At 64.6% G+C, this 50,384-nt stretch carries 42 protein-coding genes and 1 riboswitch; of the genes, 20 read left to right on the top strand and 22 right to left on the bottom strand.

Features of this window, described 5'->3' with window-relative positions; genetic code table 11:
* The coding region (locus B5F88_RS07755) for a TetM/TetW/TetO/TetS family tetracycline resistance ribosomal protection protein (protein WP_087343887.1) at positions 1-1,956 on the bottom strand (1,956 nt) is incomplete at its 3' end.
* Between the two features lie 236 nt (positions 1,957-2,192).
* Between B5F88_RS07755 and ppdK the strand changes: the two genes are divergently transcribed.
* Positions 2,193-4,832, top strand: coding sequence for a pyruvate, phosphate dikinase (gene ppdK, locus B5F88_RS07750; protein WP_087343884.1), 2,640 nt, complete (start codon positions 2,193-2,195; stop codon positions 4,830-4,832).
* 114 nt (positions 4,833-4,946) lie between these two features.
* Here the strand turns inward: ppdK and B5F88_RS07745 are convergent, their stop codons facing one another.
* Positions 4,947-5,555 carry a recombinase family protein gene (locus B5F88_RS07745; protein ID WP_087343881.1) on the bottom strand — a complete coding sequence of 203 codons (609 nt, stop codon included), beginning with the start codon at positions 5,553-5,555 and terminating at the stop codon, positions 4,947-4,949.
* A 239-nt stretch (positions 5,556-5,794) separates the two neighbouring features.
* Here B5F88_RS07745 and B5F88_RS07740 point away from each other — a divergent pair, with 239 nt between their 5' ends.
* The 9 genes from B5F88_RS07740 (at position 5,795) to B5F88_RS07700 (ending at position 12,904) form a co-directional block, all read left to right on the top strand.
* The gene (locus B5F88_RS07740; protein WP_087343878.1) at positions 5,795-6,352 is read left to right on the top strand and encodes a DUF1836 domain-containing protein; all 558 of its coding nucleotides are present in this window, start codon (positions 5,795-5,797) and stop codon (positions 6,350-6,352) included.
* A 20-nt stretch (positions 6,353-6,372) separates the two neighbouring features.
* Positions 6,373-7,245 carry a DegV family protein gene (locus B5F88_RS07735; protein WP_087343876.1) on the top strand — a complete coding sequence of 291 codons (873 nt, stop codon included), beginning with the start codon at positions 6,373-6,375 and terminating at the stop codon, positions 7,243-7,245.
* Positions 7,245-8,186: a 50S ribosomal protein L11 methyltransferase gene (gene prmA, locus B5F88_RS07730; protein WP_087343873.1), complete on the top strand. Its 942-nt coding sequence runs from the start codon at positions 7,245-7,247 to the stop codon at positions 8,184-8,186. The genes B5F88_RS07735 and prmA overlap by 1 nt, the downstream gene beginning before the upstream one ends.
* An 88-nt stretch (positions 8,187-8,274) precedes the next feature.
* On the top strand, positions 8,275-9,396 hold the full coding sequence (locus tag B5F88_RS07725; protein ID WP_087343870.1) for a metallophosphoesterase: 1,122 nt from the start codon (positions 8,275-8,277) through the stop codon (positions 9,394-9,396).
* A 110-nt stretch (positions 9,397-9,506) separates the two neighbouring features.
* Positions 9,507-9,818 (top strand): 50S ribosomal protein L21, encoded by a 312-nt coding sequence (gene rplU, locus B5F88_RS07720; RefSeq protein WP_087343867.1) that lies wholly within the window; start codon positions 9,507-9,509, stop codon positions 9,816-9,818.
* Between the two features lie 4 nt (positions 9,819-9,822).
* Positions 9,823-10,155, top strand: coding sequence for a ribosomal-processing cysteine protease Prp (locus B5F88_RS07715; protein ID WP_087343864.1), 333 nt, complete (start codon positions 9,823-9,825; stop codon positions 10,153-10,155).
* Positions 10,156-10,204: 49 nt separating this feature from the next.
* Complete coding sequence (gene rpmA / locus B5F88_RS07710) at positions 10,205-10,489, top strand: 50S ribosomal protein L27 (RefSeq protein WP_087343860.1); 285 nt, start codon at positions 10,205-10,207, stop codon at positions 10,487-10,489.
* A gap of 68 nt (positions 10,490-10,557) precedes the next feature.
* Positions 10,558-11,838, top strand: coding sequence for a GTPase ObgE (gene obgE, locus B5F88_RS07705; protein WP_087343857.1), 1,281 nt, complete (start codon positions 10,558-10,560; stop codon positions 11,836-11,838).
* A 151-nt stretch (positions 11,839-11,989) separates the two neighbouring features.
* Complete coding sequence (locus tag B5F88_RS07700; RefSeq protein WP_162612140.1) at positions 11,990-12,904, top strand: hemerythrin domain-containing protein; 915 nt, start codon at positions 11,990-11,992, stop codon at positions 12,902-12,904.
* On the opposite strand, the gene B5F88_RS07695 is transcribed toward B5F88_RS07700, so the two are convergent.
* The 3 genes from B5F88_RS07695 to B5F88_RS07685 all read right to left on the bottom strand — a co-directional run bounded on the left by B5F88_RS07695 (position 12,901) and on the right by B5F88_RS07685 (position 14,944).
* Positions 12,901-13,929, bottom strand: coding sequence for a DUF4179 domain-containing protein (locus B5F88_RS07695; RefSeq protein ID WP_087343852.1), 1,029 nt, complete (start codon positions 13,927-13,929; stop codon positions 12,901-12,903). The genes B5F88_RS07700 and B5F88_RS07695 overlap by 4 nt on opposite strands.
* On the bottom strand, positions 13,926-14,414 hold the full coding sequence (locus B5F88_RS07690) for a sigma-70 family RNA polymerase sigma factor (RefSeq protein ID WP_087343849.1): 489 nt from the start codon (positions 14,412-14,414) through the stop codon (positions 13,926-13,928). Before B5F88_RS07690 ends, B5F88_RS07695 begins: the two co-directional genes overlap by 4 nt.
* 116 nt (positions 14,415-14,530) lie before the next feature.
* On the bottom strand, positions 14,531-14,944 hold the full coding sequence (locus B5F88_RS07685) for a hypothetical protein (protein ID WP_087343846.1): 414 nt from the start codon (positions 14,942-14,944) through the stop codon (positions 14,531-14,533).
* Positions 14,945-15,270: 326 nt separating this feature from the next.
* On the opposite strand from B5F88_RS07685, the gene B5F88_RS07680 reads away from it, so the two are divergent.
* Positions 15,271-17,907: a cation-translocating P-type ATPase gene (locus tag B5F88_RS07680; protein WP_087343843.1), complete on the top strand. Its 2,637-nt coding sequence runs from the start codon at positions 15,271-15,273 to the stop codon at positions 17,905-17,907.
* Positions 17,908-17,948: 41 nt separating this feature from the next.
* Here the strand turns inward: B5F88_RS07680 and mgtE are convergent, their stop codons facing one another.
* The 7 genes from mgtE to B5F88_RS07645 form a co-directional block, all read right to left on the bottom strand.
* Positions 17,949-19,301, bottom strand: a complete 1,353-nt coding sequence (gene mgtE / locus B5F88_RS07675; RefSeq protein ID WP_087343840.1) for a magnesium transporter — start codon at positions 19,299-19,301, stop codon at positions 17,949-17,951.
* Between the two features lie 383 nt (positions 19,302-19,684).
* A complete protein-coding gene (locus B5F88_RS07670) occupies positions 19,685-20,674 on the bottom strand; it encodes an electron transfer flavoprotein subunit alpha/FixB family protein (protein WP_087343837.1) in 990 nt (329 codons plus the stop codon).
* A gap of 13 nt (positions 20,675-20,687) precedes the next feature.
* Positions 20,688-21,479 (bottom strand): electron transfer flavoprotein subunit beta/FixA family protein, encoded by a 792-nt coding sequence (locus B5F88_RS07665; protein WP_087343834.1) that lies wholly within the window; start codon positions 21,477-21,479, stop codon positions 20,688-20,690.
* 18 nt (positions 21,480-21,497) lie between these two features.
* Positions 21,498-22,637, bottom strand: coding sequence for an acyl-CoA dehydrogenase family protein (locus tag B5F88_RS07660; RefSeq protein ID WP_087343832.1), 1,140 nt, complete (start codon positions 22,635-22,637; stop codon positions 21,498-21,500).
* A gap of 36 nt (positions 22,638-22,673) precedes the next feature.
* A complete protein-coding gene (locus tag B5F88_RS07655) occupies positions 22,674-24,095 on the bottom strand; it encodes an FAD-binding oxidoreductase (RefSeq protein WP_087343830.1) in 1,422 nt (473 codons plus the stop codon).
* 44 nt (positions 24,096-24,139) lie between these two features.
* Entirely contained in the window at positions 24,140-25,423 is a 1,284-nt protein-coding gene (gene larA / locus B5F88_RS07650; protein ID WP_087343827.1) for a nickel-dependent lactate racemase, read from the bottom strand.
* A 27-nt stretch (positions 25,424-25,450) separates the two neighbouring features.
* Entirely contained in the window at positions 25,451-26,995 is a 1,545-nt protein-coding gene (locus tag B5F88_RS07645) for an L-lactate permease (protein ID WP_087343824.1), read from the bottom strand.
* A 306-nt stretch (positions 26,996-27,301) separates the two neighbouring features.
* On the opposite strand from B5F88_RS07645, the gene B5F88_RS07640 reads away from it, so the two are divergent.
* The 4 genes from B5F88_RS07640 (at position 27,302) to B5F88_RS07625 (ending at position 34,149) form a co-directional block, all read left to right on the top strand.
* A complete protein-coding gene (locus tag B5F88_RS07640) occupies positions 27,302-27,988 on the top strand; it encodes an FCD domain-containing protein (RefSeq protein WP_087343821.1) in 687 nt (228 codons plus the stop codon).
* 34 nt (positions 27,989-28,022) lie between these two features.
* Positions 28,023-29,273 (top strand): glycerate kinase, encoded by a 1,251-nt coding sequence (locus tag B5F88_RS07635; protein ID WP_242959680.1) that lies wholly within the window; start codon positions 28,023-28,025, stop codon positions 29,271-29,273.
* A 108-nt stretch (positions 29,274-29,381) separates the two neighbouring features.
* Positions 29,382-30,152 carry a polysaccharide deacetylase family protein gene (locus B5F88_RS07630; RefSeq protein ID WP_087343818.1) on the top strand — a complete coding sequence of 257 codons (771 nt, stop codon included), beginning with the start codon at positions 29,382-29,384 and terminating at the stop codon, positions 30,150-30,152.
* Positions 30,153-30,366: 214 nt separating this feature from the next.
* Positions 30,367-34,149 carry a M14 family metallopeptidase gene (locus tag B5F88_RS07625; RefSeq protein WP_087343893.1) on the top strand — a complete coding sequence of 1,261 codons (3,783 nt, stop codon included), beginning with the start codon at positions 30,367-30,369 and terminating at the stop codon, positions 34,147-34,149.
* A gap of 67 nt (positions 34,150-34,216) precedes the next feature.
* Here B5F88_RS07625 and B5F88_RS07620 read toward each other — a convergent pair whose 3' ends face one another.
* Positions 34,217-35,647, bottom strand: coding sequence for a M20/M25/M40 family metallo-hydrolase (locus B5F88_RS07620; RefSeq protein ID WP_162612139.1), 1,431 nt, complete (start codon positions 35,645-35,647; stop codon positions 34,217-34,219).
* Positions 35,648-35,695: 48 nt separating this feature from the next.
* The gene (locus B5F88_RS07615) at positions 35,696-36,253 is read right to left on the bottom strand and encodes a sporulation protein (protein WP_087343813.1); all 558 of its coding nucleotides are present in this window, start codon (positions 36,251-36,253) and stop codon (positions 35,696-35,698) included.
* Positions 36,254-36,371: 118 nt separating this feature from the next.
* Between B5F88_RS07615 and B5F88_RS07610 the strand changes: the two genes are divergently transcribed.
* Together B5F88_RS07610 and B5F88_RS07605 are read left to right on the top strand one after the other, a co-directional pair.
* The gene (locus tag B5F88_RS07610) at positions 36,372-36,953 is read left to right on the top strand and encodes an HD domain-containing protein (protein ID WP_087343810.1); all 582 of its coding nucleotides are present in this window, start codon (positions 36,372-36,374) and stop codon (positions 36,951-36,953) included.
* Positions 36,954-36,956: 3 nt separating this feature from the next.
* Entirely contained in the window at positions 36,957-38,339 is a 1,383-nt protein-coding gene (locus tag B5F88_RS07605) for an MATE family efflux transporter (RefSeq protein ID WP_087343807.1), read from the top strand.
* A gap of 45 nt (positions 38,340-38,384) precedes the next feature.
* On the opposite strand, the gene B5F88_RS07600 is transcribed toward B5F88_RS07605, so the two are convergent.
* Both B5F88_RS07600 and B5F88_RS07595 read right to left on the bottom strand, forming a co-directional pair.
* Complete coding sequence (locus B5F88_RS07600) at positions 38,385-39,002, bottom strand: TatD family nuclease-associated radical SAM protein (protein WP_087343804.1); 618 nt, start codon at positions 39,000-39,002, stop codon at positions 38,385-38,387.
* A 13-nt stretch (positions 39,003-39,015) separates the two neighbouring features.
* Complete coding sequence (locus B5F88_RS07595) at positions 39,016-39,783, bottom strand: TatD family hydrolase (RefSeq protein ID WP_087343890.1); 768 nt, start codon at positions 39,781-39,783, stop codon at positions 39,016-39,018.
* 83 nt (positions 39,784-39,866) lie between these two features.
* A riboswitch (Fluoride riboswitch) is annotated at positions 39,867-39,939 on the top strand.
* Between the two features lie 51 nt (positions 39,940-39,990).
* Between B5F88_RS07595 and B5F88_RS07590 the strand changes: the two genes are divergently transcribed.
* The gene (locus tag B5F88_RS07590) at positions 39,991-41,175 is read left to right on the top strand and encodes a cation:proton antiporter (protein WP_087343802.1); all 1,185 of its coding nucleotides are present in this window, start codon (positions 39,991-39,993) and stop codon (positions 41,173-41,175) included.
* Positions 41,176-41,221: 46 nt separating this feature from the next.
* On the opposite strand, the gene B5F88_RS07585 is transcribed toward B5F88_RS07590, so the two are convergent.
* The 3 genes from B5F88_RS07585 to B5F88_RS07575 form a co-directional block, all read right to left on the bottom strand.
* Complete coding sequence (locus B5F88_RS07585; protein WP_087343799.1) at positions 41,222-41,899, bottom strand: hypothetical protein; 678 nt, start codon at positions 41,897-41,899, stop codon at positions 41,222-41,224.
* A gap of 149 nt (positions 41,900-42,048) precedes the next feature.
* Complete coding sequence (gene metG, locus B5F88_RS07580; protein ID WP_087343796.1) at positions 42,049-44,019, bottom strand: methionine--tRNA ligase; 1,971 nt, start codon at positions 44,017-44,019, stop codon at positions 42,049-42,051.
* Positions 44,012-44,827 (bottom strand): hypothetical protein, encoded by an 816-nt coding sequence (locus B5F88_RS07575; protein WP_087343794.1) that lies wholly within the window; start codon positions 44,825-44,827, stop codon positions 44,012-44,014. The genes metG and B5F88_RS07575 overlap by 8 nt, the downstream gene beginning before the upstream one ends.
* Positions 44,828-45,011: 184 nt before the next feature.
* Between B5F88_RS07575 and B5F88_RS07570 the strand changes: the two genes are divergently transcribed.
* On the top strand, positions 45,012-46,334 hold the full coding sequence (locus B5F88_RS07570; protein ID WP_087343792.1) for an MATE family efflux transporter: 1,323 nt from the start codon (positions 45,012-45,014) through the stop codon (positions 46,332-46,334).
* 8 nt (positions 46,335-46,342) lie between these two features.
* On the opposite strand, the gene B5F88_RS07565 is transcribed toward B5F88_RS07570, so the two are convergent.
* Positions 46,343-47,938, bottom strand: a complete 1,596-nt coding sequence (locus tag B5F88_RS07565) for an ATP-binding cassette domain-containing protein (protein ID WP_087343789.1) — start codon at positions 47,936-47,938, stop codon at positions 46,343-46,345.
* 202 nt (positions 47,939-48,140) lie between these two features.
* Here B5F88_RS07565 and B5F88_RS07560 point away from each other — a divergent pair, with 202 nt between their 5' ends.
* Entirely contained in the window at positions 48,141-48,554 is a 414-nt protein-coding gene (locus B5F88_RS07560; RefSeq protein ID WP_087343786.1) for a hypothetical protein, read from the top strand.
* Positions 48,555-48,630: 76 nt separating this feature from the next.
* Here B5F88_RS07560 and B5F88_RS07555 read toward each other — a convergent pair whose 3' ends face one another.
* Together B5F88_RS07555 and B5F88_RS07550 are read right to left on the bottom strand one after the other, a co-directional pair.
* A complete protein-coding gene (locus B5F88_RS07555) occupies positions 48,631-49,635 on the bottom strand; it encodes an ATP-binding protein (RefSeq protein WP_087343783.1) in 1,005 nt (334 codons plus the stop codon).
* A gap of 3 nt (positions 49,636-49,638) precedes the next feature.
* On the bottom strand, positions 49,639-50,384 hold a 746-nt coding region (locus tag B5F88_RS07550; RefSeq protein WP_140402075.1), incomplete at its 5' end, for a DnaD domain protein.

Raw genomic sequence — 50,384 nt, 5'->3', positions numbered from 1 at the left:
GGGAGCGGGAGCCTCCTCCGGCGGCGGGGCGTCCAGGGACAGGCCGCTGTCCACGTGGGCCATCTCCTTCACCTGGTCCCACTTCACATTGTACCCCGCCCCGTGGGCGCAGAACACCGAGCCGGTGGGGTTGTCCACGTCCCGCTCCGGGTCGTAGCCCATGGCCTCCACCACGGCCTGCTGGTCGTGGCAGGGGAAGTAGCTCTTTAGGGAGCAGTTCAGCCGCCCCATGCCCCTGGTGTAGGCGGCCACCTCCCGGCCGTAGTCCCGCAGGCCCGCCACCGGGGCGGTTCCGGTGAGCACGGTGGTCTCCCCGACGGTCTCCGGCGGGTCGCAGTCGCCCCCCATCCGCTGGAGGTCGCTCATGGCCCGGCCCACCTGGGGGGCGGGCACCTCCAGCCGGAAGGCATACCAGGGCTCCAGCAGAATGTTTTCCGCCTCCATCAGTCCCTGGCGCACCGCCCGGTAGGTGGCCTGCCGGAAGTCACCCCCTTCGGTGTGCTTCAGGTGGGCCCGCCCCGCCAGCAGGGTGAGCTTCACGTCGGTGAGGGGGGAGCCGGTGAGCACCCCCGGGTGGGCCCGCTCGGCCAGGTGGGTGAGGATGAGCCGCTGCCAGTTGCGGTCCAGCACATCCTCCGGGCAGGCGGTGGACAATTCCACGCCGCTGCCCCGTTCTCCCGGCTCGATGAGCAGATGTACCTCGGCGTAGTGCCGCAGGGGCTCATAGTGGCCCACCCCGATGACGGGGGCGGCGATGGTCTCCCGGTACACGATGCCCCCCTGACCGAAGGACACCTCCAGGTCAAACCGCTCCCGGATCAGCCGCTGCAGGATCTCCAGCTGGACCTCCCCCATCAGCTGGGCGTGGATCTCCTGCAAGCGCTCGTTCCACACCAGATGGAGCTGGGGGTCCTCCTCCTCCAGCTGGCGCAGCTTCTGCAGGGCGGTCACCGGGTCCTGGCCCTGGGGCAGCTCCACCCGGTAGGTGAGCACCGGCGTCAGGGCGGGGGGCGTCCCCTCCCCCTCGAAGCCCAGGCCCTGGCCTGCGGCGGCGGCGCTCAGGCCGGTGACCGCCACGATGCTCCCTGCCGGGGCCTCCTCCGCCAGCTGGAATTTCCGGCCGGAGTACACCCGCAGCTGGTCGGCCTTGTCCTGCCAGCCGGGGCCCTCCAGCAGGGTCTTGACCTTTAAACTGCCGCCGGTAATCTTCATCCAGGCCAGCCGGGCCCCCTGCTCGTCCCGGGAGATCTTGAAGATCCGGGCGCCGAAGTGGGCGGGGTACACCGGCCGGGGGGCGTATTGCTCCAGCCCCTGGAGAAAGTCCGCCACCCCCTCCAGGCGCAGGGCCGAGCCAAACCAGCAGGGGAACAGCTTCCGTTGGGCGATGAGGGCGGTGAGGGCGGCGTCGGGCACCAAGCCGTGCTCCAGATAGTCCTCCAGCAGGCCCTCGTCGCACAATGCGGCCTGCTCGTACAGGGCGGGCTTGTCCAGGAAGTCGGCGCACCCATCGTCCAGCTGCTCCCGCAGCTTGGCCAGCAGTTCCCCCCGGTCCGCCCCCGGCAGATCCATTTTGTTAATAAAGAGGAAGGTGGGCACCTGATACCGCTCCAGCAGCCGCCACAGGGTATGGGTGTGGCCCTGGACCCCGTCGCTGCCGCTGACCACCAGAATGGCGCAGTCCAGCACCGAGAGGGTGCGCTCCATCTCGGCGGAAAAGTCCACGTGTCCCGGGGTGTCCAGCAGGGTGAGCTCCACCGTCTCCAGGGGCAGCACCGCCTGCTTGGAGAAGATGGTGATCCCCCGCTCCTTCTCCATGGGGTCGGTGTCCAGAAAGGCGTCCCCGTGGTCCACCCGGCCCAGCTTTTTCAGTTTTCCGCAGGCGTAGAGCAGCCCCTCGCTGAGGGTGGTCTTTCCCGCGTCCACGTGGGCCAGGATGCCCACAGCCAGTCTTTCCATAGCCGACTTCCTTCCTGTCAGATGCAGTTCAGTATATCATGTTTCGCCCCCCGGGGCAACGAAAAGCACAGTGCGCAACCATCTGACCGGCAAGTATAGAAAAACAGCGGGAAACCCACGGAGTTTTTAAACAAAATAATTGGGAATCCCTTGCAATCTCAGGACAAGATGGTATAATAGCACCGGTTGGCATATTTGAGTATCGTAAGAGCAAAGAAATCTAGGAGGAATGTAAAATGAGCAATGCTCACAAGTATGTATACTTGTTCTCCGAAGGCAACGGCTCCATGCGGGAGCTGCTGGGCGGCAAGGGCGCTAACCTGGCTGAGATGACCAGCCTGGGTATGCCCGTGCCCCAGGGCTTCACCATTACCACTGAGGCCTGCACCCAGTACTATGAGGACGGCGAGAAGATCAACGACGATATCCAGGCCCAGATCATGGAGTATATCTCCAAGATGGAGGAGATCACCGGCAAGAAGTTCGGCGATATGGAGAACCCCCTGCTGGTCTCCGTCCGTTCCGGCGCCCGTGCCTCCATGCCCGGCATGATGGATACCATCCTCAACCTGGGCCTCAACGAGCAGGTCGTGGAGGTCATTGCCAAGAAGTCCGGCAATCCCCGCTGGGCCTATGACTGCTACCGCCGGTTCATCCAGATGTACTCCGACGTGGTCATGGAAGTGGGCAAGAAGTACTTTGAGGAGCTCATTGACAAGATGAAGACTGCCCGGGGCGTGACCCAGGACGTGGAGCTCACCGCCGACGACCTGAAGGAGCTGGCCGAGCAGTTCAAGGCTGAGTACAAGGAGAAGGTGGGCACCGACTTCCCCTCCGACCCCAAGGAGCAGCTCATGGGCGCCGTCAAGGCCGTGTTCCGTTCCTGGAACAACCCCCGCGCCATTGTGTACCGCCGCATGAACGACATCCCCGGCTCCTGGGGCACCGCCGTCAACGTGCAGTCCATGGCCTTCGGCAACATGGGCGACGACTGCGGCACCGGCGTGGCCTTTACCCGTAACCCCGCCACCGGCGAGAAGAAGCTGATGGGCGAGTTCCTGACCAACGCCCAGGGCGAGGACGTGGTGGCCGGCGTGCGCACCCCCATGCCCATCAGCCAGATGGAGGAGAAGTTCCCCGAGGCTTACAAGCAGTTCGTGGAGGTTTGCCAGACTCTGGAGAACCACTATCACGACATGCAGGACATGGAGTTCACCGTGGAGAACGGCAAGCTCTATATGCTGCAGACCCGTAACGGCAAGCGTACCGCCGCCGCCGCTCTGAAGATCGCCTGCGACCTGGTGGACGAGGGCATGATCACCGAGAAGCAGGCAGTGGCCATGATCGACCCCCGCAACCTGGACACCCTGCTCCACCCCCAGTTCGACCCCGACGCGCTGAAGAAGGCCACCCCTGTGGCTACCGCTCTGCCCGCCTCTCCCGGCGCCGCCTGCGGCAAGATCGTCTTTACCGCCGATGACGCCAAGGAGTGGGCCGCCCGGGGCGAGAAGGTGGTCCTGGTCCGTCTGGAGACCTCTCCCGAGGATATCGAGGGCATGGTGGCCTCCCAGGGCATCCTCACCGTCCGCGGCGGCATGACCTCTCACGCCGCCGTCGTGGCCCGCGGCATGGGCACCTGCTGCGTCTCCGGCTGCGGCGCCATCAAGATGGACGAGGAGAACAAGAAGTTCGAGCTGGCCGGCCGCACCTATGTGGAGGGCGACTGGATGAGCCTGGACGGCTCCACCGGCAACATCTACGGCGAGGCCATCCCCACCGTGGACGCCTCCATTTCCGGCGAGTTCGGCCGCATCATGGCCTGGGCCGACGAGTTCCGTGACCTGAAGGTGCGCACCAACGCCGATAACCCCCGTGATACCGCCCAGGCCGTGAAGTTCGGCGCGCAGGGCATCGGCCTGTGCCGTACCGAGCACATGTTCTTCGAGGCCGACCGTATCCCCGCTATCCGGGAGATGATCTGCTCCGACACCGTGGAGCAGCGTGAGAAGGCTCTGGCCAAGCTGGAGCCCATGCAGCAGGGCGACTTCGAGGCCATGTACGAGGCCCTGGAGGGCCGTCCCATGACCATCCGCTTCCTGGATCCCCCGCTGCACGAGTTCGTGCCCACCGAGGAGGCCGACATCGAGCTGCTGGCCAAGGACATGGGCAAGAGCGTGGCCGACATCAAGGCCATCATCGCCTCCCTGCATGAGTTCAACCCCATGATGGGTCACCGCGGCTGCCGTCTGGCCGTCACCTATCCTGAGATTGCCGCCATGCAGACCCGCGCCGTCATCAAGGCCGCTCTGAACATCAACGCCAAGCACCCCGACTGGAAGATCGTGCCCGAGATCATGATCCCCCTGGTGGGCGAGGTCAAGGAGCTGGCCTTCGTGAAGAAGACCGTGGTGGAGACCGCCGACGCCATCATCAAGGCTGCCGGCAGCGACATGACCTATATGGTGGGCACCATGATCGAGATCCCCCGTGCCGCCCTCACTGCCGACGAGATCGCCAAGGAGGCTCAGTTCTTCTCCTTCGGCACCAACGACCTGACCCAGATGACCTTCGGCTTCTCCCGCGACGACGCCGGCAAGTTCCTGGAGTCCTACTACACCAACAAGATCTATGAGAGCGATCCCTTCGCCCGCCTGGATCAGAAGGGCGTGGGCAAGCTGGTGAAAATGGCCGCTGAGCTGGGCCGTTCCACCCGCCCCGACCTGAAGCTGGGCATCTGCGGCGAGCACGGCGGCGACCCCTCCTCCGTGGAGTTCTGCCACAATGTGGGTCTGGACTATGTGTCCTGCTCCCCCTTCCGTGTGCCCATCGCCCGTCTGGCTGCCGCCCAGGCTGCTATCAAGAATCCCCGGAAATAAGATTTCCCCGGAGCGTATAGGGTAAATAACGCCCGCCCCGAGCTATCAGGCTCGGGGCGGGCGTTTGTCTGGCCCAGGCCAGCCTCCTTTTTAAAAAATTAAGCTGGGATGATTTTACAGAGCCGGGCGGGCGCAGCGGGCCTTGGCGTGCCGGAGAAAGGTCTGGTAGGAGATGCCCAGCCGCCGGGAGGCGTCCCGGGAGGAGATCTCCCCCTGCTGCCACAGCCCCGCCAGACGGTCAAAATCGGCGGGCAGCTGGATGGGCTTGCGGCCAAACTGGGTGCCCCGCAGCTTGGCCGCCGCGATCCCCTCCGCCTGCCGCTGGCGGATGTTCTGCCGCTCTGTCTCCGCCACATAGCTGAGCAGTTGAAGCACAATGTCGGCAATCAGTGTGCCGGTCAGGTCCCGGCCCTGTCGGGTGTCCAGCAGCGGCATGTCCAGCACCACAATGGCCGCACCCACGGTCTTGGTCAAGTGGGACCACTGCTCCAGGATCTCCTTATAATTGCGGCCCAGGCGGTCAATGCTCTTGACCACCAGTATGTCCCCCCGGCACAGACCGCCCACCAGCTGCTGGTAGAGGGGCCGGTGAAAATCCTTCCCGGACAGCTTTTCCACCACAATATGCTCCTCCGCCACGCCAAACGCCCGCATGGCGGCCAACTGCCTGGCCTCATTCTGATCCCTGGTGGATACCCGCACATAGCCGTAGGTATTGTTCATCCCCGGTTGCCTCCTTATCTGTCTATAGAATATGTTTCCTAGTTTATCAAAAGGGGGGAAGAAAAAACTGCCAGAGACAAAAAAGGAGAAAAGAGGGGCACTGCATGACATAATTTTGTTATGTGAGCACAAAGGGCTCTTTTCAGTTCTCAAAGGACTTTACTTCCCAAAAAGTAATGTGGTATAATTGGACGAAAATTTTGTGATATGGTTTTGAAAACCAGAAAGGGGGGCTACCTTTGGAGGAAATCCGTGAACTGAAAGAGCGCCTGGAGCGGGAACGGCCGGTGGCTTGGGAGGAGCTCCCGGACATCGGACTTTATATGGATCAGCTCATCAGCTATATGCCCCGCCAGCTCATCCGCTATGGGGAGGGAGAGAACCTGACCTCCGCCATGGTGAACAATTATATCAAGGACGGGGCCATGCCCCGGGCGGAGGGCAAGCGGTATTCCCGCACCCATCTGGGCTGTCTGACCGCCCTGTGCGCCCTCAAGCAGGTGCTGTCGGTGAAGGACGCCGCCCTGCTGCTGGACGCGGCGGCGGAGGGGCAGGAGCCCCAGGCCCTGTACGCCCAGTTTCAGGAGGAGCTGGACCGGGCCCTGGACGTGACGGCGGGCAGCCTGGACGCCAGCGACCGGGAGGAGGACCTGCCTGATCTGGCCCTGGCTCTGGCCCTGCGCAGCTATGCCGACAAGCTGGCCTGCCAGCGCCTGCTGGAGCTGATCCGGGAGCGGCGGCCCCAGCCGGAAAAGGGGAAAAAGAGCAGAAGCGGCCGGGAACATCCGGCGGATTGAATACGGGAGGCTATAACAATATGAATGATTACGTTTTGTTTACCGACTCCTCGGCGGACCTGTCCCAGCAGCTGGTAGAGGAGCTGGGGGTGGAGGTGCTGCCCCTGTGCTTTACCATGGGAGACAAGACCTACCGGAACTGGCCCGACAACCGGGAGATGGACCCGGAGGAGTTTTACCGCATGCTGCGGGAGGGAGCCATGGCCACCACCTCGGCGGTGAACGTGGGGGACTACACCGAGGCCCTGACCCCCTTCCTGGAGGCGGGAAAGGACGTGCTGGTGCTGGCCTTCTCCTCCGGCCTGTCCGCCACCTGCAACTCCGCCCGGATCGCCGCCCAGGAGCTGAATGAGCAGTACCCCCAGCAGCGGGTCCGCGTGGTGGATACCCTGTGCGCCTCTCTGGGCCAGGGCCTGCTGGTATGGCATGCCGCCAAGCTGAAGCAGGCGGGCAAGAGCCTGGACGAGGTGGGAGACTGGGCGGAGGAAAACAAGCTCCGCCTGTGCCACTGGTTCACCGTCAGCGACCTCCATTTCCTCAAGCGGGGAGGCCGGATCTCCCCCGCCACCGCCGTGCTGGGCACCATGCTGTCCATCAAGCCGGTGATGCACGTGGACGATGAGGGCCACCTCATCAAGGTGGGCACCGCCCGGGGCCGGGGGGCCTCCCTGAAGGCCCTGGTGGACCATATGGCCGAGACCGCCGACGACCCCGGCAATCAGGTGGTATTCATCAGCCACGGCGGTTGTCTGGAGGACGCCCAGAAGGTGGCCCAGGACGTGAAGGCCCGCTTCGGCACCAAAGAAGTGGTCATCAACTACGTGGGGCCGGTGATCGGCGCCCACTCCGGCCCGGGCACCGTGGCCCTGTTCTTCCTGGGGAGTAAGCGCTGATGGAAGATATCAAGTGGCTGGAGGTGACCCTGGACACCACGCAGGAGGAGCTGGACGGCCTGTGCGCCCGGCTTACCGCCAACGGCGTCACCGGGTTCGCCATTGAGGACGAGGAGGATTTCAAATCCTTCCTGGAGCAGAATCATCAGTACTGGGACTATGTGGATGACGAGCTGCTGGAGCGCATGAAGGGCGTGTGCCGGGTGAAGTTCTACGTCACCGACGACGCCGACGGCAAAAAGCAGCTGGCGGCGTGGACGGCGGGCATTGACCAGCCCTACACCGCCGCCCCCCTGGGGGACAACGACTGGGCCCACTCCTGGCAGAAGTATTACCAGCCTATGGCGGTGGGAGAGAAGCTGTATATTGTGCCCGAGTGGATGCGGGAGGACCCCGTTCCGGCGGGCAAGACTCCTCTCTACCTCAACCCCGGCCTCACCTTTGGTACCGGCAGCCATGCCTCCACCCAGCTGTGCCTCATGGGGCTGGAGGAGTACACCGTGCCGGGCAAGCCGGTGCTGGACCTGGGCTGCGGCAGCGGTATTCTGTCCATTGCCGCCCTGTCCCTGGGGGCCTCCCACGCCGCGGCGGTGGATATCGACCCCAAGGCGGTGGATGTGGCCTACGAAAACGCCGCCTTCAACGGCATCGGCAGGGACCGATACCGGGTGCTGGCGGGCAACGTGCTGGACGATGGGGACCTGGTGGCCGACCTGGCGAAGGAGAAGTACGCCCTGGTGCTGGCCAACATCGTGGCCGACGTGATCATCCCCCTGTCCGCCACGGCGGGGGCCTTTATGGACGAGGGGGCGGTGTTCCTCTGCTCGGGGATCATCGACACCCGGGCCGACGAGGTGGCCGCCGCCCTGGAGAAAAACGGCCTGCACGTGTTCAAGCGGCGGGAGCAGAAGGGCTGGGTCTCCCTGGCCGCCCGGCGGTAAATCCAAAAGAGAAAGGAACGGTTCCATGGAACCGTTCCTTTTTTGTGCCCTGTGTGGTACAATGTGGGGTAAAAGCGAGGTGGAACCTATGGCGAGAAAGGCGCGGGTGGTGCGCACAGACTTTCCCTCCGGCCGGCGGGTGCTGGCCATCAGCGATATCCATGGCAACCCGGCCTTTTTCCGGGGCGTGCTGGAGGCGGCCCGCTATACGCCGGAGGACATTCTGGTGCTGGTGGGGGACCTGATCGAAAAGGGCCCCGACAGCCTGGGGCTGCTGCGGATGGTGATGGAGCTGGCCCAGCGTAATACCGTCTACTGCCTCCGGGGCAACTGCGACGATCTGGTGTGTGAGTTCGTTCAGAAGGAGCCCTCCGCTCCCGACGCCTTTTACCGCTACTACCTGGGGGTGTGGGGGGAGCGGTGTACCCTGGTCCAGATGGCCCGGGAGGCGGGCTGTCCCTTCCGGGGGCCGGAGGACCGGCCCGCTCTGGCCCGGGCGATCAGGGAGCGCTTCGCCCCCGAGCTGGCCTTTCTGGAGTCCATGCCGGAGGTGCTGCTCACCCCGGACTACCTCTTTGTCCACGGCGGCGTGCCCGACGAGGACCATCTGGAGGGGCTGGACGCCTGGCGGTGCATGAAAAACGACAATTTTCTCGCCCAGGGCCGCTCCTTCCGCCGCTGGTGCGTGGTGGGTCACTGGCCGGTGACCCTCTATCATCCCCATGTGGCCTCCGTGGCGCCCCTGCTGCTGCCTGAGCGACACATCGCCAGCATTGACGGCGGGTGCAGCCTGATTATGGACGGCCAGCTCAACGCCCTGGAGCTGCCCGCCGCGCCCGGCGGGCCCTTCTCCTGGTACGCCTACGACGGCCTGCCCACCGCCGTGGCGCTGGATGGCCAGGCTCCCTCGGCGGACCCCATCAACATCCGCTGGGGCGGCGGCGTGGTGGAGGTGCTGGCGTGGGGAGAGGAGCTCTCCCGCTGCCGCCACCTGGAGACCGGCCGAGAGCTGGAGGTGCTCACCGACTACCTCTCGGTCCGGAACGGGGAGGTCTGGTGCCAGGTGTCCACCGACTACCGCCTGCCGGTGTCGCCGGGGGAGGAGCTGAGGGTGGTCCGCCGCCTGTCCGACCGGGCCCTGGTGAAGAAAAACGGAGTCATTGGGTGGTATTTCGGCCGATTGGATGAAAAAAGAAAGGAAAACCCTTGACTTCCTACGCTTGCGTGGATATAATATTAGAGCCGCTTTGAATGGGTTGCAAGTGAAGGGAGATCCTTCCGCCCCCGACAGCGAGCCCGTAATGAAGGAGTTGAAACTACATGCATGCGATCATCGAGACCGGCGGCAAGCAGTACAAGGTGGCGGAGGGCGACACTCTGTTCATCGAGAAGCTGCCCAACGAGGCCGGCGACGCCGTGACCTTCGACAAGGTTCTGGCCGTCATCGACGGGGACAAGATCACCGTTGGCACTCCCGTGGTGGAGGGCGCCAAGGTGGCCGCCTCCGTGGTGAAGAACGGCAAGGGCAAGAAGATCCTGGTCTTCAAGTATAAGCCGAAGAAGGGCTACCGGAAGCGTCAGGGCCATCGTCAGCCCTACACCAAGGTGACCATCGGCGCCATCTCCGTGTAAGGAAATGACCACCGTCTCCTTCCACATGGAGGGCAGCCGCATTGTGGGCTTCACCGTGAAGGGCCACAGCGGCTATGCCGAAGCGGGGAGCGACATCGTCTGCGCCGCCGTTACCAGCGCCGTTCGTCTGGTGGAATGCGCCGTCAACGACGTGCTGGGGCTGGAGGCCTCGGTAAAGGTAAAGGAGCGGGACGCGTCCATTTCCCTGCGTCTCCCCGGCGGACTGGGTCAGACCGCTGAGAGCACCTGTCAGACCCTTCTGACCGCCCTCATGGTCCATATGACCAGTCTCCACGAGGAATATCCCGACTATGTGCTGGTGCTGGAGGAGGACTGATCCTCCCGGCACAGCGTTGATCAACACACAAGTTTGGAGGTGTGACACCATGCTGAACATCGGTATTCAGTTTTTCGCCCACAAGAAGGGCGTCGGCTCCACCCGTAACGGCCGCGATTCCGAGGCCAAGCGTCTGGGCGTGAAGCGGGGCGACGGGCAGTTCGTGCTGGCCGGCAACATCCTGGTCCGCCAGCGGGGCACCCATATCCATCCCGGCGTCAACGTGGGCAAGGGCAGCGACGACACCCTGTTCGCCCTCAAGAGCGGCAGAGTCAAGTTTGAGCGCCTGGGCAAGGACCGCAAGCAGGTCTCCATTGTTGAAATTGCTCAGTAATTGTGGGTAAACGAAGCCTCGGACGGAATCCCGTTCCGAGGCTTTTCCTTTGTACGCAAGGAGGTATTATGGCAGCACCCTTTGTAGATACCGCCCGCATCACCGTCAAGGCGGGCAACGGCGGCAACGGCGCGGTGGCCTTCCACCGGGAGAAGTACGTGGCCGCCGGCGGCCCCGACGGCGGCGACGGCGGCCGGGGGGGCAGCGTGATCCTGGAGATCAATCCCCATATGTCCACCCTGATGGACTTCCGCTACAAGCGCAAGTATGTGGCGGGCAACGGCATGGACGGCCAGGGCAAGCGCTGCTCCGGCAAGGACGGGGAGGATCTGGTGATCAAGGTCCCCAAGGGCACCGTGGTGCGGGACGCGGACACCAACGAGATCATCTGCGACATGTCGGAGACCGACCGCTTTGTGCTGGCCCGGGGGGGCAACGGCGGCTGGGGCAACAAGCACTTCGCCACCCCCACCCGGCAGGTGCCCCGGTTTGCCAAGGCGGGGCTGCCCGGCCAGGAGCGGCAGGTGATCCTGGAGCTGAAGCTGCTGGCCGACGTGGGCCTGGTGGGCTTCCCCAATGTGGGCAAATCCACCCTGCTCTCGGTGGTGTCCAAGGCCCGGCCCAAGATCGCCAACTACCACTTTACCACCCTGTTCCCCAACCTGGGGGTGGTGTATGTGGAAGAGGGGGTGTCCTTCGTACTGGCCGACATTCCCGGCATCATTGAGGGCGCCGCCGAGGGGGCCGGCCTGGGCCACGATTTCCTGCGGCACATCGACCGCTGCCGGCTGCTCATCCATGTGGTGGACGTGTCCGGCTCTGAGGGCCGGGACCCGGTGGCCGACTTTGAGGCCATCCAGGCCGAGCTGAAGGAGTACGGCTCCGGGCTGGAGGACCGGCCCATGATCGTGGCGGGCAACAAGGTGGACATCGCTGCCGACCGCTCCGGCCTGGAGGCCCTGAAGGCCCATGTGGAGGGGCTGGGGATGCCCTTTTACGAGATCTCCGCCGCCGCCCAGATGGGCACCCGGGAGCTGATGCTGGCCGCCGCCCGCCAGCTGGAGCATCTGCCCCCCATCACGGTGTACGAGCCCACCTATGTGGAGCGTCCCCCGGAGGTGGATACCTCCGCCCCCCTCAACATCATTCACGAGGACGACACCTGGATCGTGGAGGGCCCCTGGCTCCAGCGGCTTATGGCCAACGTCAACTTCGGCGACTACGAGTCCCGGAACTGGTTTGACAAGATGCTCCGCCAGTCCGGCCTGTTCGACCGGCTGGAGGAAATGGGCATCAAGGACGGGGACATCGTCTCCCTGTACAACCTGGAATTTGAATATCAGAGATAAGCAGACAGGGCCCGCCGTACGGCGGGCCCTGTCTGCTTTTCCAATCCTTGTTATTTATAAATTTAAAGGGTATTTTTCATGTTAATTCAAGGTTGGGCCCTTATACTGACCACAGAATCAACCAATGGACCGCCAGGGAGGGGCAGAAACGATGATGCAATGGAACGATCATTTTAAGATGGGAATTCCTGCGTTTGACCAGGAGCACCGCCAGATTTTCAAAATCGCCGGACAGATTTTGGAGATCGCGCAGGCGCCCGGCATCGATGAAGCCGACCGTATGCCCGCCCTGCGGCAGGCGCTGAACGAGCTGGTGAGCTGTTTCTCCCAACACGCCGCCCAGGAGGAGGCGTATATGCGCGAAATCGGCTACGAGGGATATGGGCTGCACAAGATGCTTCACGACGATTTCCGGAGCACCCAGATGGCCAGGTACCGGCAGATTGTGGAGCGGGATGTGTGCAACAAAGAAGAAGTGTGGAATTTCATCGGCTCGGAGCTGGGATGGCTGCTGGAGCACATTGCCACGGCGGATATGGCCATCGTGGGCAAAAGCGTGCTGAGCCGGCCGGCGCCCGGTGGACTGGAGCTGGCCGCTGTGGAGCGGGAGATCAACCGGCTGCTGGCCGCCACGCTGGACATTGAGGCCAACGCCGCGGTGGTGGACGCCCACTACCGGGGAGAGCCCCTTGGGGAAATGATCTGTCAGAAAATTGTCTACCGCCGGGCCTGGCGCAAGAGCGTGGTGCTCTGCGGCGTGGAGCGCTCCTTCGTGCGGCGTGTGGCCCGGTGCCTCTATGGGGACCTTTTTGGGGATAAGCCTGATCTGGTCCTCTCCACCATAGAGGTGTTTACTGCCCGGTTCTGGATCACGCTGAGCCGGCAGCTCACCGGTCTGGACGACAACATCGACGTCTGCGAGAGCCGGTTTCTGCTGGAAGGAACGCTGGCGGAGGAGCTGCGGGGGCTGGAACCCTCCATCTCCCTGCTGTTCCGCTCGGATCACGGGAAATTCTTTGTGGCCACCGACTCCTGGCGCATCGGGGAGCGGATGAAGCTGGCCTAGGGCTGGGAGACGGGGATGACTACGTCCCCCACCGTGACCGAGGCCACCTCCTCCAGGGAGTGGAGCTGATCAAAGATCATGCCCTTTTGACAGGAGACGGCGCCCGTCCCGTAGGCGCTGGCTCCGCCGGCGTGGGACAGATCCAGGGTGGTGCCGTCGGTGTAGGTGATGGACATGGGCAGCGGCTCGATCCAGTCCATGGCGGTGTCGCCCGCCCAGGAAACGGTGTAGTCCGCCTGGATGGACAGGGGGGAGAGGGTGACGGCATTCAGCGTGACCTCCGCGCCGTTTAGCGTAAAGGTCTGCCCGCAGGGCAGGGTCCGGGAGGCGTCCTCAAAGGCCAGCTGGAAGCTCAGCTTCCAGCTCCCCTCCGTCAGGGTGGTGCAGGTGGCGTAGTCCTCCCCATATACCTGCAGGTCCTGGAAGCGGACGGTGAGCAGGCCGGGTTCCAGAGGCTCGCTCTGGGTGCGTAGCTCCACAAACTGAACGGCGCTGTCGGCGGGGTCGGCGTCGTAGAACCACATGTTGCCCGAACTGCCCCCCCGGTAGCCCTGGAGGGCGGCGTCGTAGGACTGGAAGGCCAGCGGCAGGGCGTCAGTCTCCGGGTCGGGGGCCCGGGCCAGGAGCTGGTCGCTCACCAGGGCTTTTCCGTCCTCCCGCTGGATGGTGTACACCACGGCATAGCTGTAGGTATCCCCCACAATGGCGTCGGCGGTGATGGTGATGCCGTTGTCGGTGTCGGAGGCCCCCACGGGGTAGCCGATCTTGTCCATGATCTCCCTCTGGGTGGAGGGGCCGAAAATGGCGGAGAAGGCGGCTCCCACCTCTCCCAGCGCGCCGGTGGCTCCCGCCACGCCCACGCTGAGGACCAGGGCGGCGGCCACCCCCGCCGCCGCCAGACGGCGGAAGGACAGGGCCCGGTGGGGTGCGGGGCGCTCCGCCTCCGCCATCAGCCGGTCTGTCATGTGCTGCTTCTGCTCCGGGGTGAAGCGGAGCCGGTCCAATGTATCCTGATAACGGTTCATGTCAGTTCCTCCTGTTCCAGATAGGTCCGCAGCTTCTGCCGCCCCCGGTCCAGCCGGGTAAAGACGGTGGCCGGCTTTTCCCCCAGCAGGGCGGCGATCTCCTTGGCGGAGTAGCCTTCGTAGTAGTAGAGATAGATGACGGCCCGGTATTTGGGGGGCAGCAGCTCCACCGCGGCCAGCAGGCTGCCCTCCTCCGCCTGGGGGGCGGGCACGGTCTCCGCCGCCTCCAGCGCCACGGTGCTCCGCCGCCAGTGGCTTTTCAGATAATCCTTGCACAGGTTGATGGCGGTGCGGATGATCCAGGCCCGCTCGTGATCCCGGTCGGCAAATGTCCGGGGTGCCTGGAGCAGCTTGAGAAAGACGCTCTGGCAGATGTCCTGGGCGTCGGCGGTGCTGCCCAGATAGGTGTAGCTCAGCCGGAGGAGCAGGTCGGAGTAGGTGTCCACCAGCCGCTGGGCCTCCGCCCGGTCCGGTATGGGAGGCATGTTGCTCACGTCCTTTCCATGGGATTGAAAGCGCTTTCACCCACAACACGATTGACGGCGGCCGGATTCTTCACTCCCGGCGAAAAAACGCGGAAGCCGGCTGGCTTCCGCGTTTTTTACTGCTGGCTGGGAGGATGGGGCGGGCGCATGACAGGCACGTCGACGTCCTCTTTGGTATGGAGAAGCTTCTTGATGACGAAAATCAGGGCCACGGCGGACACCCCGATCAGGGTGTCGGCGGGGGTGGAGTGGCTCACTACCAGCTGCCGGGCAATGGCGAAGAGCAGCACGTCGGTCACCGCCCGGGACGTGTGGAGAATGAGCATCTTCATAAACTCCAGTCCCACAATAATGCTCATGGTGCTGGCAAAAAATTCATCCAGGCTAAACTTTCCGGCCAGCAGGTATTCCACGGAGTCCTTGCCGGTCAGCACCATCTGCAGCACGGTGAGCAGCAGAATGAACACGGCGATGATCAGCTCCAGCGCCCAGGCGGTTTTGAGCAGGACAGTGATGGCTTTCGGCTTCATGGGCGGCTCCTTTCCACAAGGTAAGTGATGAAAAAAGTATACCGAAAGCCGGTCTATCCGTCAACCGTCCAGGGCATAATGAAGAAGAAAATGGGGATGCTGGAAAAAGAATTGACTTTCCCCCCAAAGTGTGATATGATCCAGACAGTTGAAAAGGGAGTAGTTTGAAAGTCGTGCCGTCAACATCACGGGCCTTTTGAGGACCTGGCGGTACGCGCCCTCTGTGGTAACAAGACTTTTCGGCAACTGTCGTCATGGGCGGCGGTTGGCGGAAGGTCTTTTTTGTCATCCTTCCGCCAAAACAAATAAAAAAAGGAAGGGATCTTATGACAAACGAGCCATACTACAGCAAAAGCGTATCCCAGGCGCTGGAGGCCCAGCAGGCCGACCAGAAGGGACTGTCTGACCAGCAGGCCCGGAGCCGGCTGGAGCAGTACGGCCCCAACAAGCTCTCCGAGGGCAAGAAAAAGAGCGTGCTCCAGATCTTCCTGGAGCAGTTCAAGGACCTGCTGGTGGTCATCCTCATTGTGGCCGCCCTCATCTCCGCCGCGTCGGAGAATGTGGAGAGCACCATCGTCATCTTCGCCGTACTCATCCTCAACGCCATCCTGGGTACCGTCCAGTACCTGAAAGCGGAAAAATCCCTGGAAAGCCTGAAAGCCATGTCCTCCCCCACCGCCAAGGTGCTGCGGGGCGGCGTGCGGGTGGAGGTCCCCTCCGCCGACGTGGTGCCTGGCGACATCGTGCTGCTGGAGGCCGGGGACATGGTAGTGGCCGACGGCCGGGTGCTGGAGAACTTCTCCCTCAAGGTCAATGAGTCCTCCCTCACCGGCGAGAGCGAGGGGGTGGAAAAGACCGCCGACGTGATCACCGGCGGCCAGGTGGCCCTGGGCGACCAGAAGAACATGGTGTTCTCCGGCTCCCTGGTGACCTACGGCCGGGCCACCGTGCTGGTTACCGCCACCGGCATGAATACCGAGCTGGGCAAGATTGCCGCCCTCATGAACCAGACCCAGCAGCGCAAGACCCCCCTGCAGCAGTCCCTGGACAGCTTCTCCGCCAAGCTGGCCATCGTGATCATGGCCATCTGCGCGGTGGTGTTCGCCCTGTCGGTGTTCCGCACCGGCATGGGAGTACTGGACTCCCTCATGTTCGCCGTGGCCCTGGCGGTGGCCGCCATCCCCGAGGCCCTCAGCTCCATCGTCACCATTGTGCTGGCCATGGGCACCCAGAAGATGGCCAAACAGAACGCCATCATGAAGGACCTGAAGGCGGTGGAGAGCCTGGGGTGCGTGTCGGTGATCTGCTCGGACAAGACGGGCACCCTGACCCAGAACAAGATGACCCCCCAGAAGGTATACGCCGATGGCTCCCTGCTGGAGGGGGACGACCTGGAGCTGGTCAACGACGTGCAGCGGCTGCTGCTCAAGGCCGCCCTGCTGGCCAGCGACGCCACCAACAACGAGGAGACCGGCGCCTCCATCGGCGACCCCACCGAGGTGGCCCTGGTGATGCTGGGAGAGAAGTTCGGGGTGGACGAGGAGAGCTACCGGGCCCAGCATCCCCGGCTGGGCGAGCTGGCCTTCGACTCCGACCGCAAGCTGATGAGCACCCTCCACGACATCGACGGCACCCCCACCCTGTTTACCAAGGGGGCCATCGACGTGCTGCTGGACCGGTCCAAGTGGCTGCTGACCCGGGAGGGGAAGGTGGAGCTGACCCCGGAGCGGAAAGAGGAGATCGCCCGGGTGAACATGGAGCTGTCCATGGAGGGCCTGCGGGTGCTGGCCTTCGCCTACCGGGAGCTGGAGGCCGTCCGGCCCCTGACCCTGGAGGATGAAAACGAGTTTACCTTCATCGGCCTCATCTCCATGATCGACCCGCCCCGGCCCGAGGCGGTGCAGGCGGTGGCCGACGCCAAGCGGGGCGGCATCCGCACCATCATGATCACCGGCGACCACAAGGTGACCGCCTCCGCCATCGCCCGCCAGCTGGGGATTTTCCGGGACGGGGACGAGGCGGTGTCCGGCCTGGAGCTGGACCAGATGACCGACGCCGATCTGGACGGACGGCTGGAGAAGATCTCGGTGTACGCCCGGGTGTCCCCCGAGCACAAGATCCGCATCGTCAACGCCTGGCAGCGGAAGGGGAACATCGTGTCCATGACCGGCGACGGCGTCAACGACGCCCCCGCCCTGAAGAAGGCGGATATCGGCGTGGCCATGGGCATCACCGGCACCGAGGTGTCCAAGGACGCTGCCTCCATGATCCTGGCCGACGATAACTTCGCCACCATCGTCAAGGCGGTGGTCAATGGCCGCAGCGTGTATGCCAATATCAAAAACGCCATCCAGTTCCTGCTCAGCGGCAACACCGCCGGCATCTTCTGTGTGCTCTACGCCTCTCTGCTGGCCCTGCCGGTGCCCTTCCAGCCGGTTCACCTGCTGTTTATCAATCTGCTCACCGACTCCCTGCCCGCCATTGCCATCGGTATGGAGCCCGCCCGCCGGGGCCTGCTGGACCAGAAGCCCCGTGACCCCAAGGAGCCCATCCTCAGCCGGGACCTGCTGACCCGCATTGGCGGCCAGGGCCTGCTCATCGCCATCGTCACCATGATTGCCTTCTACCTGGGCTATCAGGGGGGCGACGCCGTCCTGGCCTCCACCATGGCCTTCGCCACCCTCACCCTGGCCCGGCTGTTCCACGGCTTTAACTGCCGGGGCGACGCGTCCATCTTCCGCCTGAAGTTCTCCACCAACAAGTACTCCGTCATGGCCTTCTTTGCCGGCGTGGTGCTGCTGCTGGCGGTACTCTTCGTCCCCGGCCTGAAGGGCCTGTTTATGGTGGCTCCCGCTTTCGGAGTCGCCAACCTGGGAGAGATCGTTCTGCTGGCCTTCCTGCCCACTCTGGTCATCCAGATCATCAAGGTGATCGGGGATGTGCGCCGGGGCAAGGAGAGCTGAAACTGAAAAATCCCTGTCCGCCGATGCGGACAGGGATTTTTTCATGCAAGGGGCAGCAGAGCGCTGGCGATGTTGAAGTAGACCACCAGGGAGATGGCGTCCACAATGGTGGTGATGAGGGGGGCGGCCATAATGGCCGGGTCGGCCTTGAAGAACTTGGCCGCCATGGGGAGCACGCCCCCCACCGTCTTGGCCAGCAGCACCGTGACAAAGAGGGCGGCGGCCACCGTCAGGGCGGTGGCGGTCTGGCCCGGATAGGTGAGAATGAGCCGGACATAGTTTACCGTGCTGAGGGCGGCCCCCACCAGCATGCTCACCCGCAGCTCCTTCCAAAAGACCCTGGCAAAGTCCCGCAGGCGGATCTCGCCCACCGCCATGCCACGGATCACCAGAGTGCTGGACTGGCTGCCGGCGTTGCCGCCGGTGTCGGTGAGCATGGGAATGAAGGTGACCAGCAAGGGCATGGCGGAGAAGGCCGCCTCATACCGGCCCAGGATGCCGCCGGTGATCATGCCGGAGATCATCAGCACCAGCAGCCACACAATGCGGTGCCGGGCCAGGGTGAACACCCCGGTTTTCAGATAGGGCCTTTCCGAGGGGGCCATGGCCGCCATCTTCTCAAAGTCCTCGGTGGCCTCCTCCTCCAGCACGTCCATGCCGTCATCCACCGTGACGATGCCCACCAGCCGGCCCTCCCTGTCCACCACCGGCAGGGAGAGGAAATCGTACTTCATCAGCCGGGCCACCGCCGCCTCCCGGTCCTCGCCGGTCCCGGCGGTGATCACGTCCCGCTCCATCAGGTCAGCCACCAGGGCCTGGTCCCCGGCCAGCAGCAGCTCCCGGATGGTGACCACGCCCTCCAGACGCCGGGCGGCGTCGGTGACGTAGCAGGTATAGATGCTCTCCGAGTCCGCCCCCGTCCTGCGGATATGGGCGATGGCCTGGGCCACCGTCATGTCCCGCTTCAGGTCGGTAAATTCGGCGGTCATGATGCTGCCCACCGAGTTCTCCGGGTAGTGGAGGAACTGGTTGATGAGCTGCCGGGTGTCCGGCCGGGCGGCCTGGAGCACCCGCTTCACCACGCCGGCGGGCAACTCCTCCAGCAGGTCCACTGCGTCGTCCACCCACAGCTCCTCCACAATGGCGGACAGCTCCTGGTCGGTGGCCGCCTGGATCAGGGCCTGCTGGTCCTCCGGTGGCAGGTCGGAAAACACCTCCGCCGCCAGCTCCTTGGGCAGGGCCCGGAAGACCGCCAGCATCTCCGGCCGGTCCAGCTCATCCAGCAGCTCCGCCAGGTCGGCGGGGTGGGTCTGGGTCAGCGCGTCCCGCAGGGCGCACATATCCCGGCGCTCCAGCAGCTGCCGCAGCGCCTCCAGGGTCAGATTCTGTTTCATGGGTCTCTCCTCCTGTCGTTGAAATACAGCGAGGAAGTGACCAAAACAGGCGCGCCGCGGCAAAGCGTCCGGGTTTCATACCCGGCCGCTCCCCGCGGCGGAACCTTCCGTATTTGGGAACAGACAGCCGGGCCCCGCCCGGCCTGCCCTGCTTACAGGGAAAACCAGGCGGCGCCAGCCCTGTCCCCTGAGGGAAGCTCACAGCCCGCGTTGGTACTTCGTCCGCATAGGTCCACCTGATTTTCCTCCTTTTTCCTATTATTTTGCTAGCCTTTGGCTGCCGTTCGAGGATATCACACTTTCCCCCAAAAGGCAACCCCAAAAAACAGAAGGGCCCGCCCCCCCGAGGGGACGAGACCCTTCTGGATCTGCCTTTAGAAAGGTTACTCCGCCTTGCGCTGACGGATCTCCTGGATCATCAGGGGGAGGACCTTGGCCACGTCCCCCACGATGCCCACGTCGGCCACGTCGAAGATGGGGGCGTCCTCATCCTTGTTGATGGCCACCACGTAGCCCGAGCCGTTCATGCCGGACACGTGCTGGGTGGCGCCCGACACGCCGCAGGCGATGTACAGGGCGGGGGCCACGATCTTGCCCGACTGGCCCACCTGATGGGCCCGGGAGACCCAGCCGTCCTCGATGGCGGGACGGGTGGCACCCACCACGCCGCCCAGCAGGGCGGCCAGCTCCTCCACCAGGGCGAACTGCTCCTTGGAGCCCATGCCCCGGCCGCCGGTGACGATGACCTTGGCCTCCTCCAGGTTGACCGCCTCGGAGAGCTCCTTCACCGCCTGGGCCACCTTGACCTTCACCGCGTCGGCGGGCACCTGGAGCTCCACCGGGGTAACGGGGCCGGCCTGGCCGGCCTCCGGCTTGGCAAAGGCGCCGGAGCGGGTGGTGGCTACCACCGGCAGGGTGTCCACCACCACGTCGTTGAGCACAGTGCCGCCGTACAGGGGCACGGTCCACACCGGGGTGTCCCCGTCCCAGGTCAGGGCGGTGGCGTCCTGGACGCTGCCCAGCCCCAGCCGGGCGCACAGCCGGGCGGTCATCTCCCGGCCCAGGGGGGTGTTGCCCGCCAGCACCGCCGCGGGCTCATACTGGGCGGCCAGCTGCTCCAGCGCCCAGGTGAAGGCGTCCGCCGCCCCGTCGGAATAGTCCCCGCCGGTGACGGCCAGCACGCCGTCGGCCAGGGGAGCCACCTTCTCCGCCGCCCCGGCGTTGTCCGTGCCCATCAGCACGGCCAGAACCTGCCCGCCGGTGTGCTGGGCCAGAGCCCGGGCGGGGGTGAGGCACTCCAGCGCCCCGTTCAGGGCCTTTCCGTCCTTTTGTTCCAGAAAGACCAGAATATCCTTGCGATTTCCCCAATCCATACCGCTCTCTCCTTTACAGCACCTTGGCGTCCGCCATCATGGCGATGGCCTTGGCCACGGTCTCCTCGCAGGTCTCCTCTTTGAGCTTCACGCCCGCCTGCCGCTTGGCCGGCTCGTACACCTTCACCACATGGCTGCCGGCGGCGCCGGGGGCCACGCCGCCCAGCGCGGCGGCGTCCAGGGTGGGAATGGGCATCTTGCGGGCGGCCAGCTTGCTCTTGATGGTGGGATAGCGGGGATCATAGGGGGGCTTGTTTACGGTGACCACGCAGGGCAGGGGGGCGTCCACCAGGCGGTAGCCCTCCTCGGTCTCCTGCTTGGCCTGCACGCCGGCGTCGGTCTGCTGGATGTCCACCAGGTCGGTGACCACCCCCACGCCCAGGGCCTCGGCCAGCTGGGGGCCCACCTGGCCGGTGGCCTTGTCGGTGGCCTCCCGGCCGCAGAAGATCAGGTCGAAGGGCTTGCCGGCGTCGGCCTCCAGCTTGCGGATGGCGGCGGCCAGGATCTTGCTCTTGCCCAGGGTGTCCGCCCCCTCGAAGGAGGGGTCGGTGATGAGGCAGCCCTGATTGGCCCCCACCGCCAGGCAGGTCTTAACCGCATCCTTGGCCCCCTCGGGGCCGATGGTGATGGCGGTGATGCTGCCGCCCACCGCCTCCTTCAGACGGGTGGCCATCTCCAGAGCGTAGGTGTCAAAGGCGTTGACCACGGGGGTGACCCCCTCCAGGTTCACCTCCTGGGTGCCGGGCTTCAGGTGGAGCTCCACCGAGTCGTCGGGCACCTGCTTGAGACATACCAGAATTTCCATGTCGTTACGCTCCCCGCCTTAGAATTTGCCGATGGTGTTGTTGGCCACCACGATGCGCTGCACCTCGTTGGTGCCCTCGAAGATCTGGAAGATCTTGGCGTCCCGCAGCAGCTTCTCCACCGGGTACTCCCGGCTGTAGCCGTAGCCGCCGAACATCTGGATGGCCTCGGAGGCCACCTCCATGGCGATGTCGGAGGCGTAGCACTTGGCGATGGCGGACTCCTTGGAGTAGGGCAGGCCCTGATCCATCAGGGTCAGGGAGTGGGCCACCATCTGGCGGGCGGTCTCGATCTTGATGGCCATGTCGGCCACCTTGAACTGGAGGGCCTGGTTCTTCAGCACGGGCTTGCCGAACTGGATGCGCTCCTTGCCGTAGGCGATGGCCTCCTCCATGGCCCGCTGGGCGATGCCGGTGGCCACGCAGCCCATCCAGGTCCGGGCCTGGTCCAGGGTCTTCATGGCGATGGAGAAGCCCTTGCCCTCGGCGCCGATCAGGTTGGAGGCGGGGATGCGGCAGTCCTCAAACACCACGTCGCAGGTGTTGGAGGTGCGGATGCCCATTTTGTCCTCCTCGTGGCCGGTGGACAGGCCGGGGGTGCCCTTCTCCACAAAGAACATGGACATACCCTTCACGCCGGCGGACTTGTCGGTCATGGCGGTGACGCAGTAGAAGGAGGCGATGCCGCCGTTGGTGATGAAGCACTTGCGGCCGTTGAGGATGTAGCTGTCGCCGTCCTTCACGGCGGTGGTCTTGCCGGCGCTGGCGTCGGAGCCGGCGCCCGGCTCGGTGAGGCAGAAGGCGCCGAAGCCGCCGTCCACGATCAGCTGGCAGGCCCGCTTCTTCAGCTCCTCGCTGCCGGCGATCAGCACCGGCTTGGTGCCCAGGCCGCTGGCGGAGATGGTGGTGGCAAAGCCGGCGTCGGCCTTGGCCATCTCCTCAAACAGGGCGGCCACGTCCACCCGGCTCAGGCCCATGCCGCCGTACTCCTCGGGCACCTCCAGCATGTGCAGCTGCATCTCGATGGCCTTGTCGTAAATCTCCTTGGGCCACTCGCCGGAGCGGTCGTACTCCTTGCACTGCTCCTTGACTTCCTTCTCACAGAACTCCTTGACAGCGCCCAGCAGCTCCTGAGCCTCTTCCGAAATCAGATATGCCATAACGGGTTCCTCCTTCTATGTAAGTCGTCTTTCTATTTACAGCTTATAGCAGACCTTGCCGGGATTGAGCACCAGATTGGGGTCAAAGACCTCCTTGATGCCGCACATCAGACGCATGTTTACCGGGCCCACCATCTGGGCCAGGTAGTCCAGCTTGCCGTGGCCGATGCCGTGCTCGCCGGAGATCAGGCCGCCCAGCTCGGTGGCCTTGGCGTAGGCCTTCTCCATAAAGTCGGCCACCTGCTGTTCAAACGCGGCCAGCTCCATGTCGTTGGAGCAGGTGTAGATGTGCAGGTTGCCGTCGCCGGCGTGGCCGAAGCTCTTGACCTCAAAGTCGTAGCCTTCGGAGATCTCCTTGATGTAGGTGACATAGTGAGCGATCTGGTTCACCGGCACCACCACGTCGCACTCGTCCAGCAGCTTGGTGTTGGCCTCAATGGCCTCCAGGAAGGTGGACCGGGCGGCCCAGGCGTCCTTCTTCAGCTGGGGAGTGTCGGCCACCAGCACGTCCAGGGCGCCCGCCTCCAGCACCACCTCGGAGGCCTGCTCGATAATTTCGGTGAGCTGATCCTCGTTCTCGCCGTCAAAGGTGACCAGCAGGTAGGCGTTGACGTCGGTGCCCTCAAAGGTCTGAGGGAAGGTGCTCTTGCCCAGGTAGCTCTCGGACAGGCGGACGATCTCCCGCTCCATGAACTCCAGGGCCTGGGGGTGGAGGTTGGCCATCATCAGCTTGGGCACGGTGGAGATGCAGTCCTCCAGGTTCTCGTAGAGCACCACCAGGCTGATGACCTCCTTGGGGGCGGGGATGAGCTTGAGAGTGAGCTCGGTGATGATGCCCAGGGTGCCCTCGGAGCCGATCATCAGGTTGAGCAGGGAGTAGCCCGAGCTGGTCTTGGACACGCTGGCCCCCAGGTGGACGATCTCGCCGGTGGGCAGCACCACCGTCATAGCCCGCACATAGTCCCGGGTGGCGCCGTACTTCACCGCCCGCATGCCGCCGGCGTTGGTGGCCACGTTGCCCCCCAGGGTGGCAAACTTCTCGCCGGGATCGGGGGGATAGAGGAAACCCTGCTTGGCGGCGTCCTCCGCCAGGTCGTTGAGCAGCACGCCCGCCTGGACCCGGACCACCATGTTCTCGGTGTCGTAGGAGAGGATCTTGTTCATCTTGGTGGTGGACAGCACCACGCCGCCGTGGATGGCCACCGCGCCGCCGGTGAGGCCGGTGCCGGCGCCCCGGGGGGTGACGGGCACCCGGTTCTCGTTGCACAGCTTCATGACGGCGGCCACCTCCTCGGTGGTCAGGCACTCCGCCACCACCTCGGGCATGGCCTTGCCGTAGATGGGCATTTCGTCGTGGGAAAAGTCCTCGTTGATGTCCCCATTCACGCTGATCCGGCCGGGCACGGCGGCCTTCAGGGCCTCAATCAGCTCGGGGGTGACCTTGTTGTACTGGCTCATAAAAACGCTCCCCTTTATTTGATAACATCACATCGGATTTGCCTTTACTTGCGTACGATGACCGAAACCCCGTCGGGAATGACGGTGATGGGGCTGTCCGCCTTACCCAGCAGCCGGTCGGCCAGGGCGATGGCGGCGGGCAGGTCGGCCGCCCAGTGGAGGTGCATGGCCTCCACCATCTCCCGGGGGGCCTGGGTCACCAGGATGACGGGGTGCTGCAGGAGCACCCGGCACAGGATCTGGGCCTCCCACTGGTCGGGGATGGTGCGGTCGCTGGGGGTGGCCAGGAACCGGTCCATGATCTTCCGGTTGTCCGGCTCATGGGCGAAGGTGTCGTAGAAGGACTGGCCGCCGTGGCCGTCGCTGCAGGCGGAGACCATGATGATCACCCCGCCGGGGGCGCAGGTGGCCTCCGCCGCCGTCATGCCCTTCACCGACTGATACAGGTTCTGGTCCAGGGGGTAGCCCCCGTTGGTGGTGATGACGATGGGAGCGGGAACCGCATCCACGCCGGAGAGCTGGTCTACAAAGGCGCACCCTGCCCGGTGGGCCTGGTCGAAGTGTCCGGCGAAGGCGGCGATCACCCGCTTGTCAGCGTCGATGACCACGTTGCAGATAAAAGCCAGCTTGGCCTGCTGGGCGGCATACAGCATATCCCGGTGAATGGGGTTGCCGTCCAGGATGCCGGTGCGGGCATTGGGACTGTCAATAAAGGCGGAGCAGTGGTTGGCCAGCACGGTCTCCCGGCTGGACACCCCCGGCAGCACGCTCTTGCGGCCGCCGGAGAACCCGGCGAAGAAGTGGGGCTCGATGAAGCCCTCTCCCACCAGCAGGTCGGCCTCCGCCGCCAGCTTGTTGATAAGCAGTTCCCCGCCGGAGGGCAGGGTGCCCAGGTGGACCATGTCCTCTTTTTTACCGCTCTCATGGATGACGAAGCGCAGCCCGGAGTGGCGGTAAAGCGTCTCGCCGTATTTGTCCAGCAGCTCGGCCTCGGTGGTGGGCCGGTGGAAGCCGGTGGCCACCAGTACGGTGATCTCCGCGTCGGGGTTTCCCGCCCGGATCTCCTCCACCAGCTGGGGCAGGATCACCTTGCTGGGTACCGGGCGGGTGTGGTCGCTGCTGAGGATAACCACTTTGTTCTTGCCCGCCGCCAGCTCCCGCAGGCGGGGGGAGCCGATGGGGTTTTCCAGGGCCTGACGCACCAGCTCCGGCTGGTCCGCCTTGGCCTGATAGCTGTGGGCCCTGGACTGGAGCACCCCGGCCAGGCGGCCGTCGGGGATGTCCGCCGTGATGTGCCCCCGGCCGAAGGGCAGTTTGAGTTGCGCCATATGCCGTTCCTCCTTCCGGTGCGCCGGTCACAGAACCAGGGCCGCCAGCGGGTGGGCCAGCAGCGCGATGAGACCGAACACCACTACAAACAGGATATAATATCCGATGGATTTCCGCAAGATGATGCTCTCCTGCCCCACCGTATCGGTGGCGGCGGTGGCGATGGAGATGCTCTGGGGGGAGATAATCTTGCCCGCTGTGGCGCCGATGGTGTTGGCGGCCACCAGCCAGACGGCATCCATCCCCAGGGCGGAGGCGGTCTCCGCCTGCAGGCCGCTGAACAGCACCGAGGCGGAGGTGGCGCTGCCGGTAACGAAGGTGCCGATGGAGCCGATGAGGGGGGCCACAATGGGGTAGGCCGACCCGGTGACCGCCACCAGGAAGGCGGCGATGTCGCTGGTCATGCCGCAGTAGCCCATGATCTTGGCCGCCGCCAGGATGGACACCAGGGTGATGATGGTCTTGGACATCTGCTTCAGGGTGGCCCACAGCACCTGGCCCATCACCTTCAGGCTGGCCTTCTGCAGGGCGCCGCCCACAAAGGCGGCGATAAAGATCAGTACGCCGGGGGTATTGACCCAGGAGAAGGTATAGGGGCTGGCCTCCTGGCCGGAGTAGATCACCACGTCGCTTTTGACGGCCGCCAGCAGGTTGTGGATGGGGGGTACCAGGCTGGAGGTGGCCAGCAGCAGCACGAAGATCAGGATGAAGGGGGACCAGGCCAGCGCCCCGTCCCTGACGGTGAGGCCGGTCTGCTCCTGGGTCCTGGGCAGGGCGTATTGGGCGGGGGGTTCCCCCTTGAGCGGCTTGGAGAGAAGGATGGTTACCACCATGCACACCACCGAGCCGGTGACCGCCGGCAGCTCCGCCCCCACATACTTGGCGGTGAGAAACTCGGGGATCACGAAGGCCACTCCGGAGCCCAGGGCCACCGGCCAGACCCCCTTCAGGGCCCGGACCCCGCCGCCGGTCATCATCACCATCAGCAGGGGGGTGAGCACCACCATCAGGGCCAGCTGGAGCACCACCACCACCGCGGTGGGGCCGGCCTCCAGTCCCGCCACCGAGGCGGCGGTGATGGTGGGGATGCCGATGGAGCCGAAGGCGGTGGGGGTGGCGTTGGCCACCAGACATACCAGAGCGGAGAAGATGGGGTCGAAGCCCAGGCCGCACAGGATGCCCGCCGGGATGGCCACCGCGGTGCCGAAGCCCGCCATGCCCTCCATAAAGCCCCCAAAGCCCCAGGCGATCAGGAGCACCAGCACCCGTTTGTCCCGGGTCACCGCGGTGAGCATCCCCTTGATGCGCTCCATGGCCCCGGTGCGCACCGTCAGATTATAGGTGAACACCGCCGCCACGATCACCAGCGAGATGGGCCACAGGGCCATGACAGCCCCCTCCAGGCCGCCGGTCAAAACCTCCGTCCCCGGACTCTTCCAGTAGAACAGGGCCAGCAGCACGGTAAGCGCCAGCGCCAGGGGGCAGACCTGATAGGCGGGGCGTTTCCAGACGCTGAGGGCCACAGCCAGCCAGAGGATGGGAAGCAGAGCAAGCACAAACCGCACAAACACAGCCAGACACTCCCTTACACCGTCGCGCTTATGGTAGAACCAAAATAAAATCTATACGCACCCGTTTGCTTTTTTCAAAAGCAATATTAGGCGCATGATGGCAAAATGTCAAGGGAATATCCGGCTTTAATTGGCATTTAAGCTAAATTTGTATGGGTGCATAAGTTTCCTGGTGTCATTTTTGTGCAGTTTTGGACCTACCAGTTTTTCGAATTGGCACTACCTTTACAACTTGTTGACTGATGTGGTATAATAGTTACAATCTGACAAGTCCACGGATATCGTTTGGAAAGGGAGGCTGAGCATATGGCGGAACAGCAGAAATCCTACGAGCACGTACTGACCTATTTGGAGGACGCCCTCCGGGATGGCAAGCTCACCCTAGGCCAGTCCCTGCCCCCTGAGCGGGAGCTGTCCGAACAGCTGGGCATCAGCCGCAATTCCGTGCGGGAGGCCGTCCGCCTGCTGGAACACATGGGCTTTCTGGTGAGCAGCCAGGGGGCGGGCAATTTCATCAGCTGCAACATCCAGCGCAACTTGCAGGATTCCTTTGACATGCTCATTCTGCTCCAGCAGATCGACTACCACCAGCTGGCCGAGCTGCGCTCGGGGCTGGAGCTGCAGGCGGCGCTGCTGGCGGTGGACCGGATCACCGACAGCCAGGTGGACCGGCTGGACAGCCTGGTGCGGCAGATGACCGCCTGCCCGCCGGAGATGGGGGCCCAGCTGGACAAGCGGCTCCACGACGAGATTGCCGCCATTTCGGGCAATCAGCTCATCATTCAGATTCTCCGGGCCCTGTCCTCCACCATCGACCGGTTCATCAGCGACATGCGCCGCCGGATCCTCCAGAATCCCCGCACCGGCAATCAGCTCCAGTACGCCCACGAGCAGATGGTGGACGCCCTGCGCCGCCGGGACAAGACCCACCTGATGCTGGCGGTAAACCACCATTTCAATGTGGTCAACGGCAACATGACGGCGGAAGAATAAAACCAGGCAAGGCAGGGAAGAGGTTTAGCCGGATATGGTTATGAGGACAGGCAGGAAACTGAGAAACGACTGCGACCAGATCGTCCGCCGGGCCATCGCCGCGGTGCAGCCCGACGCGGCGGTGCGCCGGGCCCTGAAGGACATTCCGCTCCCCCAGAGGCGGTTGGTACTGGTATCGGTGGGCAAGGCGGCCTGGTCCATGGCCCGCGCCGCCTATGACTGCGTGGGGGACAAACTGAGCAGCGGCATCGTGATCACCAAGCACGGCCACGCCCAGGGGCCCATCGGCCAGCTGCTCATCCGGGAGGCGGGCCACCCGGTCCCCGACCAGGACACCTTCTCGGCCACCCAGGAGGCCCTGGCCCTGACCCAGGACCTGACGGCGGAGGATACCGTGCTGTTTCTGCTCTCCGGCGGCGGCTCCGCCCTCTTTGAGGCCCCCCTGGTCCCCCAGGACGAGCTGCAGCGGCTTACCCAGAGCCTGCTGTCCTGCGGGGCGGACATTGTGGAGATGAACACCATCCGCAAGCGGCTGTCCACCGTGAAGGGGGGACGCTTTGCCCAGCACTGCGCCCCCGCCCGGGTGTGCTCCATCGTCCTGTCCGACATCATCGGCGACCCTCTGGACATGATCGCCTCCGGCCCGGCCTATCCCGACTCCTCCACCTGCGCCGACGCCCGGCGTATCGCGGATAAGTACGCCCTGCCCCTTTCCGGGGAGGCGGCGGGCTGCCTGGACAAGGAGACCCCCAAGGAGCTGCACAACGTCCATACCGTCATCACCGGCAGCGTCCGGGCGCTGTGCGCCGCTGCCGCCGCTGCCTGCCGGGAACTGGGCTATGAGCCCATGCTCCTCACGGACAGCCTGGACTGTGAGGCCCGGGAGGCGGGGGACTTCCTGGCCGCCGTGGCACGGTCCCACCAGAATACCGGCCGCTCCCTGGCCTTTCTGGCGGGCGGGGAAACGGTGGTCCACCTGACGGGCAAGGGCAAGGGCGGCCGCAATCAGGAGCTGGCCCTGTCCGCCGCCGAGGGGATCGCGGGCCTTGCCGGCACCGCCGTCTTTTCCGTGGGCAGCGATGGCACCGACGGCCCCACCGATGCCGCCGGCGGCTATGTGGACGGCCACACCCGGGACGCTCTGGCCCGGCAGGGCATGCGTATCTATGACGTGCTGCGCCGGAACGACTCCTACACCGCCCTGAAGGCCTGCGACGGACTGATCGTCACCGGGGCCACCGGCACCAATGTAAACGACATAGCTGTGCTCCTGCTCCGCCGCTGAGGACCGGGAGCCGGCCGCCCCCCAGTTCCTCTGACGGAACTGGGGGCCTTTCTGCGCCCTTCTGTCCGGCCGGTTGGCGGCATAGAATGGCACAAAGGAGGGTTTTCTATGGGAAAAATCTTGCTGTTTCGGAAAAAGAGGCTGACGGCCCTGGCCTGCGCCCTGGCGGCGGCGCTGATCTTCTATGTGGTGAATTACCCCTACGCCGCCACCGCCGCTTCCACCAACCGCCAGCTGCCCATCTACTGCGTCCAGCGGGACCAGAAAATGGTGGCCATCTCCTTCGACGCCGCCTGGGGGAATGAGGATACCCAGGAGCTTATCGACATCATGGACCGCTACGACATAACTGCCACCTTTTTTGTGGTGGGCTCCTGGGTGGACAAATATCCCGAGTCGGTGAAGGCCCTGTCCGACGCGGGCCATGAGGTGATGAACCACTCCAACTCCCACGCCCACATGTCCCAGCTGAGCACCCAGGAGATTGTGGCCGACCTCAACGCCTGCAACGATAAAATCGAGGCGGTCACCGGCGTGCGGCCAACCCTGGTCCGCCCGCCCTACGGGGAGTATGACGACCATGTGATCAACGCCGTGCGCTCCATGGGCATGGAGCCCATCCAGTGGGACGTGGACAGCCTGGACTGGAAGGACCTGTCCGCCTCGGAGATCACACAGCGGGTGGTGAACAAGGTGCAGCCCGGCTCCATCGTCCTGTTCCACAACGCCGCCCTTCACACCCCGGAGGCCCTGCCCGGCATTATCGAGGCCCTGCTCCAGGAGGGCTATACCTTTGTGCCCATCTCCCAGATTATTCTGCCTGGCGAGTGCGGTACGGACTACACCATCGATCACACCGGCCGTCAGTGTCCCTGCTGAATATGCAAAAGCAGGCCTGGGGTTTCAGCGTGTATGCGCTGGGGCCCCAGGCCTTTTACGGTGTACGTATAAATATATATTCATATAGCGTGGTGATTTTATGTATTTTTATACTTGACGCTTTTTACCATTGATGGTATTTTTAAATCAATCAGATTCGTCATATGCGAATATGATTCACTCCAGACCGGAAGGAAAGAGAATGGTGATAAGCATGAGGAAACACAAGCCCGTTGGGAAGGCGCTGTCTCTGGTGACGGCATGCGCCATCCTGCTGTCCCTGTGTATCTTCCCGGCCGCCGCCGCGGAAGATACCGCCCACGCCGCCCAGTTCGCCAACACCACAGGCGACGGCGGAGAGAATATGGTCTCCCTCACCAACGAGCGGACCTTCAAGGCCAGCATCCCGGTGGAGCTGACCGAGGAGGAGGCCCAGGCCGCCGCGGAGCAGGCCGTCTGGTCCCTGGACCGTGACCCCAGCCAGGAATACCTGGACGACACCCTGTTCCCCAACCAGTCCCAGGGCGGAGCGCTGGACAGCTGGGTGTGCGCGGATGGGGAGACCCCCTTCTTCCGCAACATTGTCTCCGGGGCCGAGACGGTGGACGGCCAGGTCTATCTGACCGTTACCTTTGAAAACTGCGGCTACTTCGGAGAGGATCTCAGCGCCCCCCACACCAACGGCGGCTACTACCTGGACGTGTGCGGCTACTTCGACCTGTCCGTCAGCCTGGACGGGGAGGAGCTGGGCTCCGTGGCCCTGAAGGTGGCCCCCTATGACAGCTTCCACACCATGGACGAGCTCTATGCCCAGCTGGACGAGCTTGTGTCCTACGCCCAGGAGAACACCGACCTCTATGTGGAGCAGTTCTCCATGGGCCAGAGCCAGGGGGACAACGGCATGGAGAGCCTGGACATGCCCTACCTGATCGTGGCCAAGGACAAGGCCGCGGTGGAGAAGTGGCAGCAGCTCAAGGCCCAGGCCGAGAGCGACCCCACCGCCCTGATCCAGAAGATTGAAACCGGCACCCTGGGGGATTACCAGGTGCCCGTACTCTACTCCAACGTACACGCCAACGAGGTGGCCGCCGCCGACGGCGTGCTGACCTTTGCCTGGATGCTGGTGGAGGCCGCCGCCTCTGAGACCGGCTCCATTGACTACAACAAGCTCACCGGCTTTACCGCCGAGGGCGAGGCCGAGCTGGCCCGCCAGATGGGCCCCGCGGGCCAGGAGGGCTCCGTGGCCGTCCCCGACCTGGTGGCCGACAGCGCCACCTACCTGGGCTACATCAAGGGTGAGAACGCCGACGGCACCACCTCCACCAAGTCTGTCCCCGTGGACCTGGAGAAGTACTATACCATGGAGACCGAGACGGTGGTTGTGGACGAGCTGCTGAACGACGTGTTCTTCATCATCGTCCCCGAGGAGAACGTGGAGGGCCGCACCTACATGACCCGTACCTCCTCCGGCGGCTTCGACCTGAACCGGGACAACTCCTTCCAGACCCAGGCCGAGACCCAGAATATGACCCAGCTCATCGCCCAGTGGAACCCCGTCAGCTTTACCGAGTTCCACGGCCGGGTGTCCGCCTTCCAGTGCGAGCCCTGCGATCCCCCCCACGAGCCCAACTTTGAGTACGATCTGCTGGCCGAGCACCTGATGACCGGCGGCGAGGCCCTGGGCATTGCCGCCGTGGCCAACAACGACGGCCACAACAGCTACGTCATCCCCCAGCGGGACTACCTGACCTACACCGGCGAGACCACCGCCGACGGGGAGGATCAGACCCAGTGGCTGGACCCCTGGGATGACATGTCCACCAGCTACACCCCCCAGTACGCCATGCTCCACGGCACCCTGGCCTACACCGTTGAGGTGCCTGCCTACGACCAGTTCATGGTAGAGGGCCTGGCCTACGGCCAGCTGGGCCAGAGCGCCTACATCGCCGCCAACAAGGAGAGCTACCTGCTCAACCAGACCAAGATCTTCGAGCGGGGCGTGACCAACGCCAACTCCGACGCCTACGAGCTGGTGGGCCAGTGGTTCTGCGACCAGTACGACGTGGAGGGGGCCGAGGCTGATCTGTTCCGGCCCGAGTACGACGGCCAGGGGGAGAACGGCAACTTCTACCCCGAGTGCTACATTATCCCCATGGACGGCGCCAACCAGTCCAACCTGCAGGACGCCGCCGAGATGGTGCTGTATCTGACCCGCAACGGCGTCAAGGTCAACCTGACCGAATCTTCCTTCACCTATGACGGGGTGGAGTACCCCGCCGGTACCCTGATCGTATCCATGTACCAGGCCAAGCGGAGCGTGGCCAACGGCGTGCTGTACGACGGCACCGTCATTACCGAGTGGCCCGTGCTCTACTCCGAGGGCATCACCGCCTTCGACAAGACCCGTGGCTTCGACATGGCGGTGTGCGCCCAGCCCGCCGCCTATGAGACCATCGCCGCCGTCTGCGGCGAGGCCATGGACTATGCCGCCGCTCAGACCTACGTGTCCGGTCTGACCTCCTCCTACACCGGGGTGGAGAACGGCCAGGTCATTCTGATGAACGCCTCCGAGGACTCCACCGCCGCCGTCAACGCCCTGCTGAAGGCGGGCAAGACGGTCTCCCTCATCACCGAGGGCCAGTATCAGGGCAGCTTCCTGTGCGCCTACGCCGACTGGCAGAGCGTGGCCGGCGACTACCTGCTCACCGGCATCGGCGTGACGGACGCCCCCGCCGCCACCGCCCTCTCCAAGGCCCCCGTGATCTACATCTCCGGCAAGCCCGCCGACAATGACCAGGGCTTTGTCAAGACCTCCCTGGTCAGCGGCGCCTACGAGTACAACTATGACCGCCAGGCCATGGAGCTGCTGGGCTTCACCGTCACCGACGACGCCTCCAAGGCCGACGTGATCATCGGCGCCGCCGCCCTGGACGAACAGGCCCTGGCCGCCGTCAAGAGCGGCACCCCCTACATCGGCTACGGCTATGACGCCATGAGCTCTGCCGTTGACCTCTTTGCCGAGGGTCAGCTGGTGTATGAGACCGCCGGCAGCAACGCCATGGACGCCCTGGCCTATGTGACCTACCCCACCGAGAGCCTGGTCACCGCCAGCTATGTGGCCGAGGGGGATGACCTCCTCTACGGCTACGGCGCGGGCTACTTCGCCGCCATTCCCCAGGGCGCCCAGGTGCTGGTGCAGCTGGACGGCTCCAAGGAGCTGCTGGAGGGCTTCCTGCCCAGCACCGGCGAGCACTACAACGACTTTTTGAACGACTCCATCCAGGCCATCTCCTATGAGGGCCAGGGGGCGGGCGGCGTCCAGCTGGACGTGGTGCTCTTTGCCAACACCCTGACCAACAAAGTCCACCAGCGGGATGAGTTCAACTTCATCTCCAACTTTGCCTTTGCCAGCGTTATGGGCCAGGAGACCACCGAGACCACCGGCTATGCCGACGTGGCCGCCGGTGCCTGGTACGCCGGCTCCGTGGCCGCCGTCACCGAGCAGGGCCTGATGACCGGCGTCACCGGCACCACCTTCGCCCCTGACATGGCTACCACCCGGGGCATGATGGTCACCATCCTGCACCGTATGGCCGGTGAGCCCGCCGCCGCTGCCGACGCCCAGTTTACCGACGTGGCCGACACCTCCTACTGCGCCGCCGCCGTGGATTGGGCCAGCGAGGCGGGGGTGGCCTCCGGCGTGGGCAACCGCACCTTCGCCCCCGACAACACCCTCACCCGGGAGCAGGCGGTGACCATGCTGTACCGCTACGCCCAGCTCCAGGGTGTGGACGTGACCGCCGCCGGGGATCTGTCCGCCTACACCGACGGCAGCTCTGTCTCCGCCTTCGCCCAGGACGCCGTGAGCTGGGCCGTGTCCAACGGCCTGCTCAAGGGCAACGCCGGGACCCTGAATCCCCAGGGCTCTGCCTCCCGGGCCGAGCTGGCCGCCCTCATGGTGCGGGCCAGCGCCCTCCTCACCGCTGACGCGGAATAAGATCCCCTGACAAGAAAGCCGGGGCAGCGACGTGCTGCCCCGGCTTTTTCTGCCGGTTGGAAGGGGATCAGAGGGCCTCCAGCGTGCCTGCCAGCAGCAGCACGTAGTCGGGCAGGGTGTCCAGCGGGGCCCGCTCATCCACCGAGTGGGCGTCCAGAATGTCCGGCCCGGTGCTGGCCATCACCAAAGCGGGGCATTTGTCCTGGAATACCGAGGGCTCCAGTCCCACATGGACGGCGCCGATGTCCAGGCCACGGCCGGTCTGTGCCCGCCATACCCGGTCCAGCACCGCCGCCAGGGGGTTGTTTCGCTCACCCGGCCAGCCGGGGTAGCCGGTGACCGTGCCGGTAAAGCCGTGGGCCGCCGCCAGAGCCTCATGCCGGTGGGCCAGCTCCTGCTCCTCCTCCCGCCGGGCGGAGCGGAGGAAGGAGCACACCTGAAAAGCGCCCTCTGTTGCCCCGGCTTTGCCCAGGTTGGCGGAGGCCCCTACCACACCGGGGAAGGCGGGGTCCATGGTATACACTCCGTGATACAGCCCGTTGAGAAAGGCCAGCACGTGGGCCTGGAAGGTGGCCGTCCACACTTCCTCCGGCCCCTCCGCCGGGGCGCAGGTCGCCGTCAGGCCGGGGTCGGCCTGACGGTACAGCTCCAGGGCGTTCTGCAGCAGGGTCAGGTCAGGCTCCTCGGGGGCAAACACCACCGCCTCCGCCCAGGCGGGTATGGCATTGTGGGTGAGGCCCCCGGACAGCTCCGCGATCCGCCCGCTGGGCAGCCCCGCCAGATAGCCGGAGAGCAGCTTGATGGGGTTGCCCCGGCCCCGGTGGATGTCGTCCCCCGAGTGGCCCCCCAGTCCGCCGGAGAGGGTGAGCCGCCAGGCGGGCAGGGGAGGGGCGGGCTCCAGCTCCAGGGGGCGGCTCCAGGTCTCCCGCCGTCCGCTGGCCGAGCCCACAATGGCCCGGCCCAGGTGGAAGCCGTCGGTGTTCAGCAGGTAATCGCTCCCCGCCAGCCAGGCCGGGTCCACCTCCTTGGCCCCCGCCAGGCCCACCTCCTCCGCGGTGGTGAACAGCAGCGTCAGGGGCCCGTGGGCCACCTGGCCGGTGGACAGCAGCCACAGCACCGCCGCATTGCCCAGACCGTTGTCCGCCCCCAGGGAGGAGCGGCCGTCGCTGCGGAGAAAGCCGTCCTTTGCCACAATGGTCACCGGGTCGCGCTCGGGCTGAAAGTCCCCGGCGGCGGCGCATACCATATCCATGTGGCCCTGGAGGATCAGCCGGGGCCGCCCCTCCCGGCCGGGGGTGGCGGGCAGGGGACAGAGCAGATTATGTACGGAGTCCTCCACCGGATTTCCCCCCAGCTTCTCCCGGAGAAAGGCGGCGTAGTCCTTGCAGGTGAGGGCCTCCCCATGGGAGGGGTGGGGGTGGCGGGAGAGCGGGCGGAAGGTGTCCTCCACCCCCTGCCGGATGGCCTGCCGGCCACCCAGACGGTCCAGCAATGTCATAGGTATCACATCCTTTGGCCCCATTGTACCACAAAGAGCCGCCCTTTGCTACGGGCTCAGCACCTCCCACACCCCCAGGGCCACCAGCAGTCCGCCGGAGAGGGGGAGGGCGAACCGGCCCAGCAGCCGCCCCGCCACCCCGTCCCCCAGGGCCCGCCCCAGGGGGAGGGCGGCCAGGGTACACACCAGGTTGGCCCCGGCAGCCCAGCCGGGGCTGACCCCGGACACCCCGGCGGCCACCCCCATGCCGGCGTTGTTCACCGCCAGGGCGGCGGCCAGGGCCACCCAGTCCCACAGGCTGGAGCCCCCGGCTCTGGGGGCGTCCTCCGGGCCTCCGGCGGCCCGCAGCCAGTCCAGCACGCACCACAGCCCCATGCCCACCAGCACCAGTCCGCCCAGGGGGGCCACCACCCCCGCCGCCGCGGCCTGGGAGCCCAGAGCCAGGGACAGCCAGGTGATGAGGGTGGTGAGCCCCGCGATCACCCACCGCTGCTCCCGGCCGGGCCGCACCCCACGGGTGGCCCAGCCCATGGCCAGAATGACCGTATCCAGATTACAGGCGGCGGCAAACACCGCCGCCGTGCCCAATGTAGAAAGCCACTGCATACCGCACCTCCTGTTCCGGCCATTCTATTCGGATTGCGAAGCAGGGGTGCATGGGGTGGCTTTTGCCGGCGGAGTGTGCTATACTCTAGTTTAATTGAACAAAAAAAGGAGAACCGCTATGGACGGGAGAGAGACCTTTCTGCAGATTTATCGGGACAACATCCACCGGGAGGGGGCCGACGCCCTGCTGGACTATCTGGAGCACAAGAGCGACTTCTTCACCGCTCCCGCCTCGGCCCGGTTCCATGGGGCCTATGCCGGCGGGCTGTGCCAGCACAGCGTCAACGTCTACCAGTGTCTGAACGCCTACCTGGAGCGGGAGCGGGTGCGGGAGCTCTACGGCCTGGAGTACACCCCGGAGAGCGTGGCCCTGGTGGCCCTGCTCCATGACGTGTGCAAGATCGGCTGCTACCAGGCGGGTACCCGCAACATCAAGGGGCCGGACGGCAAATGGCAGAGCGTGCCCACCTTCTACTACGAGGATAAGCTGCCCTACGGCCACGGGGAAAAGAGCGTGTACATCCTCTCGGGCTTTCTCCGGCTCACCCGGGAGGAGGCCATGGCCATCCGCTGGCACATGGGCTTTTCCGGCGACGAGGACAAACGCCTGGTGGGCCAGGCTATGCAGCAGTACCCCCTTGCCTTCGCCCTCAGCGTGGCGGACATGGAGGCCACGTACTTTTTGGAGAAGGAGGGGTAAGCGGTGGCAAAGCGGGAAAACGACCTGGGCCGGGACCCCATCGGCAAGCTGCTGCTGCGGCTGGCGCTGCCGTCGGTGACCGCCCAGCTGGTTAACGCCCTGTACAACATTGTGGACCGCATGTACATCGGCCACATCCCGGAGGTGGGTGATCTGGCCCTCACCGGACTGGGAGTGTGCTTCCCGGTGATCATGTTCGTCTCCGCCATCTCCGCCCTGGTGGGCATGGGAGGCGGCTCCCGGGCGGTGGTGCGCATGGGAGAGGGGAAAGAGGACCAGGCCAACGCCATCCTGGGCAACGCCACCGCCCTGCTGGTTGTGCTGGCGGTGGCGGCCACCGTGTTTTTCCAGCTGGTGAAGGAGCCTATGCTCCTGCTCTTCGGCGCCACGCCGGAGACCCTGGGCTACGCCAGCGATTACCTGACCATCTACCTGTGGGGCAGCATTTTTGTGGAGATCTCCATGGGTCTCAATTTCTTTATCACCGCCCAGGGTTTTTCCACCATGTCCATGGCCACGGTGCTCATCGGCGCGGTGACCAACATTGTGCTGGATCCCATCCTCATCTTCGGCTTCAACATGGGGGTCAAGGGGGCCGCCCTGGCCACCATTACCGCCCAGGCGGTGTCGGCGGTGTGGGTGCTCTGCTTCCTCACCGGCAAGCGCACCAAGCTGAAGCTCCAGCGGCGGTTTTTCCGCATTGACTTCAAGGTGCTGGCCCCCGTGCTGGCCCTGGGCGTGTCCCCCTTCATCATGAACTCCACCGAGAGCCTGGTGAATATCGCCTTCAACTCCTCCCTGAAGGCCTACGGCGGCAACTCCGCCGTGGGGGCCATGACCATCTGTTCCTCGGTAATGCAGGTGTTCTTCCTGCTCATCCAGGGTATCGCCCAGGGGGCCCAGCCCATTATTGGCTTCAACTACGGCTCCGGCGACCTGGAGCGGGTGAAAAAGACCTGCCGGCTGCTGACTATCTGCGCGTTTACCTTCAGCTGTACCGCCTGCGCCGCCCTGGAGCTGTTCCCCCAGGTGTTTGTGGCCCTGTTCAACGACAAGCCGGAGCTGGTGGAGCTGGCGGTGTGGGCCCTGCGGGTATACGCCGCGGGCATGTTCATGCTGGGCATTCAGTCCGCCTGCCAGCAGAGCTTTGTGGCCCTGGGCCAGGCCAAGGTGTCCCTCTTTCTGGCCCTGCTGCGGAAGATCATTCTGCTGCTGCCCCTGATTCTGCTGCTGCCCCATGTTCTGAGCGACAAGGTGTTTGCCGTGTTTCTGGCCGAACCGGCGGCGGATATCCTGGCCGCCGTCACCACCGGCAGCATGTTCCTCTGGCGGTTCCCCCGGATTTTGGAACGGCGGAGACAGGAGCTGGAGGGAAAGAAAGCCTGAAAAAAGCCGCCGCCTGCCTGTTGGGCAGACGGCGGTTTTTGCCGCTCAGTCGGGAATATAGGCCCGGATCCGCAGGGTCACCCCCAGCTCCTCCGTGATGGCCCGGCAGCGGTCGATCTCCGCCTGGGTCTTGTCCTTGTCCACAATGGTCATCACCACATTTGGCACATAGTCCCGGCACTTTCGGGCGAAGTCCAGCATGTCGTCCCAGGCCCTGGCCCCGCTCCTAGGCCGGGTGACGGCACAGTACTCCTCCGGGGTGGAGCCGTTGAGGGAGATGGAGATGGTGTCGATGCGGCCCTTCAGCTCCGGCGTCACGTCCCGGCCCAGAATGGCGTTGGCGTGGCCGTTGGTGTTGATGCGCACCGGGGGCAGATTGGGTACCTGTTCTTTCAGCCGGTCCACCAGCCACAGGATGTCGTCGGTGCGGAACATGGGCTCCCCAAAGCCGCAGAACACCAGCTCCCGGTAGTTGGCATAGTCCCGGGAGAGCAGGTCCTCCAGGGCCTCCTGCCGGGTGGGCTCATGCTCCAGCCACAGGTCGTCCGCGTAGATGGACCCCTTGTGGCCGTTGTGCCGCAGGCAGAACACGCAGCTGCAGTCGCATTTGTTGGTCAGGTTGACGTAGAGGGAACCCTCGTACTCGTAGGAAATGGTCTCCATGGCAATGCCTCCTCTATTGGATACCGAAAAACCGCTTGCCGTTTTCCAGGGTGACGGATAATACCTCTTCCGTGGTCAGGCCCTTCAGCTGGGCCACCGTCTGGGCCGTCAGGGGGATCAAGGTGGAGTCGCACCGGCGGCCCCGGTGGGGCTCGGGGGCCATGTAGGGGGCGTCGGTCTCCAGCATGAGCCGGTCCATGGGCAGCCAGCGGAGCACCTCCGGGGCTCTTTTGGCGTTGTGGAAGGTGATGTTGCCGGTGAAGGAGAACATCCAGCCCCACTCCGCCGCCCGCTTCACATCCTCCACAGCCAGGGCGCAGCAGTGGAACACCCCCCGGACCCCGGGGTGGGCTTTGACGATGTCCAGGCAGTCCTTGTGGGCGTCCCGGTCGTGGACGATGACGGGCAGGTCCAGCTCCTCCGCCAGGGAGAGCTGGGCGTCAAAAAAGTCCCGGGAGCCGGCCCGGGCCTCCGGGGTTTTCACCCAGTAGTAGTCCAGGCCCACCTCGCCCACCGCCACGCATTTGGGGTGGGCGCACAGAGCGCGTACCTGCTCCAGGTCGGACAGGCTGGCCCCCTCCAGGTTCTCCGGATGGAACCCGGCGGCGAAGTAGAGATAGCCGTACCGCTCCGCCAGGTCCCGGCTCTGCCGGGAGCTCTCCAGGTCGCAGCCGGGGCAGACCACCAGGTCCACACCCCGCTCCGGCAGGGCGGACAGCAGGGCGTCCCGGTCGGCGTCAAAGGCGTCGTCATAGTAATGGGCGTGGGTGTCGAAGATCATAAAGGCCTCCCGCAAACTGGTTTTTTCCATCATACTCCCTTTTTGCCCCGTTGACAAGGGGGCGGAGCTGTGGTATACTGCCCCAGGAATACGGGGATGAGGTCCTCCCGGGGCGTTTGCCCGAACCGCCGTTTGGCTGATGACTTCTGCAATTTTGCAGGGGGCATCAGTATTTTTTTGCGCTCAGCCCCCGGAGATGATGGTTTTATGTTAACAAGTATCGCCTATGTGCTGCTGTTGGGCCTGGGGCTGGGCGCCATGGCCCGGCTGGTCCGCCTGCCCCCGCTGGTGGGGATGCTGGCGGCGGGGATCCTGCTGGGACCCTGCGTGCTCAACCTGCTGTCTCCCCAGCTGCTGGGCATCTCCGCCGACCTGCGGCAGCTGGCCCTCATCATCATCCTGGCCCGGGCGGGGCTGAGCCTGGAGGCGGACGACCTGCGCCGGGCGGGGCGGCCGGCGGTGCTGATGTGCTTTGTGCCCGCCAGCTTCGAGGTGCTGGGCATGGTGGTGCTGGCCCCCCGGCTGCTGGGGGTGAGCCTGCTGGACGCCGCCATCATGGGGGCGGTGGTGGGGGCGGTGTCGCCCGCCGTCATCGTGCCCCGGATGCTCAAGCTGATGAGCGAGGGGTACGGCACCGAAAAGGGTATCCCCCAGATGGTGCTGGCGGGAGCCTCGGTGGACGACGTGTTCGTTATCGTCTTGTTTACCTCCTTTACAGCCATGGCCCAGGGGGGCTCCTTCTCGGTGTCCGCTCTGGCGGGGGTGCCGGTGTCCATCGTGCTGGGGGCCGTTCTGGGCCTGGCGGTGGGCTTCCTGCTGGCAAAGTTCTTTGCAGCGCTCCACATGCGGGACTCGGTGAAGGTGGTGATCCTGCTGTCGGTGGCCTTTTTGCTGGTGGCCCTGGAGGACGCGGTGGAGGCCTGGGTGCCCTTCTCCGGCCTGCTGGCGGTGCTGGGCATGGGCCTGGGCCTGCGGCGGTGGCGGCTGCCGGTGGCCGAGCGGCTCACCGCCAAGTTCGGCAAGCTGTGGGTGTGGGCGGAGGTCATGCTCTTTGTGCTGGTGGGGGCGGAGGTGGACCTGAACTACGCCGCCGCCGCCGGCCTGGCCGCCGTGGCCACGGTGCTGGGGGTGCTGTGCTTCCGGGCTCTGGGAGTGCTCCTGTGCGTGGCGGGAAGCAAGCTTACCAAAAAGGAGCGGCTGTTTGCCGTGCTGGCCTATCTGCCCAAGGCCACCGTCCAGGCCGCCATCGGCGGGGTGCCTCTGGCTATGGGGCTCTCCTGCGGGCAGGTGGTGCTCACTGTGGCGGTGATCGCCATTCTGGTCACCGCCCCCCTGGGTGCCCTGGCCATCGACGCCAGCTACAAAAAGCTGCTGGAGCGGGCGGCGGACTAGAAAAGAGGCGGCGCTGCCACGCAGCGCCGCCTTTCCGTATGTTCCGTTAAAGCTCAGGCATCTGGACGTCCGCCTTGCACTTGGGACACCAGCCGCTCTTTCCCGCCTCGCCGTGGAGCAGCTGTCCGCAGTTGTAGCACTTTGCGATGAGGTAGCGCTTGCCGGGCTCCACCCCCGCGGCGTTTTCATAGGCCATCATGGACAGCAGCTCGTTGACCTTTTTGGCAAAGGCCAGCGCCGCCTGTACCTCCGGCGAGTCCGAGGGAGGGGTCCCGTTGGTGACCGCAATGACATAGGGGTCACCGGAGACCAGCTGAATGACCAGCTGGATGGAACTGTTCCCCTTGGCGTTCTCCTGGTACACGCCGGAGTTTGTGATCTCCTGGTAGGCCAGGATGCGGGCGGGCGCCTTTTTGCTCTCCCGCCGGTCGAAAATGGCCAGTTCTCCGGACTGATTGTTGAAATAGAGGCTCAGGTTGTCGTATTTGAGCGAAAGGGGCTTCTCCCACTGGTTTGCCTCCAGCCATTTCTCAGAGGCGTCTCCCCCGCCCGCGGCCCGGAACGTTGTGATCGTGGCAGTAATGCCGCCGCCGAACAGAGCCAAAAACAGCAGAGCCAGGAAAAGTATGCCCAAAATGCCGTTTCCGCCGCTCAGCAGCAGGCCAAAAACAGCGGCCACAACCAAAACCACGGATATGATCCAGAAAAATACAGCCTTTTTCAAAAACTCCCCTCCCAAATGGCGGCGGACCATGGGGGCGATCGACGCCCTGCATGGGGCCGCGCGTTTTCTGTAGTTCCATAGTATCCCAACACCCGCCGGAAGTCAATCAAAAGAGGCGCTGCCATGCAGCGCCTCTTTTTCAGATTTTCTCAGCACAGGCCGTAACCGGCGGGAACCTTGTCGTCCAGCATGATGAGGTGCAGCTTCTCAGAGCCGTCGGGCTCCTCCTTCACCGCGGAGATCAGCATACCGTTGGACATAATGCCCATCATCTTCCGGGGCTTCAGATTGGTGCAGGCCACCACCGTCTTGCCCACCAGCTCCTCGGGCTCATAGTACTCGTGGATGCCGGAGAGGATCTGGCGGGGGAAGGCCTCGCCGCAGTCCAGGGTGAAGCGCAGCAGCTTGGAGGACTTGGGCACCGCCTCGCAGGCCAGGATCTTGGCGGTGACAAACTTCACCTTGTTAAAATCGTCGATGGTAATATACTCGGGCTCCTTGGGCTCCTCGGCCTTGGGGGCCTCAGCCTCCACGGGCTTCTTCTCCAGCTCCTCCAACTCTTTCAGCTCCTTTTCCATATCAATGCGGGGGAAGAGGTTCTCCCCCTTGTTCACAGCGGCGTCCATGGGCAGCAGGCCCCAGGTCTTGGCGGACTCCCAGGTCCGCAGCTCCGCCCCGGCACCGATCTGCCCAAAGATCTTCCCGCAGGTGTCGGGCATAAAGGGGGTCAGCAGCACGGCGGCCAGGCGCACGCACTCCAGCAGGTTGTACAGCACCTGGGCCAGGCGGTTTTTCTGGCTCTCGTCCTTGGCCAGCAGCCAGGGCTTGTTCTCGTCAATATACTTGTTGGCCCGGCCGATGAGCTTGAACACCTCCATCAGGGCGTTCTGGAAGGCGTATCCCTCCATGTGGCCCTCATAGGCGTCCCGCAGGCCCTTTGCCATGGTGATCAGCTCGTCGTCCATGGCGGGGTCGGCGGCCTCCACCGCCGGCAGATGGTCGCCGAAGTACTTGCCCACCATGGCGGTGGTGCGGCTCACCAGGTTGCCCAGGTCGTTGGCCAGGTCGGTGTTGATCCGGCCGATGAGGGCCTCGTTGGAGAAGTTGCCGTCGGTGCCGAAGGGGAACTCCCGCAGCAGGAAGTACCGCAGGGCGTCCACGCCATAGCGCTCGGCCAGCAGGTAGGGATCCACCACGTTGCCCTTGGACTTGCTCATCTTGCCGCCGTCCAGCAGCAGCCAGCCGTGGCCGAACACCTTCTTGGGCAGGGGCATGTCCATGCTCATCAGCATGGCGGGCCAGATGATGGAGTGGAAGCGCACGATCTCCTTGCCCACGAAGTGGACGTCGGCGGGCCAGTATTTGTCAAAGTCGTGGTACTTGTCGTTCATGAAGCCCAGGGCGGTGGTGTAGTTGAACAGCGCGTCGATCCACACGTACACCACATGGCCGGGGTCGAAGTCCACCGGCACGCCCCACTTGAAGCTGGTGCGGGACACGCACAGATCCTCCAGGCCGGGCTTGATGAAGTTGTTCACCATCTCGTGGACACGGGAGCGGGGCTCCAGGAAATCGGTGTCCTCCAGCAGGTGCTGGATGCGCTCGGCGTACTTGCTCAGGCGGAAGAAGTAGGCCTCCTCCTCGGCATCCTGCACCGGGCGGCCGCAGTCGGGGCACTTGCCGTCCACCAGCTGGGTCTCGGTCCAGAAGGCCTCGCAGTCCTTGCAGTACTTGCCCTTGTAGGTGCCCTTGTAGATGTCGCCCTTGTCGTACATGGCCTTGAAGATCTTCTGGATGGCGGCGACGTGGTAGTCGTCGGTGGTGCGGATGAACCGGTCGTTGGAAATGTTCATCAGCTTCCACAGGTCACGCACGCCCCGGGGGCCGTCCACGATGTTGTCCACGTACTGCTGGGGGGTGACCCCGGCGGCCTTGGCCTTGTCCTCGATCTTCTGGCCGTGCTCGTCGGTGCCGGTGAGGAACATCACGTCGCAGCCGGTGAGCCGCTTGTACCGGGCCATGGCGTCGGTGGCTACGGTGCAGTAGGCGTGGCCGATGTGGAGCTTGTCCGAGGGGTAGTAGATGGGGGTGGTGATATAGAATTTCTTGTTCTCAGGCATCAGAGGATCCCTCCGTATCGTTCTCGTCCGGCTCAACCGGGAGGGGCCGGGCGGCGTTGTGCAGCAGCGTAACGGTATTGGTCAGCAGATAGAGGATGGTAAAGGCGTACAGCAGCAGGTCGGCCGGCTGGTGGCCGTCGGCCAGCGTCACCAGGGAGAAGTACACCCCCAGCAGGGAGAACAGGCTGGTGAAGAAGGTGCGGCCCCGTTCAAAGGAGAAGCTGGCCGCGCCGTACAGGCCCAGCAGGCCGGCGATGATGGCGAACAGCTCGTACACGTAGTCCAGCCGCACCGGGTCTCCCGCCCGCACCTGATAGGCGGCGATGAGCCACACGCAGAAGGCGTAGGCCGGCATCAGCAGCTTGAAGCTGTACTTGCCCGTGCCCGCGCCCCGGTAGTTGTCCCGCACCGTGGCCGCCACGCACAGCCCGGCGGCCAGGGCCAGCGCCCCCGCGATAAGCCGGGTGAACACCAGCTCGCCCCCCAGCAGGGGCTGGGCCAGCATCAACGCGCCCCCCAGGAGCATCAGAAAGGCGGACAGTGTGCCCGCGGCGGCGTAGGGGGTACTGCCCTCGGCCTGGAAGGCCTGGCCATAGCCGGTAAAGGCGGGCTTTTTGCCCCAGCACAGCAGGGCCAGGACTGCCGCCACCGCCACCGACAGGGCGATAAGGGCCAGATGGGAGGGGGCGCCGGAGATGGGCAGGCCGGTGTCGGCCTCAAACCCCGCGCTCAGCCCCCACCGCCGCAGGGCGAAGCCCACGGCGCCGCCCGCCACGGCCACGGCCGGGGCCACAATTTCTTTCCGCATAGTCAGCATCCTTTCCGGATGGTATGAAATGAGCTCGAATTTATATTATAGCACGATTTGGTAAAAAGCGCACGGATTTTCTGTTATCCTTTATCTTACCGTTTCCCGGGCCAAAAGGCAAGGGCACTCTTGTATTTTTTCCCCCGGCCTGTTATCATGCCTTGGAAAAGGATGTGGAAGTACCATGCGCATTGACCTGACCCGGGGCGGCATCACCCGCCCCATGCTGCTCTTTGCCGGGCCCATGATCGCCGGCGACCTGCTCCAGCAGTGCTACAACATCGCCGACACCCTCATCGTGGGCCGGGCCCTGGGACCCACCGCCCTGGCGGCGGTGGGCTTTTCCTTCACCCTGATGACCTTCCTCACCTCGGTGCTGCTGGGGCTGTGCATGGGCAGCGGGGCGCTGTGGTCCATGCTCCACGGGGCGGGGGAGACCGACGGCCTCAAGCGGTGCCTGTTCGCCTCCTTCCTCCTCATCGGGGGAGCGACGGTGGCCCTCAACGTGGGAGTGCTGGTCTTTCTGGAGCCCATCATGACCCTGCTGCGCATCCCGCCGGAGGCCTGGGCGGACACCTGGGACTATCTGCGGGTGGTGCTGTTCGGGGTGTGCTTCACCTTTTTGTACAACTATTTCGCCTGCCTGCTGCGCTCGGTGGGCAACTCCGCCGCCCCGCTGGTCTTTCTGGCGGCGTCCACCGTGCTGAACATCGGCCTGGACCTGTGGTTCGTGCTGGGCCTTCACTGGGGGGTGGCGGGGGCCGCTGGAGCCACGGTGCTGGCCCAGGGGGTGTCCGCCGCCGGCATCGCCCTCTACTGCTGGCGGACGGTGGATCTGCTTCGGCTGGAGCGGCGGCATCTGACCGCCAGCCGGGGAGAGCTGAAGCGGATTGTCAGCTATTCCGCCCTCACCTGCGTGCAGCAGTCGGTGATGAACTTCGGCATCCTGATGGTCCAGGGCCTGGTGAACTCCTTCGGGGTCCACGTGATGGCGGCCTTTGCCGCGGCGGTGAAGATCGACGCCTTCGCCTATCTGCCGGTGCAGGACTTCGGCAACGCCTTCTCCACCTTTGTGGCCCAGAACACCGGCGCGCAGAAGGCGGAGCGCATCCGCCGCGGGTGCCGCTCCGCCCTGTGGGTGTCGGTATGCTTTTGTATGGTCAGCTCCCTGCTGGTCTGCCTCTTCGCCGCCCCGCTGATGGGGCTGTTCGTGGACCCGGCGGAGACCGAAATCGTAGCCGTGGGGGTGGAGTACCTGCGCATTGAGGGCATGTGCTACTGCGGCATCGGCACCCTGTTTTTGCTCTACGGCCTGTTCCGGGGGCTGGGGCGGCCGGGGGTGTCGGTGGTGCTGACGGTGATCTCTCTGGGTACCCGGGTGGCCCTGGCCTATCTGCTCTCCCCCATCCCCGCCATCGGGCTGAAGGGCATCTGGTGGGCAGTGCCCATCGGCTGGGTCCTGGCCGACCTGGCCGGGCTGTTCTTTTACCGCAGAAAGCCGGTGTGAGGGGGGGCTCAGGCCTCCTTCATGCTCTCCAGATACTCGTCGTAGGTCATCTTGCGGTCAATGAGCTGGCCGTCGGCGGTGAAGTCGAAGATCCGGTTGCACACCGTCTGCACCAGCTGATGGTCGTGGCAGGCCACCAGCACGTTGCACTTCACCGCCTCCAGGCCGTTGTTCAGCGCGGCGATGGACTCCAGATCCAGGTGGTTGGTGGGCTGGTCCAGCAGCAGCACGTTGGCCCCGGAGAGCATCATCCGGGAGAGCATGCACCGCACCTTCTCGCCGCCGGAGAGCACCTTTACGGGCTTATACACCTCGTCTCCGGAGAAGAGCATCCGGCCAAGGAAACCCCGGAGGTAGGCCTCGTGAGGGTCGGAGGACCACTGGCGCAGCCACTCCACCAGGTTGTCGTCGCAGTCCTTGAAGAACTCGGTGTTGTCCTTGGGGAAGTAGGAGAAGGTGGCGGTCTGGCCCCACTTCACGGTGCCCTCGTCGGGCTCCAGCTCCCCGGTGAGGATCTTGAACAGGGCGGTCTGGGCGTTTTCGTTGTCGCCCACGAAGGCGATCTTGTCCCCGTGGCCCACGATGAAGCTCACCTTGTCCAGCACCTTCACCCCGTCGATGGTCTTGGACACGTCGGTGACGAACAGAATGTCCTTGCCCACCTCCCGGTCGGGGGAGAAGGCCACCCAGGGGTAGCGGCGGGAGGAGGCGGGGATCTCCTCCAGGGTGATCTTTTCCAGCAGCTTGCGCCGGGCGGTGGCCTGCTTGCTCTTGGACTTGTTGGCGGAGAAACGGGAGATGAATTCCTTGAGCTCCTGGGCCTTCTCCTCGTTCTTCTTGTTCTGGTTCTTCATCAGGTTCTGCATCAGCTGGGAGGCGTCGTACCAGAAGTCGTAGTTGCCCACGTAGAGCTTGATCTTGTTGTAGTCGATGTCCACGATGTGGGTGCAGATGGTGTTGAGGAAGTGCCGGTCGTGGCTCACCACGATGACGGTGCCCTCAAAGTCCAGCAGAAAGTCCTCCAGCCAGTTGACGGCGTTGATGTCCAGGTTGTTGGTGGGCTCGTCCATCATCAGGATGTCCGGGTTGCCGAACAGGGCCTGGGCCAGCAGCACCTTCACCTTCAGCCGGGGGTCCAGGTTCTCCATGGCGGTCTGGTGGAACTCGGTGCCCACCCCCAGACCCTGGAGGATGCGGGAGGCGTCGCTCTCGGCCTCCCAGCCGCCCAGCTCGGCAAATTCCTCCTCCAGCTCACAGGCCCGGATGCCGTCGGCCTCGGTCATCTCCTCTTTCTCATAGAGGGCGTCCTTCTCCTTGCCGATATCGTACAGCCGCTTGTTGCCCATGATGACGGTGTCCATCACCGAATAGGCGTTGTAGGCGTTCTGATCCTGCTTGAGTACCGACATGCGGGTCTTGGGCAGGATGGACACCTCGCCGGAGGTGGGCTCCAGATCGCCGGAGAGGATTTTCAGGAAGGTGGACTTGCCGGCCCCGTTGGCGCCGATGATGCCGTAGCAGTTGCCCTTGGTGAACTGCAGGTCCACGTGGGAAAAGAGGGGCTGGCCGCTGTAGGCCAGCGTCAGGTCGGAAACAGTGATCATGTAGAACTCCTTATAACATAAAAGTGAAAGAATAAGCCCAAATAGTATATCATAAATTCCCTGGAAAGCAAGACGGAAGAAGGCGGCCCCCCGAAAACCGGAATGCCAAAAAGCACAATGCGGGCGGGCGGATGCTTGCGCAATTTGTAGATCTTATATATAATGTAGGCGTGAGGCTGAGGCAGAGCGGGGAGGCGGGCTGATGAAAAAGAAACGGCTGATCCTTGTGGTGGTTCTTGTGGGGCTGCTGGTGGCGCTTGGCCCCAAAAAGCTGGGCTGGCTGGTGCCGGGACCGGACAAAGCGGTAACGGGCTATGTGAAATATGAGCTGTTCTCCGGCGGCGGGGGGTATACGCCCACCGAAACCGGGGTGGAGGAGCTGCAAGCGGCGCTGGGGGATACCTGGGTGCTCTGGTGGGGAGTATCCAACTCCATCCCCATGGCGGACGGGGAGGACGCACCCATCCAGCTGGAGCTCTACACCGATGAGCTGGTTCCCGCCGCCGTTTTCACGGTGGGCTCCGACGGGCTGCTGTACCTGGGAAAGCTGCGCTTTCGCCCGATGAACGCCGACGTGTGGGAGCTTGTGAGCCGCCTGGAGCCGCAGCCGGAATAAAGCGCAGGCGGAGACGTATTTGGAATAGGCGCAATAAACGGGGCCTGCGTGGATATCCACGCAGGCCCCGTTTTGTTTACAGCTGTCCCTTCCGCAGCAGGCGGATGTCCTCGCCGTAGAAGGGGAGGACCCGGTATTCCCCCTCCAGCCGGGAGGCGATCTGGGGGGTGTACCGCTGGCGGACCTGGTCCATGGACAGGTTGGAGGAGATCACCGTCTGCCTGTCCGCCGTCAGCCGGGAATTGACCAGGGTGTACAGGGCGGACTGGACGAAGGGGGTGGTGAGCTCGCTGCCCAGATCGTCCAGGATCAGCAGGTCGCAGCCCAGGTAGCGGCGGGTCTCATCCTTTGCCTCCCCCGCCTCCAGACGGTCCCGGGCGAACTTCTGCTCCTCAAACCGGGCGAAAATGTTCACCGCCGTGTCGTACACCACCGAAAAGCCCCGCTCCGACACGGTGCGGGCGATGCAGGCTGACAGGAAGGTTTTGCCCAGCCCGGGGGCCCCGGTGAGAAACAGGTTGCGGAAGTAAAACTTGCCGAATTTCTGGGCGTAGTTGAGACACACCTCATAGATGAATTCCATGTTCTCCCTGGGGGGCAGGGACTCCCCCTTCCAGGGCAGGGGAGAGTAGAAGTCCAGGGAGAAGCTGTCAAAGGACTGCTCCCCCAGGTCCAGCAGCTTGGACAGCTCCTTGATCTGCTCCTGGGTACACAGCTGGCGCAGGCAGTCGCACATCTGACTGCCTATCCAGCCGGTGTCGTTGCATTTGGGGCAGGCGGGGCGGCCGTCCAGAATGTCGGCGGGCCAGCCGTGGTCGGCCAGCAGCCTGGCCCGCTCCGCCTGGAGGCCCAGGTTCCGCTCCTGAACGGACCCGATGGCGGGTACCGGGTCCCGGCCGTCCTTCAGGGCGGCGGCGATGATCTGGTAGACGGTGCCCTTCAGCTCCCGGTCGATCTCCGCCACCCGGGGCAGCTGGGCGTAGATTTTTTCCCGGGCCTTCTCCCGCTCCGCGGCCCGGCGCTTGCGCCGCTCCTCCAGGAGCTGGACGGCCCGGTGGAGCACAGCCGGCTCGTATCCCATGGCTTACTCTCCTTTCTTCTGGTTCTGGCGGCGCATGAACTCCCGCATCCGCTCCAGATCCTCCCGCACCCGGCGGTCGGCGTCCCCGGGGGCGGCGGGCTGGGCCTGCATGGCGGCGGGCTGGGCCTTCCGGCGGGGGCCGTCCCCCGCCTCCACCTCCGCCAGGGTGTGCAGGTTCTTCCGGTGCCATCCGGCCAGAATGCCGTTCATGTAGTCCCAGTCCATCTTCTGCTTTTTGTACACCGTCTTTTCATAGGCCAGCCGGAGCACCGCGTCCTCAAAGCCCATGTCGGTCCAGGCGGCCACCTTCTTCCGCTCCCCCTCCACCAGGGGCCGGGGCGGGATATCCAGCAGCCGGAGCACCTCCCCCTCCCGGGTGCGGTAGAGGGCCTGCCGCTTCAGGTGGGCCTCGGCGGCCTGGACGGTGTCCACCCCCAGCCGCTTCCACACAAAGCCCTCCTTCTGGATCTGGGACATGCGGGGCCTGCGGCCGGCGCCGTATTTGCGCTCAAATTCCTCCACGCACCAGCTCACCAGCAGGCAGATCACCTCGGCGGGGAGGGCCAGGTAGTCATACAGGGTGTACAGGCTCTTCAGGTCGGCGGTGGACAGGATCTTGCCCAGCCGCCGCTGGACCTCATTCACCAGGGCGGGGAAGGAGGAGTCTCCCTGCTCCAGCTCCCGGGTGATGTCGGCGGCGGTGTAGTCCGGGGGCCACACCGCCGCCGACATCACCCGGGAGCTGGAGC

It is taken from the genome of Flavonifractor sp. An306, assembly GCF_002159455.1.
Lineage (GTDB): Bacteria > Bacillota > Clostridia > Oscillospirales > Oscillospiraceae > Flavonifractor.
The sequence above is the reverse complement of the archived record's forward strand: the minus strand, read 5'-3'. Positions and strand labels throughout refer to the sequence as shown.

Bases quoted from the DNA above. Each gene is read 5' to 3' on its own strand.
- B5F88_RS07565 (WP_087343789.1), bottom strand. From the start codon at position 47,938: ATGATCACTGTTTCCGACCTGACGCTGGCCTACAGCGGCCAGCCCCTC.
- B5F88_RS07560 (WP_087343786.1), top strand. From the start codon at position 48,141: ATGAAAAAGAAACGGCTGATCCTTGTGGTGGTTCTTGTGGGGCTGCTG.
- B5F88_RS07575 (WP_087343794.1), bottom strand. From the start codon at position 44,827: ATGCGGAAAGAAATTGTGGCCCCGGCCGTGGCCGTGGCGGGCGGCGCC.
- prmA (WP_087343873.1), top strand. From the start codon at position 7,245: ATGGAAGATATCAAGTGGCTGGAGGTGACCCTGGACACCACGCAGGAG.
- B5F88_RS07690 (WP_087343849.1), bottom strand. From the start codon at position 14,414: ATGCCTCCCATACCGGACCGGGCGGAGGCCCAGCGGCTGGTGGACACC.
- obgE (WP_087343857.1), top strand. From the start codon at position 10,558: ATGGCAGCACCCTTTGTAGATACCGCCCGCATCACCGTCAAGGCGGGC.
- B5F88_RS07590 (WP_087343802.1), top strand. From the start codon at position 39,991: ATGTTAACAAGTATCGCCTATGTGCTGCTGTTGGGCCTGGGGCTGGGC.
- B5F88_RS07610 (WP_087343810.1), top strand. From the start codon at position 36,372: ATGGACGGGAGAGAGACCTTTCTGCAGATTTATCGGGACAACATCCAC.
- B5F88_RS07595 (WP_087343890.1), bottom strand. From the start codon at position 39,783: ATGATCTTCGACACCCACGCCCATTACTATGACGACGCCTTTGACGCC.
- B5F88_RS07630 (WP_087343818.1), top strand. From the start codon at position 29,382: ATGGGAAAAATCTTGCTGTTTCGGAAAAAGAGGCTGACGGCCCTGGCC.
- B5F88_RS07600 (WP_087343804.1), bottom strand. From the start codon at position 39,002: ATGGAGACCATTTCCTACGAGTACGAGGGTTCCCTCTACGTCAACCTG.
- B5F88_RS07635 (WP_242959680.1), top strand. From the start codon at position 28,023: ATGGTTATGAGGACAGGCAGGAAACTGAGAAACGACTGCGACCAGATC.
- mgtE (WP_087343840.1), bottom strand. From the start codon at position 19,301: ATGAAACAGAATCTGACCCTGGAGGCGCTGCGGCAGCTGCTGGAGCGC.
- B5F88_RS07715 (WP_087343864.1), top strand. From the start codon at position 9,823: ATGACCACCGTCTCCTTCCACATGGAGGGCAGCCGCATTGTGGGCTTC.
- rpmA (WP_087343860.1), top strand. From the start codon at position 10,205: ATGCTGAACATCGGTATTCAGTTTTTCGCCCACAAGAAGGGCGTCGGC.
- B5F88_RS07680 (WP_087343843.1), top strand. From the start codon at position 15,271: ATGACAAACGAGCCATACTACAGCAAAAGCGTATCCCAGGCGCTGGAG.
- B5F88_RS07640 (WP_087343821.1), top strand. From the start codon at position 27,302: ATGGCGGAACAGCAGAAATCCTACGAGCACGTACTGACCTATTTGGAG.
- B5F88_RS07615 (WP_087343813.1), bottom strand. From the start codon at position 36,253: ATGCAGTGGCTTTCTACATTGGGCACGGCGGCGGTGTTTGCCGCCGCC.
- B5F88_RS07620 (WP_162612139.1), bottom strand. From the start codon at position 35,647: ATGACATTGCTGGACCGTCTGGGTGGCCGGCAGGCCATCCGGCAGGGG.
- ppdK (WP_087343884.1), top strand. From the start codon at position 2,193: ATGAGCAATGCTCACAAGTATGTATACTTGTTCTCCGAAGGCAACGGC.
- B5F88_RS07735 (WP_087343876.1), top strand. From the start codon at position 6,373: ATGAATGATTACGTTTTGTTTACCGACTCCTCGGCGGACCTGTCCCAG.
- B5F88_RS07555 (WP_087343783.1), bottom strand. From the start codon at position 49,635: ATGGGATACGAGCCGGCTGTGCTCCACCGGGCCGTCCAGCTCCTGGAG.
- B5F88_RS07660 (WP_087343832.1), bottom strand. From the start codon at position 22,637: ATGGCATATCTGATTTCGGAAGAGGCTCAGGAGCTGCTGGGCGCTGTC.
- B5F88_RS07725 (WP_087343870.1), top strand. From the start codon at position 8,275: ATGGCGAGAAAGGCGCGGGTGGTGCGCACAGACTTTCCCTCCGGCCGG.
- B5F88_RS07745 (WP_087343881.1), bottom strand. From the start codon at position 5,555: ATGAACAATACCTACGGCTATGTGCGGGTATCCACCAGGGATCAGAAT.
- B5F88_RS07625 (WP_087343893.1), top strand. From the start codon at position 30,367: ATGAGGAAACACAAGCCCGTTGGGAAGGCGCTGTCTCTGGTGACGGCA.
- B5F88_RS07670 (WP_087343837.1), bottom strand. From the start codon at position 20,674: ATGGATTGGGGAAATCGCAAGGATATTCTGGTCTTTCTGGAACAAAAG.
- rplU (WP_087343867.1), top strand. From the start codon at position 9,507: ATGCATGCGATCATCGAGACCGGCGGCAAGCAGTACAAGGTGGCGGAG.
- larA (WP_087343827.1), bottom strand. From the start codon at position 25,423: ATGGCGCAACTCAAACTGCCCTTCGGCCGGGGGCACATCACGGCGGAC.
- B5F88_RS07685 (WP_087343846.1), bottom strand. From the start codon at position 14,944: ATGAAGCCGAAAGCCATCACTGTCCTGCTCAAAACCGCCTGGGCGCTG.
- B5F88_RS07570 (WP_087343792.1), top strand. From the start codon at position 45,012: ATGCGCATTGACCTGACCCGGGGCGGCATCACCCGCCCCATGCTGCTC.
- B5F88_RS07695 (WP_087343852.1), bottom strand. From the start codon at position 13,929: ATGAACCGTTATCAGGATACATTGGACCGGCTCCGCTTCACCCCGGAG.
- B5F88_RS07665 (WP_087343834.1), bottom strand. From the start codon at position 21,479: ATGGAAATTCTGGTATGTCTCAAGCAGGTGCCCGACGACTCGGTGGAG.
- B5F88_RS07700 (WP_162612140.1), top strand. From the start codon at position 11,990: ATGATGCAATGGAACGATCATTTTAAGATGGGAATTCCTGCGTTTGAC.
- metG (WP_087343796.1), bottom strand. From the start codon at position 44,019: ATGCCTGAGAACAAGAAATTCTATATCACCACCCCCATCTACTACCCC.
- B5F88_RS07655 (WP_087343830.1), bottom strand. From the start codon at position 24,095: ATGAGCCAGTACAACAAGGTCACCCCCGAGCTGATTGAGGCCCTGAAG.